The following is a 57671-nucleotide window of genomic DNA, read 5'->3' on the forward strand; positions in this document are numbered from 1 at the left end:
ACGCGCGTCGATCCCGTTCCATGACACGGTCGGCGACCCACCACACGAACGGCAGGTCCTCGTGAGCGCGGGCCTGCTCCGCGGTCAAGTCCGGGTGTGGAGCGCGCTGGTCGTCTCCCGCAGCACCGGCCGACCGAGTTCGGGCTTTTATGCACTGGGTTGCAGGCATCCCGGGCTACCCGCAGCGCGACCGTTGACGGCTGCGGGCCGAGCATGAGGGACCGGATCTGCCGCAATGCTTCTTGCGTGGATCGCGGCATGTGCGGACACGCGGGATGGGCCCGGGCGAACTATGCTTGGAGGTCGGCCTGCCCAACGCGCGGCGCCGGTACCGCGCGTCACTGAGCCCAGGGGCGGCAGCACCGTTCGAGTCGGGCCAGGCTCCGGGGAGCCCGCTCGTATTGAGCGGGCTCCCGAAACAGCCCAGCCTCAACCGTTCAACTCTGCCTTCGGTCAACTGTCCGGCGCTGATCGAGGGGTTGAGGCATACCTACTGTATCGCGTCCGACAAGCGGATCATCCTCCTGGCGGTCTCTCCAGGATGCGCGACGAGCGAGAGATCGGCCGGGCGCGTCGAGCGGTACGCCTTCGAGGAGCGCCATCGAGCACCACCTGGCCGCGACCCCGGTCGAACTCAGCGGGAGTGGATCCCCGGCGATCGTGGCGGTGTGGTTCGCATGGTGTACCTCCAGCCGCTCCGCAGCCGATCGACGGCCTGCCGAATCGCTGCCGCGCGGACCGGGAGCGGAGCTGCCGGAATGTCGAAGAGATTGAACCCGGCCTCGCGGTAGGTCTGTTCGTGGATTTTCTCGAAGGCGAGCGAGTCCTCGAAGCTGATCCGACGCGCGGTGGTGGGCTGGATGAAACCCTGGTGCCGTACGAGGAAGGCCGTCTGCTCGTACCGGCGCTCTGCCACCACGCGTTCGGTCTCTTCGAGCAGCTGATGCGGTGCCGCCAGGTCGAGGTAGCGGCACAACGCCAGTGTGCAGATCGGTGAGCGGTCGTAAAAGATAACGTCCCGGGTGTTCGCCTCGGCCGTGTGCTGTCGCTTCCGCTGGAGATCCAATACTTGGCCGGCGAAGCCCGGCTCCCGCCACGGCTCCGGCCGACCGAGGGCCTGTTGGAGCGCGATGATGTCCGTCGCGGCTTCCTCGACGACCGGATAGCCGTCGATCTCAAGTTGACGCAGGATGGCTGTCTTGCCGGCCCCCGGGGTGCCGGTAAGGATGTACCCAGGCATGACTTTCTCCGTTAACAGGACAGGCAGGAAGCGCCCGCCAGACGCGGATTCGACGTACGGCGGCGAAATGGATTGTGGCGCCCGACGTAGGCCGAGAGCTGGACTCGATCGGCGCGGTGCCAACGGCAGGCTATCCCAGTGGTCGCATCCTGTCATCGGCCCGTCGGGACGCGGAAGCGGGGCGTCGTCCGCGAGGATCTGGACGGCTTCGGCGGACCCCGCGATGGGTCAGGGTGACCCGACGGTGGACCTGCTTGCCCAGTTGGCGGGCGGGCGCGGTGTCCTTGCCGGTGGCCGATCTGGGCCAGGGGGCATCCACCAGAGACAAGCCCACCTTCCCTCGGTTGATCATGAACCTAGGGTCGCAATCCGGATCAGAACAGGACCTCAGGTTCATGATCAACGTACGTCGAGAGGATTAGGGGAGGGCGTTCAGGAACGGCTTATGGCTGTTCATGAACTCCCAGCCGTAGTATCGGTCCCAGTTGATGGACCAGGTCATGAGGCCGCGCAGGTTCGGCGACGTGCCGCCGCGTAGGGCGTACCCCCCGCAGGATGTGCCGCGGACCAGGCAGTTGAGGGCGGCCTGGACCGCCGCGGGCGAGGTGAAGCCGTTGCCGGCGCTGACCGCGGCGGGGGTGCCGAACGCGATCTGGTCCTGGCGAAGGGCGGGGAACGTGAAGCCGGTGCCCGCGACCGGGAAACCGGCGGCGAGCATGTCGGTCATGGCGATGTGGAAGTCCGCGCCGCCCATGGTGTGGTACTGGTTGTCCAGGCCCATGATGGGCCCGGAGTTGTAGTCCTGGACGTGCAGGACCGTGATGTCGTTGCGCAGGGCGTAGATGACAGGCAGGTAGGCCCCGGCCCGCCGGTCGCAGCCACCGCAGTTGCCGCCGTAGAACTGGTATCCGAGCTGGACGAAGAACGTCTCGGGCGCCATCGTCAGCACGAATCCGCTGCCGTAGCGGGCTTTCAGGGTCTTCAGGGCGGAGATGAGGTTGACGATGACCGGCGTGGTCGGGCTGGCGACGTTGTTGTCGCCCGCGTTGAGGATCAGCGAGTGGCCCTCGAAGTCCACGTCCAGTCCGTTGAGGCCGTAGCGGTCGATGATGGCGCTCACCGAGCTGACGAACGTGTCCCGCGCGGCTGTGGTGTTCAGCTGCACCTGGCCGTTCTGGCCGCCGATCGACAGCAGGATCTTCTTGCCCTGCGCCTGCTTGGCGCGGATGGCCGCGATGAAGTCGGCGTCGCTTTCCACGTTCGGGCACTCGGCCGCCGGGCACCGGTTGAACCGGATGTCGCCGGAGGTCACCGACGTCGGCTCGCCGAAGGACAGGTTGATGATGTCCCACGCCGCCGGCACGTCGGCCATCCGCAGGTAGCCGCTGCCGTTCGCGAAGCTCGCGTGCAGGTAGCCGATCAGCGCGTGCTTGGGTAGTCCGGTGTTGCCGCATCCCGTCGTGGTCCCGCTCACCGCGCCGCTCTTGGCCGATTCACCATTTCCGTTGTACGCCGCGACGGTGTACGAGTGGGTCGAGCAGGTGGCGAGCCCGCTGAGCGTCGCGGTGGTGCCGGTTCCGGTGGCGACCTGGGCCGTGCCTTCGTAGACGCGGTACCCGGTCGCGCCGCTGGAGGCGTTCCACTGCAACGAGATCGACGTGTTCGTGGTGCCTGTGACGGTCAGGCCTGACGGGGTCGGGGGTGCCGTCGTGCAGCCGGTCGTGGTGATGGTGACCGTGCCGGACTTCGCCGACTCACCGTTGGCGTTGTATGCCGCCACGGTGTACGTGTGGGTCGAGCAGGTGGCCAGGCCGGTGATCGTGGCGCTCGTCGCGGTCGTGTCGGCCCGGACGGTGGTGCCTTCGTAGACCCGGTAGCCGGTCACGGTCCCGCTCGACGCGCCCCAGGTCAGCGCTACCGACGTGTTCGTGATCGAGCCTGCGGTCGGGGTGCCGGGTACGCCCGGTGGCGAGGCGCCGCCCGGGCCGTCGAGCGAGATGTCGTCGGCGAAGTACGTGCCCTGGCCGTACCAGCCGTGGGTGTAGACCTCGACGCTGGTCTGGTTGGCCGCCGTCGTGAAGTTCACGGTCAGCTGCGTGTAGTTCGCCGCGCTCGGCGTCCACGTCGACGCCCCGCCGGTGATGCCGAGGTACACGTAGTTGCCGCGGACCCACCCGGTGAGGCTGTACGCCGTGTTGGGCAGCACGGCGACGGTCTGCGTGCATTGGGCGGTGTCGGAGGCCGACGCCGCGCCCTGCAGCGCTTTCGTGCCACTGTGCACGGGTGTGGTGACGACCGAGCCGAGGCTGCAGGTCCATGGTGCGAGCACGCCCGATTCGAAGCCCGGGTTGCCCAGCAGGTTGGCTGCGGCGGCGGGGGTGGCGTCGACGACCACGCCCGCCGCGACGGCCAGAGCCGTCACCGACGTCGCGAGAAGATATCGAAGACTGTTCATCAGTTCATTATTAGGAAACTTTACTAATATCTCTAGGGAGTCGGCCACGCGGTCGTCCGGCGTCGGGCCCGGCGCGCCCGTTGTTGAGGCCATTGACACCTCGTGTCACGATCATCATGCCGGTGGGCTCACGGTTCGCTGGGTACGGAGAGGGGGCGCGGTGGCCGACTTCTTTGGTGCGGCACTCACCTTTCCCACCGTGCTCTTCAGCTTTCTGCTGCTGGTCGTGGTCGGTTACTGGCTCCTGGTGCTGACCGGCGTGCTGGACCTCGGGGACGACCTCGACGTCGACGGGGTGACCGGCGGCATGCTCGCCGGACTCGGGTTCGGCGGCCTGCCCAGCGCCGTCGTGTTCTCGCTCCTCGTCGCGGTGGCCTGGTTCGTCAGCCTCGCGGGCACCGCGCTGCTCGACCGGCTCGGCCTCGGCGCGGCGGCCCGGATCGGGGCGTCGGTCGGGGTGCTGCTGGTGGCCGCGTTGGCCGCCTGGTTGGTGACCCGCCTGGTCGCTGTCCCGCTGGGTCACCTCTTCCCGGCGGGTACGGAGGCCAGCCGGCAGGCCTTCGTCGGCAGCCTCTGCACCATCCGCACCGGCCGGGTGACCGTCGACTTCGGTCAGGCGGAGGTTGCCGCAGCCGACGGCTCCACCGCGATCGTGCAGGTGCGTCAGCCCGGCGCCGAGCCGCTGCACGCCGGCAGTTCCGCGCTCATCTACGACTACGACGTCGAGGGCGAGTTCTTCTGGGTGACGCCCGCCGAGTTCGCCTTCGATTCCGACCCTTCCCGGTCCGCACCGACGTAACCGTCGTCGGCGACCGTCCGCTGCGGGTCACCCCGGGTCATCCGGCTCGTTCCGCCCTGCCCCCCATTGAAAGGAGGATGCGCGGTCCGCCCCTACCTTCAGGTCAGCCCCGCGCGCTCAATCATGGATGTCATCGCCACCGGGATCGGCGTACTGCTCGCCGTTCTCCTCCTCGTTGTCCTGGGCATGTTTCTCCTGATCGGCCGCCTGTTTCGGAAGGTCGAACAGGGCAAGGCACTGATCGTGTCGAAGGTCCGCCGGGTCGACGTCACGTTCACCGGCGCGGTCGTGCTGCCCGTGCTGCACAAGGCCGAGGTCATGGACATCTCCGTCAAGACCATCGAGATCGCCCGGACCGGCAACGAAGGGCTGATCTGTCGGGACAACATCCGGGCCGACATCCGGATCACCTTCTTCGTGCGGGTCAACAAGACGGTCGAGGACGTGATCAAGGTGGCCCAGGCGATCGGCACCAGCCGGGCCAGCGACCGGGCGACCCTGCAGGAGTTGTTCAACGCCAAGTTCTCCGAGGCGCTGAAGACGGTCGGCAAGCAGCTCGACTTCGTCGACCTCTACACCAAGCGCGACGAGTTCCGGGACCAGATCATCCGGGTGATCGGCACCGACCTCAACGGCTACAGCCTGGAGGACGCGGCGATCGACTTCCTGGAGCAGACGCCGATGTCCCAGTTGGACGCGGCGAACATCCTTGACGCCCAGGGCATCCGCAAGATCACCGAGCTGACCGCCATCGAACACGTCCGGACCAACGAGTTCCAGCGCGGCGAGGAGAAGGAGATCACCCGGCAGAACGTCGAGGCCCGGGAGGCGATCCTGGAGCTGGAGCGGCGCCAGGCGGACGCCGAGGCCAAGCAGCGCCGGGAGATCGAGACGGTGCGGGCCCGCGAGGAAGCGGAGATCACCCGGGTACGGGCGGAGGAGCGGCTGCGCGCCGAGGCGGCGAACATTCGTACCGACGAGCAGTTGGGCGTCCAGCACGAGAACCGGGCCCGGGAGATCGCGGTCGCCGAGAAGAACCGTGAGCGGGTCATCGCGATCGAGACCGAGCGGATCGAGAAGGACCGCATGCTGGAGGTGATCGGCCGGCAGCGGGAGACCGAGCTGAGCACGATCGCCAAGGACAAGGAGGTCGAGGCGGAGAAGCGGGCGATCGCCGAGGTGGTCCGGGAGCGGATCGCGGTGGAGAAGACCGTCGCCGAGCAGGAGGAGAACATCAAGCGCCTGCGGGTGGTTGAGGAGGCCGAGCGTACCCGCCAGGCGGTGGTGATCCAGGCCGAGGCCGAGGCCCAGGAGAACCTCGTCAAGGACATCAAGGCCGCAGAGGCCGGCGAGGCGGCGGCCAAGTTCAAGGCCCGGGAGGAACTGGTGCTGGCCGAGGCGCGGCAGCAGGCCGCCGAACTGGACGCCCGGGCGAAGATCCGGCTGGCCGAGGGGCTGCAGGCCGAGGCCGCGGCCGCCGGGCTGGCCGATGTGCAGGTCCGCGAGCGCAGCGCCGAGGCGGTCGAGAAGGTCGGCCGTGCCGAGGCCGCCGTCGAGCGGGAGAAGGCGCTGGTCGCTGCCGAGGCGGTACGCGAGAAGCTGAAGGGCGAGGCCGAGGGCCTCACCGACAAGGCCGCCGCGATGGCCGCGCTGGACGACGCCACCCGCGAGCACGAGGAGTACCGCCTCCGGCTCGAGCTGGAGAAGGAGGTACGCCTCGCTGGGCTGGACGCCCAGCGGCAGGTCGCCGAGGCGCAGGCGAAGGTGGTCTCGACCGGCCTGGAGCAGGCGAACATCGACATCGTCGGCGGGGACAGCGTCTTCTTCGACCGCCTGCTCAGCTCGATCTCGTTCGGCAAGAGCGTGGACGGCTTCGTCAACCACTCCGAGGTGGCCCGGGACCTCACCCGAGGGTGGCGGGACGGCACCGCCAGCTTCACCGACGACCTGACCCGGATGCTCAGCTCGCTGCACACCGGCGACGTGCAGAACCTCACCCTCTCCGCGTTCCTGCTGCAGCAGATGCGTGCCGGCGGCGTCGACCAGGGCAAGCTCCAGGAACTGTTGACGGCCGCGCAGCGCCTCGGTGTGGCGGACACCCCCGTGGCCGCCCTGGCCGGCGCGCGGCAGCGCGCCGGTGAGTGAGCCGGTGACCGGCGGCACCGCCGCCGACGTGGGGCTCGACGCCGGCAGCTACGAGGTGCTGCGTAACCGGCTGGTCGGGCAGGCCGCCGAGCTGACCCGGCGGGCGGAGACGCTGAACACCCGCCGGCTGGCGGTCTTCGGCAGCGCCGAGCTGCGCCTGCTCAGCACCGAGCGGATCCGGACCAGGCACAACTGCGTGCCACGGGACATCGCCTCGGTCGGCGGACTGATGCTCTTCGGCTACAACGCCTTCATCGGTCTCAAGCCGGAGACGACGGTCGACGACGTCTTCTCGCTGCACGCCTTCACCAGGGAGACCGGCGTCGACGGGGACGCGTTCCGGTTCGACACGGCCGGCCCGAACGAACTGCCCGGGCTGCTGCGCGACCCACGGTTCTTGCGCGACTTCGGCGAGCTGTACCGCTACTACCGACAGTCCCGTCTGTTGCAGCTGCGCCACCTCGACGGGCGGCTGCTCGCGGTGTTCCAGACCGGCCCGCGGACCGGCGACATCCGGGTGCTGCGCTGGCGGGTCGGCACCGACGGCAGCGTCGAATACCTCGACAACCAGGGGGAACGGGAGCACGTCTTCCCACCGACGCACGACTTCGAGTGGATCGAGACCACCCGGGACGACCACGTCGCGGGCCGGCACCCGCACATCTCCATCCAGCACGAGGTCTTCGTCGAGACGATCGGCGGCACCCTGACGGTCAAGGTGGAGAACAACACCGAGACCGGCGAGGGCATCTACAGCGAGCCGGTGGACGAGCCGTTGCAGAGCCTGGCCGACGCCGATGTCAGCTGGGCACGGGTCGGCCCGCTGATCCTGCTGCGGATTCGGCCGTACAAGGAGACCGAGTGGCGGCACCTGGTCTTCAACACGCTGACCCGCAAGGTGGTCCGGCTCGACGGGATCGGGCCGGCCTGCCAGCGGCTGCCCGAGGACCACGGCATCATCTTCCCGGGCGGCTACCACCTGGCCACCGGGGTCACCCGCACCTTCGACACCGACGTCTCCAACCTGGAATTCGAACGGGTCATCCGCTCGCCCAACGGCGAGGACGTCCTCTACGTCTTCCGCGCCCGGGCCGAGGGGCGCTCGCTGCTGCTGCCGTACAACGCCATCCGCAAGGAGGTGGCGGCACCGATCCCGTGCCACGGCTTCGCACTCTTCGACGACGGCACACTGGTGGTGTTCCGGGCCACCTCGGCGGAGCCGACCCGGGTCCACCCGATGCAGATCTGGCAGACGCCGTACGTGTCGGACGCGTACTCCGCCGCCCAGCCGGCCGGAACCGGACCGCTCGAACGGGTCGGCAACGCCGATCTCGTCCGGGGGATCTCCGACTGCCTCTCGGTGGCCCGGATGGCCGACGGCACCACTTCGGCGTCCGGGGTCTACGAGACGCTGATCGCCGCCTGCGCCCGGATCGGGGACCACCACCCCTGGCTCGGCGACACCGACCTCGGCGACCTGCTGGCCCCGCTGGCCGAGCTGCGGCGCACCGCCGTCGCGGTCCTCGACGAGTACGAGAAGGTTCGGTCGCTGACCGAACAGGCGCGCGGCGCGGTGGACGACAGCGAGGCCCGGATCGCCTCCCTGGCCCGCCGCGCCCGCGGCGAGGCGCCGCTCTCCGCCGACGACTGGGTGACGCAGCTGGGCGGGCTGCGCCAGGCGCGCGGGCACCTGGAGACCCTGCGGGAGCTGCGGTACGTCGACCACGAGCGGGTCGACACGCTGGCCGCGCGGCTCGACGAGGAGCTGGCCGCCGCCGGCCGCCGGGCGGTGGAGTTCCTGCGTCGGGCCGACGCGCTGGACGGCTACCAGCACGAGGTGGACCGGCTCGCCGGGCAGGCCGCCGCGATCGGCACGGTGGCCGAGGCCGGGGCGGTCCGGGACGCGCTGACCGACCGCGCCGAGGGCCTGCAGACCATCACCGACGTGGTCGGCGGGCTGGACATCGCCGACGCGACCGTCCGTACCGGCATTCTGGCCGGCGTCGGCGAGGTCCTCGGCGGCGTGAACCGGGCCCGGGCCACGCTCGACAACCGCCGCCGGAAGCTTCGGGAGGCCGAGGGCAGGGCGGGGTTCGCCGCCGAGTTCGCACTGCTCGGCCAGGCGGTGACCGGGGCGCTGGCGGCGGCGGACACCGCTGAGCGCTGCGACGAGCAGCTCGGCCGGCTGCTGCTGCGGGTGGAGGGCCTGGAATCCCGGTTCGGCGAGTTCGACGACTTCCTCGCCGAGCTGGCCACCCGAAGGACCGAGATCTACGAGGCGTTCTCGTCACGCAAGCAGGCGCTGCTCGACGAGCGGGCCCGCCGCGCCGACCGGCTGGTCTCGTCGGCGGACCGCATCCTGGTCAGCGTGCGGCGCCGCGTCACCACGTTGGCGTCACTCGACGAGATCAACACGTACTTCGCGGCCGACCCGATGGTGGGCAAGCTACGCGCGACCGTCGACGAGCTGCGTACCCTCGGCGACCAGGTCCGGGCCGAGGAGCTGGACGGGCGGATCCGCGCCACCCGCCAGGAGGCCGCCCGCGGCCTGCGCGACCGAATCGACCTGTACGCCGACGGCGGCGAGACGATCCGCCTGGGCCGGCACCGGTTCGCGGTCAACACCCAACCGATCGACCTGACCGTGGTCCCGCAGGACGGGCGGTTGGCGGTCGCGGTGACCGGCACCGACTACCGCGCCCCGATCCGGGACGAGGAGTTCCAACACACCCGCCGGTTCTGGGACCAGCCGCTGGTCTCGGAGTCGCCGCAGGTCTACCGCGCGGAATACCTGGCCACCTCGATCCTGGCCGACGCCGAGGCCGGCCGGGACGGGCTCACCCTGGACGGGCTGCACGCGGCAGCGGTCGAGCCGGACGACCTGCGGAAGCTGGTCCGCCAGCGCGCCGAGGCCCGCTACGACGAGGGCTACGAGGGCGGCGTGCACGACCACGACGCCACGGAGATCCTGCGGGCGCTGCTACGCCTGCACGCCGACGCCGGACTGCTGCGCTACCCGCCCGCCACCCGGGCCGCGGCGCAGCTGTTCTGGCGGTTCGGCACCGACGAGCCCGCCCGGCGTTCCTGGACGGCCCGAGCCGCCTCGCTGGCCCGCTCGCGGCAACGGTTCGGCCGCCCGGCCCGCCCGCCGTCGCCGACCGCCACCGAAGCCGGTGAGGCCGCCGGGGCCGGACCGCAGCCGGCCGGTGACGCGACCGACCGGCTGCACGCCGAGCTGGCCGCCGAAATCGGCCGGTTCCTGCGCGACACCGGGTTGACCGAGCCGGCCGGGGAGGCCGACCTGGCCGGCGAGTACCTCTTCGAGGAACTGTCCCGACAGCCCGTCGGCTTCGCCACCGCCGCCGGGGCGCGCGCCCTGCTCGACCGGTTCCGGCGCGCCCTCGGCGGCCCGCGGTCACCCGCGGCACGCGAGTTCGACGACGACCTGCGGGCGCTCGACGGCGACCTGGCCAGCCGGCACCAGCTCGTCGAGGCGTGGCTGACCGCGTTCCTCGCCACCGACGACGGCTCCCTGTCCGGATACGACCTGCCGGAGGCGGTCGCCGTCGAGCTGTGCGACACGCAGCTGCCACGGCAGGAGGCAACGGCGACCATGTCGGACACGGTCGGCGGGCTGCTCGGCGCGCACCCGCGCGTCGACCGGTCGACGATCACGCTGCGGCTGGATGAGACCCTCGCCCGCACCCGGCGGTTCCGCACCGAACTGGTGCCGGCCTACCGGGACTACCAGCGCCGGCGCAACGCGCTGGTGGCCGCGGAGCGGGACCGGCTGCGGCTGGCGGAGTACCGGCCGAACGTGATGAGTGCCTTCGTCCGCAACCGCCTGCTCGACGAGGTCTACCTGCCGCTGATCGGCGACAACCTGGCCCGGCAGCTCGGCGCGACGGGTGACGCCAAGCGGGTGGACCAGTCCGGCCTGCTGCTGCTGATCTCCCCGCCCGGCTACGGCAAGACCACCCTGATGGAGTACGTGGCCAGCCGGCTCGGCATGGTCTTCGTCAAGGTCGACGGGCCGGCCCTCGGCTCGGCGGTCACCTCGCTCGACCCGGCCGAGGCGCCCGACGCGACCGCCCGGCGGGAGGTGGAGAAGATCTCCTTCGCGCTGGAGCTGGGCAACAACGTCCTGCTCCACCTCGACGACATCCAGCACACCTCCCCGGAGCTGCTGCAGAAGTTCATCCCGCTCTGCGACGGGCAGCGCCGGATGGAGGGGGTCTGGGCGGGCCGGCCGCGCACGTACGACCTGCGCGGCAAGCGGTTCGCGGTGTGCCTGGCCGGCAACCCGTACACCGAGTCGGGGCAGCGGTTCCGGGTGCCCGACATGCTCGCCAACCGGGCCGACGTGTGGAACCTCGGCGACGTGCTCTCCGGCCGCGAAGAGGTGTTCGCGCTCAGCTACATCGAGAACGCGCTCACCTCCAACCCGGTGCTGGCGCCGCTCGCCGGTCGGGACCGGGGCGACGTCGAGCTGCTGGTCCGGATGGCGCGGGGCGACGACACGGTCCGGGCGGATCAGCTCGCCCACCCCTACCCGACGGTGGAACTGGAGCAGATCGTCGCGGTGCTGCGCAAGCTGCTGCGGGTGCAGCAGGTCGTGCTGGCCAACAACCAGGCGTACATCGCCTCGGCGGCCCGGTCGGACGACTCCCGCACCGAGCCGCCGTACCGGCTCCAAGGCTCGTACCGGAACATGAACAAGCTGGCCGAGCGGATCGTTCCGGTGCTCACCGACGAGGAACTGGAGGCGGTCATCGACGACCACTACCTGGCCGAGGCGCAGACCCTGGCCGCCGGCGCGGAGGCCAACCTGCTCAAGCTCGCCGAGCTGCGTGGCCGGCTGACGCCGGAGCAGGCGCGGCGCTGGGCCGAGGTGAAGGCGGGATTCCAACGGGCCCGAGCCCTCGGTGGTGCCTCGGACGACCCGGTGGAGCGGGCGGTGGGCGCGCTCGGCCTGCTCGCCGATCGGATCGGCGGGGTGGAGGCGGCGATCGGCCGCGCCGTCGGCCGAGACTGACCGACCGCGGAGCGCGTTCTGAGCGCCGGGCAAGCGCGGTCTGGACTGACGGTGCCGAAGAAGGAGCCCCGGCGGCCAAGTGGTCGCCGGGGCCCCTTATGCGGTGATCAGCGCAGCTCGTACGCCCGGATCACGGTCTGGTCGAAGGTGTTGCCCTTCGCGTCCGCGCCCGAGGCCTTGAGCGACACAAAGCCGGCCGCCTTCGGGTGGGCCACCTCCAGCTCCCACAACCCGGCGTGCTTGCGTACCGACGCGTTCTTCCAGGTCTTGCCGTCGTCGTACGACACCTGCACGGTCAGCTTGGCCACCGGTCCCGAGCCCTCGGTCTGGGTGATCGTCACCGGGTAGACGGCCGTGCTGCCGGCCTTGCCGACGTTGTGGTCGTCCAGCGGAGGCGCGAAGCTGACCGCGGTCAGCGGCAGCGACTGGGGCTTCTTGGCGTGCGCCGAGCGGAACGTCCAGCTCACCGACAGCTTGGTGGTCAGGCGTGCGTCGCGTTCCAGGCTGCCGTCGAAGCGGAACGTCGCCGCGCCCGGGGCCACGTCCTCGGCGTACGCGGTCGGATACTGGTTGGACTCGGCGATCAGTTTGCCGTTGCGGTAGAGCGCCCCGTGCCCGGAGGTGATCTGCCCGAAGCCGGCCCGTCCCTGACCGTCGCCGAGCAGCGCGGGAGCGACGTACATGACGTCGTCCTCACGTAGCGCCGGCACGTCGCCGGGGAAGAACGGTGCCACGCTCGGCCCGAACACACCCTTGTTCCACTGCTCCTGGTAGGTGCGCCCGGCCTTGTAGGTGGCGAGCGAGCCGTGGTCGGTCAGCGTCTCCGGCCAGTCGTCGCCCTCGGCCGGCAGTTCCACCATGAACTCGTTCTGCCATGGCGCGTCACCCGCGTAGAACTCGGTGCGGGTGAACGGGAGCGGCGTATCCCAGCCGACCGCCCAGCCACCGCCCTCCGGTGGTGAGAGGAAAGACATCTTCATGCCGTTGGTGCCCGGCACCACCGCCGCGTGCGAGGCCCGCACCGTGGCGAAGTCCCTCGGCTTCAGGTGTTTGACCAGCCCGCCGAGTAGGTCGTTCTTGCTGTGCCAGCCGACGTTGTAGACGTACGGGGTGCCTGCCAGGTCGCCCTGCTCGTCGGCCTTGACCAGCGTGCCGGTGAGCAACGAGCTCAGACCCTTTGCCGGCTTGGGCCCGATCAGCTTGGCGAAGATCGAGCCGAAGTCGTCGCCCAGGAGCGCGACGTCGTAGCCGAAGCCCGCCTCGTGGTAGACGGCGTCGAACCCCGCCAGCAGTGGCATCGCGGTCGGGTCGGGCACGGTGACGTCGAAGCCCTTCGCGCCGCGGGCGTCCATCGAGACCGTCTTCGGCCCGTTGATGGTCAGCTTCGGATACACCAGCTGCGACGTGCTGTAGTTGTCCCCGTCCTCCTGGTGGACCCAGCTGAACGCGAAGTATTCGCCCGGCGGCAGGCGCAGGTCGTTGCTCGCGCCGAAGGCCATGTAGTTCCGGTACCGATCCTTGCTTACGATCACCGTGAACGCGTCCTCGGCCGGGTCGCCGTCGCGTTCGGTCGCGGTGACCTTCACCGGGTATTTGAGCTCTTCGCGTACCACGCCGAAGGGTGTCTGCACGGAGACGCCCGCCGCGGTCGCGGTGAGCTGGCCGCCGAGGCCGCCGGTCACGTTGCCGCCCTGACGGGTGTCGGCGCTCAGCGTGACCGAGGCCTGCCCACCGGCCGGCACGGTCACCGTGTCGGCGCTGAGTGAGAAGATCCCGGCCGGCGCGTCGGTGGTCAGCCCGAGGCTCAGGGTCACCGCGGCGCTGGCGCTGTTGTGGTAGGTGACGGTGCTGCTACGGAGCTCGTCGTTGTCGTGCGGCCACTCCTGCAACCCGAACGTCACCGACGTCGGCGAGGTCGTGACCTGCTGGGTGATCGCCCGGGCCACGTCCACCCGGCCCGCGCCCTGCGCGAACACCCCGATACCGGTCGACGGCTTGGCCGAGGCCATCAGCGACGCCTTGAGCTGCGCCGCGCTCCACCCCGGGTGCGCCTGACTCAACAGCGCGGCCGAGCCCGCCACGTGCGGGGTCGCCATCGAGGTGCCGCTCAACGGCATGTAGAGCTGACCCGGCTCGCCGAGGAAACCGTCCTTGCCGCGCGCCGCGACGATGTCGACGCCGGGCGCGGCGATCTCGGGCTTCACCGCCCAGCCGTCGGCGCTGGGGCCCCGGCTGGAGAAGTCGGCGAGCTCGTCGGACTTGGTGAACGCCGCCACGGCCAGCGCCGCCTCGGCGGTCGCCGGTGAGCCGACGGTCTCGTCCTCACCGTCGTTGCCCGCCGCGATGACGAACAGCGTGCCGTGCTGGGCGGTCAGGTCGTTGACGGCCTGTTCCAGCGGGTCGACCTCGGGGCCGTTCGGCCCGCCGAGGCTCAGGTTGACCACACTCGCCCCGGACTCGGCGGCCCACTGCATGCCGGCCACGATCCACGACTCCATGCAGCCGAACTGGACGCAGACCTTGCCGTCGAGCAGGGACGCGCCGGGCGCGACGCCCTTGTACTTCCCGCCGGAACCGGCGCCGCTGCCCGCGATCGTCGACGCGACGTGGGTGCCGTGGCCGACCTGATCCCGGTCGTCCTCCATGCCCTCGGTGAAGTTCTGCCGCGCCGAGACCTTCCCGGCCAGATCAGGGTGCGTGGCGTCGATGCCCGTGTCGAGCACCGCTACCCGCACACCGGTGCCGTCGAAACCAGCCGACCAGGCAGTGGGCGCGCCAATCAGCGGGACGCTCTGGTCCAACGCCGGCTCACGCACGGCGTCGAGCCAGATCTTGCCCGCGGTCACGCCGGTGCGGGTCGCCCGCCAGCGGGAGGCGAGTGACTCGACGGGCGTCTCGGCGGCGAAGCCCCGCACCGCAGGAAGCCGCCGCTGCACGGTCAGGCCCGGCACGGCGGTGGCACCGGACACGATCAACGGCATCGACGACGGACGCGCGGCCTGCGCCGCGACCAACTCGGTCAGGTCGAACAGCCGCTGGTCGAGCCGGTCCGCCCGCAGCAGCGGCACCGCGTCGGACGGGATGACGTACTGGTGCTTGCCGGTCCGGTAGCTGTGGAACGTGACGCCCTTACGCGGCACGATGCCGAGGCGGCCGTCGCCGGCGACGGTCACCCGGTCACCGGTGATCAGCGTTACCGTCTTGGACCCGCCGGTGGCGGCCACCGGCTTGACGGCCTTCGGTGCGGCCGCCGGCCTGGCGGCCGCGGTGCCGGGCGCGCCCGTCAGCAGCGTGACGACGATTCCCCCGGCCAGTACGGCTCTTGTGCTTCTGCTGGATCGCATGTGCCTCCCCGTTCCTCGGGCGGTCCGCCGTGGACCCCCTCTTATACAGACGCTTCAACCGGTCGATGCGTTACGTGAAACGGTCAGCAATCTTGAATGAGGGTGGCGCGGGTGCCGCTGAGCACGCAGGCGTCAGACTCGTCGGCGCAGGTCCAGCATGTAGAAGACCTTGTCGTGGCGGCGCTCGCCGACCGCGACGAAATCGGGCAGGCGGCCGTATTCGGTGAAACCCAGCGACCGGTAGAGGCCCAGGGCGGCGCTGTTGTCGCCACGGGCGTCCAGGGTAAGGATCTCGATACCCGCCCGCCTGGCGTCGGCGATCAAGGCAGCGGTCAACGCCCGGCCGACGCCGCTGCCCTGGGCGGCAGCAGCCACCGCGATCTTCTCCAGATCGGCGTGCGGCCGATGGGTGGGCCGGGCATAGCGCAGCCAGTACCCCAGCCCGACCAGCCGACGGTCGAGGTAGGCGGCACGCAGGGACCCGTCGCCCGCCTGCACCGCGCGGAGGACGTGGCCGAGGAGTTCCGTCACGTCAAGGCGGGACGGCGGTGCGACCCAGCCGAGCGCGGCGCCCCTGCGGACCAGGTCCGCCAGGATCTGATGGGCCGACTCCGCAAACCGGGCCTGGAGATCCGGGTCGGAGGCCAGCTCCGTTGCGTCCAAGATGGCTGGCCCACCCGTCCCGATGCTGGCCATGGGCCGGGGTCAGCTGGTGGCGACCCAGTCGGGGTGGGCGAGGACGAAGTTGTCCACGGTGTCGTCCTTGACGGCCTGCAGCAGTTGCATGCTGGTCTCGCTGAGGATCTCGGCGCTGCCCACGCCCGGCACCGACTGGCTGTTGAACTTGCCGTTGTTGGTCTTGATGGTGATCATGTCGTCCGGGTTGATGCCCCGCATCGCGAAGGCCCAGTCCTCCAGGGAGATGCCGCCACCGTCGACGGTCATGGTCTTTCCGACGGCGGACAGCAGGCCGGGTAGCTTCATCGGCGAACTGAGCCCGTCGTTCACGACCTGCTTGAGAACTGCCTTGATGAGCTGCTGCTGGTGGCGTTGGCGGCCGTAGTCGAAGTCGTTGTTCGCCAGCAGGTCGCGTTGGCGGACGAAGTCCAGCGCCTGCGACGGGGTGAAACAGTGGTTGCCCTTGGCGTAGAAGTTCGCCGTCACCCCGGGAATCTTGTGGTGCAGCGTCCCGTCCGGGTTGATCTTGTAAGGTGCTGCTCTCTTGCCGTCGGCGGTGTGGCCGATGTGAATGGAGGTGGTGTCCTCGTCCACGTACATGCAGACCTTGCCCAGCACCTGCACGACCTGCTTGAAGCCGTGGAAGTCGATGATCGCGCCGGCGTCCGGGGTGATTCCGGTCAGGTCCTTGATGGTCAGGCTGAGCAGTTCGAAGCCGTGCGCGAGGGCCTTGTCGCCGGTCAGGCCCCGGCTGCCGTACGCGAACGCCGAGTTGAGCTTGTTCTGACCGCCGCCGTACGGCACCTTCCCGTTGTCGTACGCGGGGATGCGGACGTAACTGTCACGCGGCAGCGAGACCAGGTATGCGCGATCGTGACTGGCGGGGATGTGCAGGAGAATGTTCGAGTCGGACCGCATCATGCCGCCCTGGCCGTCGAGACCGACCAGCAGGATGGTCTTCGCTCCCTTGATGCTGACATGCTGGCGTTCCGTGTTGGCCGCGCCGATCAGGTTCTGCTGCGTGACGTTGCTCGTCGCCGCACCGACCAGACCCTTGACGCCCACCACGGTCACCCCACTGATCATCATCAGCGTCGCGCCGATGACGACCAGCAGCCGCGCCCACAGCGGGTCCCGGCGTCGGCGCTTTCTCGTACCCGGCGCGGTGGTGCCGCCGGCACGGCGAGAGGGCGACTTCGATGCGCGGCCCGGCGATGGTTTCGCGGCGTTCTGCGGGGCGTACGACACGGCGTGATCCAGTCCTCGGGGGGTGCCAGCATACGCCGACATACTCGGCCTCGTGTTCCCGTGCAGTGGGCCGACGAGCTGACTCCCGTACGCCCGGAACGTGGCGCGGCGGCGTGCGGCCGCTGTCGCCCGCCGGGACAACGGCCGGCGTTTTCCGGGTACGGCAGAATCGGCGGGCGATGGAGACGGCGAGAATCCTCACCGCGCTCGCCGACCTGGCTCCGGCCGGCGCCGAGCACGACTTCGACGTGTCCGGCACCGGCCGCCCGTTGGTCTGGCTGCCGGCGGCCGACCGGGGGCCGAGCAGCACCCAACTGGACCGTCTCGCCGCCCTGGACGCGCTGCACCGCGACGAGCGGATTCTGCGCCGTGGCCTGGCCTTTGTCCTGGGCTCGACCGACCTGAACGGCGGCCGGCGGCGGATCCGCCTGCCGTTGCTGACCCAGCCGGTACGCCTGGAACGCACCCGCCGCGGCTACCGGGTCGTCCCGGCCGGGGACCTGGAGCTGACCTCGCTGATCGAGGACAGGGACCTCGCCGCCCGGCTGGAGGCGGCGCCGGGGCTGGCCGGCCCGGGCTGGCTGGGCGCGCCCGGCACCACGGCATGGATAACCGCGACCGCCGAGGCGGCCGGGCTGAAGCTCGACGCGGTGGTGACGAAACCGCCGCGCGGCAACGACGACGCCACCCTCACCGGCGTCGCCGCCGCGGCGCTCTTCGTGACCCGCGACGTGCTCGCCGGCCGGCTGCGTGACACCCTGCTCAACTGGGCGAGCCGGCCCGGCCTGGCGGACACCGCGCTGGCCCGGCTCTACCGCGCCGGAGCGGCCGACCGGCCGGACGCGAGCACGCAACCCCGGGGTGCCGGCGATGACGTGCTGTCGCCCCTGCCGCTGAACGCGGCGCAGCGGGACGTGGTCCGACGGGTCCGGGCCGAACCGGTCGTGGTGGTCTCCGGCGCACCGGGCAACGGCAAGAGCCACACGCTGGTCGCCGCCGCGCTGGACACCGTGCAGCGCGGCGGATCGGTGCTGGTGGCCACCCAGTCGGTGCACGCCGCCAACGTGCTGGGCGAGCTGCTGCATCGCCACCCCGGGCCGACGCCGGTGTTGTTCGGTGACGCCGAACGCCGCGAGGCGATCGCCGCCGACCTGGCCGGTGGCGCGGCGGCGGGTGCGGACGACGCGACGCTGCGGGCTGACGCCGCAGCCGTGGCCGCCGCCCGGGATCGGGTGGCGGCCGTCCTGGCGGGGATCGTCGCCGCCCTCGACGAGGAAGCGCTCGCCGCCACGCTGCCCGGTTGGCAGCCGCTCCTGCCGGCCCTGGCCCACGACGCGCCGGGCGCGTTCACCCCGACCGCCGACCTGGCCGCCGTCCGGGCCGCGCTGGCCGCCGCGACCGGGGCCGATGGCGGGCGGTGGCGGCGCTGGGGACGGGCGTACGCCGACTGGCGGCTGCGGCGACGAACGGGCGCCGGCCCGGACGTACCGGTGGAACGGTTGCGGGCGGCGGTGGCGGCGGCGAGCGCGGTACGCGCCGCGGCGCGGCTGGCGACTGCCGACGGCACCGACCTGGCGCCGGCCTGGCGCAGCCTGGCCGATGCGGACGCCGCGCTGGCCACCGCAGTCGGCACGGCGATGCGGCACCGCTCGGCCAGCGCCCGCCGATGGACCGGCGCGGCCCGCCGCGCGGCGAGCGGCCTCGGCGCGGCGCTGCGGGCCGGCCGCAACCGCCGCCGCGAACTTCTCGCCGACCTGGACGCCGAGGCGCTGGTCCGCGCGCTGCCGCTGTGGGTGGGCACGGTGGCCGACGTGGAGGATCTGCTCCCCCCGATGGCCGGCATGTTCGACCTGGTGGTGCTCGACGAGGCGGCGCACATCGACCAACTCCGGGCCGCCCCGGCGCTGGCCCGGGCCCGGCGCGCACTGGTCGCCGGCGATCCGCGGCAGTTGCGGTTCGTGTCGTTCGTGGCCGACGTGGACGTCGCCGCCGCACTGCGCCGGCACGGCCTGGACCACCTCGGCGACCGGCTCGACGTACGCCGATCCAGTGCTTTCGATGTGGCGGCCGGCGCGGCGCCGGTCACCTGGCTCAGCGAGCACTACCGCTCGGCCCCGCACCTGATCGAGTTCTCCGCCCACCGCTTCTACGGCGACCGGGTGGAACTGGTGACCCGGCGCCCCGGCAACGAGCGCGCCGATGCCATCGACGTGCTGACCGTGCCCGACGCGAGCGTGGCCGACGGCGTCAACCAGGCCGAGGTGGAGGTCACGCTCGACCTGGTCCGCCGGCTCGCCGCCGACCCGCCGGCCGGCGGGATCGCGGTGGTCAGCCCGTTCCGGGCGCAGGCGGACGCCCTGGAGGCAGCGCTGCTGGCCACCTTCGACGTCGACGAGATCGAGCGCCTCGGCCTGCGATCGGGCACCGTCCACGCGTTCCAGGGCAGCGAGGCGGACGTGCTGGTCGCCTCGCTGGGGCTGGTGGACGCCGATCCGCCGTCCCGGCAGCGGTTCGTCGCCGAGCCGAACCTGTTCAACGTCCTGATCACCCGGGCCCGCGAACGCCTGACCGTGGTGACCTCCCTGCGGTCTCCCGTGGGCCTGATCGGCGACTACCTGGCGTACGCCGGGAAGCCGCCGCCCGTCGCCCCGGACGCCGAGCCGGCGGACGGCTGGCCGGCCGCGCTCGCCGAGCAACTGCGCCGGCTCGGGCTGTCGGTGCGGCCGGGTTACCCGGTCGGCCGGTGGCGGATCGACCTCTGCGTGGGCAGCGCGGAGCACGCGGTCGGGGTGATCTGCGGGGTGCATCCGGACGGGGTCACGGCGCACGTGGAACGGCAGCGGGCCCTCTTGCGGGCCGGGTGGCGGCTGCACGACGTCTTCGCCAGCCGCTGGTCGGACGACCCGATCCGGGCCGCCCTCGACCTGTCCTCCCGGATCGCTGGCGCATAGCCGAAGGGCGGACAGGAAAGTCATCGCCGCCTATATCGATCTGTAACCAGATTTCGATGCCTCCGAGCCACCCATGGCGCCTATGGTGCGTTGGCCATGTCCACAGGGGAGGGTGTCGTGCGATCACGCGGGTTCGGGTGGATGGGGACCGGCCGGGCGCCGGCATGGTGGCGCTGGACGGCGTACGCGGTGTTGCTCGCGCTCGTCGCCGGCCTGCTGGAGGCGCCCGCGGCGCCCGCGAAGGCGGCGGTGGTCGGCCCGCAGCGGCAGGCGCCGACGGCGGGACAGTCGCCGTGCCCACCCGATCGGGCGGACGAGGTGTCCGCGGCGGTGGCGGCGAAGCTGTGTGGGGCCCGGGTGGAGGTGCTGGGCCGGCGTAGCGAGACGACACAGATGTTCGCGAATCCGGACGGCACGTTCACCGAGGAACGGTCGCTCGCGCCCGTGCGGTTCCTCGACGGCGGCGAGTGGCGCGCCGTGGACCTGGACCTGGTGGCGCGGCCGGATGGTTCCGTGGCGCCGAAGGGGCATCCGGGTGGGCTGTGGTTCGCCGGTGCGACGGCGGGCACGGGCGCGCACGAGGTGGTGTCGCTGGGGGAGGGCGACGTGCGTACGAGCGTGTCGTGGGACGGCCCGTTGCCGCAGCCGGTGCTGTCCGGGCGGACGGTGACCTACCCGGAGGTGATGCCGGGTGTGGATCTGGTGTTCGAGGCGCACGCGACCGGCTATCAGCAGTTGTTCGTGGTGAAGGACCGGGCGGCGCTGGCCCGGGTGCGGAAGCTGTCGCTGCCGATGCGGACGGGGAAGCTGACCGCCACCGGCGACGGCATGGGCGGCCTGCTGTTCAAGGACCGGTCGGGTCGGGCCGTCGCGCGGGCGCAGACGCCGGAGATGTGGGACGCGGAGGTGTCGCCGCGGTCGCTGGAACACGTCCGCCGGGGTCCGGTGGCGTTGCGGACGGTGGCCAAAGGCGCCGGTCGGTCGGTGCTGGAGTTGACGCCGGACGCCAAGTTCCTGGCGCGGGAGGACCTGCGGTTCCCGGTGACCATCGACCCGCCGACGTCGCTGTCACCCGCGTTCGACGCATTCGTGCAGAACACCTACACCAGCGACCAGTCCGGTTCGGTCGACCTGAAGCTGGGCTACCACAACGAGGGCGGCAACAACACCGCACGGTCATACCTGCGGCTGACCACGAGCGGCATCTATGACGCCCAGGTCACCAGCGCGAAGCTCAAACTGTGGAGCTACCACTCGTGGTCCTGCACCGCCAACCAGTGGGAGGCGTGGCAGACGGACTACGTCGACTCCTCGGTGCGCTGGACCAACCAGCCGACCGCACGGGTGAAGCTCGGCACCTCCACCGAGACCAAGGGCTTCAGCTCCTCCTGCGCCGCCGGCTGGGTCTACGTGGACGTCACCAAGGCGCTGCAGTCGGCGGCGGATTCCCACTGGCCCACCACCAGTCTCATGTTGCGGGCGACGTCGGAGACGCTCGGCTCGTGGAAGAGGTTCGACTCGGCGGAGGGCACGCACCCGCCGCTGGTCTCCGTCACCTACAACACCCCGCCCACCACGCCGAACGGCCTCGCCGTCGCGCCGTGCTACACGGCCTGCGGCGCGGGCGCGCGCACCGCGTCGTTGCGGCCGACCCTGTCGGCCAAGCTGGCCGACCCGGACACCACCCAGACCCTGCAGGCCGAGTTCGAGGTACGCAACAAGGCCACCTCGGCCACCGTCGCCACCTCCGGGCTGCGCTCCGGCAGCCCCGCCTGGACGAACGGGGCCACCGCCTCATGGCAGGTCGCGGTGGACCTGGCGAACAACACCACCTACCAGTGGCGGGTACGCGCCAAGGACCCGTACGGCTACAGCGCCTGGACCGCGTGGACCGACCTGACCGTCGACACCGACAAGCCCGGGGTGCCGTTCGTGTCGGCGACGATCTACCTCAACGACGCCCAGCCGCACGGCGGCGCGGAGCAGCCGGACACGTTCACGTTCACCCCGGCCTCCGGCACCACCGACCTGGCGGCGTTCGTCTACAAGCTCGACTACGAGTCGTCGGCGACCACGGTGGCGGCGACCGGCGCCACGAAGGTGACGATCGCCCCACGGGACGGGCACCGGACGCTCACCGTGCAGGCCAAGGACGCGGCGGGCAACCTGTCCAACGCCAACAGCTACGTGTTCGACGCCGGTAACGCCGCGATCGCCCAGCCGCTGCCCGGGGCGAACGTGGTGCGGCGGACCAAGGTGCAGGTGACCACGCCGGTGGCCGGATACACCAAGGCGTACTTCGAGTACCGGCGCGGCCCCGGCGGGGCCGTCCTGCCGGTGCCCTCGGCGAACCTCACCAACGCGGCCGGCTCGCCGATCACCGCGACCGCGGCCAGCCCGGTGACGCTGTCCAGCCTCGGCGGGCACGCGGTCTGGAACGCCACCGACACCCTCGGCCTGGTCGGCGGGGTGGTGGAGCTGCGGGCCCAGATCTACACCAACACGTCGACCTCGCCCGTCTACACCACCCCCTGGGTCCGGATCACGGTGGACTCCTCCGGTGGCGGCGGCGCCTCCGAGCCGATCGGCCCGGGCGAGGCGAACCTGCTCACCGGCGACTTCTCGCTGGACGAGACCGACGTCGACGTGCTCGGCCTGACCGTGTCGCGCGCCTCCTCCTCGCGGGACGCGGGCGTCGGCTGGCAGCGGATGCCGGAGCGGCTCACCGCGAACCAGCAGCAGGTCTCGACCGACCTGACGGGCTTCACCGTGCCGAGCACCAGCTCCGCCGCCCGTTCGACGGCGCGCGGTCAGGGCGAGGTCACCCCGGTGGCCTCGCTCGAGATCACCCCGGTCACGACCACCAGCAACGACACGTACGTGGCCGTCGGCGGCGACAGCGGCGGGCTGCGGCTCGGCATGGTGGCCGGCAAGACGTACCGGATGACGGGCTGGATCTTCGTGCCGGCGAGCACCGGCCTGGTCCCCGCGTACACCAGTCGTGGGCTGCGCATCGTCGGCTTCCACAAGGTCGGCTCGACCTACGTCGAGGTCGCCTCGCCGATGGCCGGGTTCACCGAAGGGTGGCAGGAGCTGTCGGTGGACATGACGGTGCCCGCCGGCGCCACCGAGGCGTTCTTCCGGCTCTACAACGGCATGCAGGGCGGATCCGGCAAGAAGGTCTACTGGGACAACCTCTCCGTCACCGAGCTGGTGGCCCCGTTCGGTCCCGCCTGGTCCGGCGGCGTCAGCAGCGGCGGTGACGACGTCGACGTCGACTACACCACGCTGACCTTCCCGCAGCCGTCGGTGGCCCAGGTCAACACCGTCGACGGCGGGTGGATCACCTTCTCGAAGAACGCCGACGGCGTCTCCTACACCCCCGAGCCGGGGGCCGAGGGGCTGGTCCTGACGAAGTACAGCTCGACCGCGTACCGGCTGACCGACGTCGAGGGCACGACCAGCGAGTTCACCCAGCAGGGCGGGGTGTGGACGATCGACTCGTCGTGGACCCCGGACTCGTCGAGCACCACCCGTTACAGCTACGACACCAGCGGCGGCCGGGCCCTGCTGAAGAAGGTGATCAACCCGGTCGAGCCGGGCGTGGACGACGCGAACCGGTGCGCCGGCAGCACGCCCGCCCGCGGCTGCGAGGTGCTGGAGTACGTCTATGCCACCAGCACCACGGCCGGACTCAGCCAGACCGTGTTCGGCGACTACACCGACCGGGTGTCGGCGGTCAAGCTGTGGAACTGGGACCCGGTGGCCGCCTCGGTCACCGCCGTGGAGGTCGCCCGGTACGCGTACGACAACCTGGGCCAGCTCCGCCAGGTCTGGGATCCGCGGATCAGCCCGGCCCTCAAGACGGCGTACGGCTACGACGCCACCGGCCGGGTGAACAGCACGACGCCCCCCGGCGAGCTGCCGTGGACGGCCGACTACGGCAGCCCCGACGTCGACTCGGCGGCGCTGCGCTGGGACCTGGACGCCGGCTCGGGCACGGCGGTCGCCGACTCCTCCGGCTCCGGCCGGACCGGCACCATGGCGTCCGGGGTGACCTGGACCCAGGGCAACGACCCGAACAACCCGGCCGACCGCGCCGCGTACTTCACCGGCGCCTCCGGGCAGCAGATCAGCGTGGCCGGCACCGCCCTGTCCAACACCGCCTCCTACACGGTCTCGGCGTGGGTGCGGCTGACCGACAAGTCCACCAACCGGACCGTGCTGTCCAAGGACGGCTCGTACACCTCGGCGTTCCTGCTCAACTACGTGCAGCTTGAGGACCGGTGGGCGTTCGGCCGGATCAGCTCGGACAACAGCAGCGGCACCGCGATCCGCGCCTACTCCAACACCGCCCCCGTGCTCGGGCAGTGGACCCACCTGGCCGGCGTCTACGACACCGCCTCCGGAAAGATGACCCTCTACGTCAACGGAATCGCCCAGTCCACCACCGCCGCGACCGGCGGCTGGAACGGCACCGGCAACTACGCGATCGGCCGGGCCGAGTGGGGCGGGGTGCCGTCCAGCCTGTGGGCCGGAGGCATCGACGATGTACGGGTCTACGGCAAGGCGCTCAGTGCCGCCCAGGTTGCCACCCTCGCCGGGGACGAGGATCCCGGGCGACTGCTGCGGGTGCGCCGGTCCGCGTTGAAGACCGGCACGAAGAGCACCACCGACGGTGAGGTCGCCAGCAACGTCGTCTACGGCGTGCCGCTGACCAGGGCGGCCGGCGGCCCGTACGACCTGAACGCCGCCGCGGCCGCCACCTGGGGCCAGGCCGACGTGCCGACCGACGCGACCGCGGTGTTCGACCCGGAGGACAACCCGGGACGCAACAGCGCCACCCCGTCGTCGCCCGGTGCGTCCGGCTACCCCTACGCCACCGTGCACTACCTCAACGCCAACGGCCAGGAGGTGAACACCGCCAACCCCGGCGGGCACATCGACACCGAGGAGTACGACCGGTTCGGCAATGTGATCCGGCGGCTCACGGCCACCGACCGGGCGCTCGCACTGGGCACGCTGCCGGACGCGGCGACCCACCTCGCCGAGCTGGGCCTGTCCGGCTCGGACACCGCGTCGCGGGCCCAGGCGCTGTCCACCGTCAACCGCTACAGCAGCGATGGGCTGGTCCTGCTCGACACGCTCGGCCCCACCGTGACGATGGTGGTGGAGGACGGGCTGGCCGACCCGGACGGTTCCGGCCCGCTCACCGCGGTGCCCGCCGGGGCGACCGTCATCGGCCGGACGCACACCGTCCGCAAGTATGACGAGGGCAAGCCGGACGGGGCGACGTACAACCTGCTCACCACGGAGGTCGAGGGCGCGCAGGTGGTCGGCTACCCGGACGCCGACCAGCGCACCACCCGCTACGGGTACGACGCGCACACCGGCGGGGTCTCCGGTTGGACGCTGAAGAAGTACACGTCGATGACGGCCGACGCCGGGTCCGGCGGCACCCCGCTGACCGCGTACGGCGTCTTCGACTCCGCCGGCCGCGCCACCTCCGCCTGGGGGCTGGGCTCCACCGGCAGCGACGCCCGGGCACGCGAGACGATCTACTACACCGCGGGCGCCAACTCTCGCGACGCCGCGTGCGGCAACCGGCCGGAGTGGGCCGGGCAGGCCTGCGTCCACCGGTCCACCGGCGCGGTCACCGGCCACGACCCGGCCCGGATGACCGGCACGTTGCCCGAGCGGCGGGTCACCCGCTACGACCGCTACGGCGATGCGGCCGAGATCGCCGAGACAGTGGCCGGCAAGACCCGTACGACCGTCACCACCTTCGACCCGGCGGGCCGCAGCACCGGGGTGGGCATCACCTCGACGGAAGGCACCGCGATCGAGCAGGTGACCAGCACCTACGACTCGACGAACGGGACGATCGCCACGACCCGCAAGGGCACCGCGACGATCAGCCGCGAGTACGACCAGCTCGGCCGGCTGATGAAGTACACCGACGCCGCCGGGGCCGCCACGGTCACCGAGTTCGACCGCTTCGACAAGCCGACGAAGGTCACCGACCCGACCGGCTGGATGACCCTCACCTACAACCGGGCCGCCGAGCCGCGTGGACTGCTCACCAGCGTCACCGACAGCGCGGCGGGCACCTTCATGGGGAAGTACGCCCCGGACGGGCAACTGGTCGAGATGACCTACCCGGGCGGGCTCACCCGGCGCGACCGGCTCAACGCGAACCAGGAGCCGGTGGAGCGCACCTACACCCGCGACTCCGACGGCATGGTGCTCTACTCCGAGTCCATCGTCGGAAACAGCGCCGGGAAGGTCGTCAACCACGACTACACCGGCGGTAGCAAGGTCTACTCCTACGACCGGCAGGGACGGCTGAGCCGGGTCCAGCACGACTCCGCGATGACCGGCGGCTGCGTGACCCGCGCCTACACCTACGACAGCCGGACCAACCGCACCAACAAGCGGACGTACGACCCCGCTGAGGGTGGCGAGTGCCAGCAGAGCACCGTCACGGCGCAGGAGGGACACACCTACGACAGCGCCGACCGGATCACCGACGCCGGCTACACCTACGACGCCTTCGGTCGCGTCACCGGGCTGCCGGGCGGGCTGACGAACACGTACTACGTCAACGACCTGGTTGCCGGCCAGCAGATCGGCGACGCCAAGCAGGCGTGGACCCTCGACCCGGCCCACCGCTTCCTCGGGGTGACCGGCCAGACGCTGGTGGACGGCGCCTGGGTGACGTCCACCGCCCGCCTCAACCACTACGCCGACGACTCCGACGAAGTGAGCTGGGTGGTCGAGGACACCGCGACGGGTGCGATCACCCGCAACGTCTCCGGCCTGGACGACGACCTCGTGGCGACCACGTCGAGCGACGGCACCGTCCTGCTGTGCCTGACCAACCTGCACGGCGACGTCGCCGTGACGGTCGACCGGGACCTCACCGAGCCGCAGGTGTTCGACTACGACGAGTTCGGCGTGCCGGCCGAGGGTCAGGCGAGCCAGCGCTACGGCTGGCTGGGCGGCAAGCAGCGCTCCGGCGACACGCTGGGTGGGCTGATCCTGATGGGGGTGCGCCTCTACAGCCCCGCGCTCGGCCGCTTCCTGCAGGTCGACCCGGTCGACGGCGGCAGTGCCGGCCCGTACGACTACTGCTCCGCGGACCCGGTCAACTGCACCGACCTGGACGGCAAGTCACTGTGGGGCAAGATCAAGAGCGGCTTCAAGAAGACCGTGACCTTCGTCCGGAAGAACCCGGCGTTCGTCTGCGCGACGATATCCATGTTCACCCCGCCGCCGATCAACGTCGTGTTCGGCGCCGCCGCCATCGGGTTCTCCGCCTACTCCGCGTACAAGAACGTCAGGGCCGGCCGGTACGGGGCCGCCGCCTTCGACGTCCTCGGGGCGATTCCCGGCGGAGGTAGTGTGTTCCGCGGTGTCGGCGCGATGCGCAAGGCGGCACAGGCTCGCAAGATCGCGAAGGGAATTCGCAAGGCGAAGGGTTTCCGGGGCGCCAAGAAGGCGAAACGGAAGATCATCAAGGCTCGGAACAAGAAGATCCGCGAGCAGAAGAACCTGCAGCGCAAGGAGAAGTGGTGGGGCAGGCTGGACAAGCGGGCCGCCTGGCCGGCCGCCGGCGGGCACATCGTCTGCGGGTACTTCAGGTCCTGCAGCCAGCGAACCCGATGGCTCAGATAGCCGGCGGATAGATGCTGGACCTGGGCGCCTTGGTGACCAGGGCGCTGGCCGGCCTGCTGGCCAGCGCCCTGCCCGGCGACGGGCAGACGCGCGAGGAACGGCGGGCGGAGTTGCTGGCCGAGGCGACCTCACCCGTCGAGGACCTTACCGACCTGACCCTGCGCCACATGGTGCGCGGGGCGGCGTGGCTGCTGCTCGGCTGCCTGGCCTTCCCGGTGGCCATCGCGCTCGGGGTGGCGACGCGGGCGGTCACCGGGCGGTGGGCCGGGCCGGTGCCCTTCGCCGGTGCGTTCGTCGTCGCGTTCTGCCTGGTGCTGGCGCTGGTGCACTTCATCAAGGGGAGCGTCACCCACTACCTGCCCGAGCGGTGGTGGGACTCGTCCGGCCGGGGGTGGCGTCTGGTGCTGCTCGATCAACTGCCCGATCTGATCGTCGCCGCCGTCGCCGCGGCCGTGCTCGCGTCGGCGGTCACCCGGTAGCCGCTGGTCGTTGCCGCCCTGCATCGATGGTGGGCAATTGACAAAGTTGGGAAGCCAAACTTAGTCTCGCGGCACGCGCGGGTGGCGCCCTCGCGTGGCCTGCCCACCGCGGGGCCCAACCCCGCGCGACACCATGAAGGAGCAGCATGGCCGGCTTGCGAGGCACAGCGCGGAGGATCCGATGGCGGATCGGCATGGTCGCGGCGGTCACGACGACGCTCGTGGTCGGCGCCGGACTGGTGGCCGCGACGAGCGCCCAGGCGGCGGCCGGCTGCCGGGTCGCATACACGAAGAGCACCGAGTGGCCCGGCGGTTTCAGCGCCGACGTCAGCATCACCAACCTCGGCGACCCGATCAACGCCTGGAGCCTGGTCTGGACGTTTCCGTCCGGGCAGCAGGTCACCCAGGCATGGAACGCCAACATCACCGCCTCGGGCGCGAAGGTGACCGCGACCAACGTCAGCTACAACGGTGCGATCGCCACCAACGGCACCGTCTCCTTCGGCTTCAACGGCTCCTGGTCCGGGGCCAACACTGCGCCCACCTCGTTCACTCTCAACGGCGTCACCTGCACCGGTAGCGTCGGCGGCACCACCCCGCCCGCGACCACCGCGCCGCCGACGTCAGCCCCGCCGACCACCGCGCCACCGACCTCACCGCCGCCGGCCGGCAACGCCATGGCCGCCGTCGCCGCGATGCAGCCCGGCTGGAACCTGGGCAACTCGTTCGACGCGGTCGGCGCGGACGAGACCGCGTGGGGCAACCCGCGGGTGACCAAGGCGCTCATCGACAACGTCCGGGCGCAGGGCTTCAACAGCATTCGCATCCCGGTCACCTGGAGCAACCACCACGGCGGCGCGCCGAGCTACACCATCGACGCGGCCTGGCTCAACCGGGTGCGCGAGGTGGTCAACTGGGCGCTCGACGACGGCTTCTACGTGGTGATCAACCTGCATCACGACTCGTGGCAGTGGATCAACACGATGCCCACCGACCGCACGAACGTGCTGAACCGGTACAACGCCCTGTGGACGCAGATCGCCGCCGCCTTCCGGGACTCCTCGTCCCGGCTCGTCTTCGAGAGCGTCAACGAGCCACAGTTCACCGGCAGCTCCGGCGACGCCCAGAACGCGACCCTGCTGAACGAGCTCAACACGTCCTTCCAGCGGATCGTGCGTCAGTCCGGCGGCGGCAACGCCACCCGGCTCCTCGTGCTGCCGACCCTGTACACGTCGGCCGACCAGGCCCGGGTGGACGAGCTGGCGAGCACCTTCAACACGCTGAAGGACGCCAACCTCATCGCGACCGTGCACTTCTACGGCTACTGGCCGTTCAGCGTGAACATCGCCGGTGGCACCCGCTTCGACGCCACGGTGCAGCAGGACCTGATCGACCAGTTCGACCGCGTCTACAACGCGTTCGTCGCCCGTAACATCCCGGTCATCATCGGCGAGTACGGCCTGCTCGGCTTCGACCGGCACACCGGCACCATCGAGCAGGGTGAGAAGCTGAAGTTCTTCGAGTTCCTCGGCTACTACGCGCGCAACCGCAAGCTCACCACCCAGCTGTGGGACAACGGGCAGCACTTCGGCCGCACGTCGTTCCAGTGGAGCGACCCGGAACTCTTCGCCCAGATCAAGTCGAGCTGGACCACCCGCTCCGGCACCGCGTCGAGCGACCAGGTGTACGTGCCGCGGACCGGCTCGATCACCAGCAAGAGCCTGACGCTCAACCTGAACGGGACGACCTTCCAGGGGCTGCGCCAGGGCAGCACCGACCTGGCCAACGGCACCGACTACACGGTCTCCGGCAGCACGCTGACGCTCACCGCGGCGGCGGTCACCCGGCTGGTCGGCTCCCGGGCGTACGGGGTGAACGCGACCATCCAGGCCCGCTTCTCCTCCGGCGTGCCGTGGCGGATCAGCATCATCTCGTACGACCCGCCGGTGCTCTCCAACGCCACCGGGTCGACGGGCTCGTTCAACGTGCCGACCCAGTTCCGCGGTGACCAGCTCGCCACCATGGAGGCCAAGTACGCCGACGGCAGCAACGCCGGCCCGCAGAACTGGACCTCGTTCAAGGAGTTCGACGTCACGTTCGCGCCGAACTACAGCAGCAACACGATCACGCTGAAGCCGGAGTTCTTCGCCGAGGTCAACGACGGCCGGCGGGTGACGTTGACGTTCCACTTCTGGAGCGGGACGAAGGTCACCTACTACGTGACCAAGTCGGGGGGCACCGTGACCGGCAGCACCAGCTGACCTCCTGCCGCGCGGCGGGCCACGATGCCCGCCGCGCGGTGGCGGGTGGCCCGGCCCGGCAGTACGCTTGTTGCGTGCAAGCGCAAATATCGGATGCTGCGGGGCCGGGATTCGAGCCGTCGCTGGCATTGTTGAAGGTCCTGGCCGACCCGACCCGCCTGCGGGTGGTGTGGGCGCTCGTCAAGGAGGAAATGCCGGTGTCCCGGCTGGCGCAGTTGACCGGGGCGCAGGTGGCGGCGGTGTCACAGCACCTGGCGCGGTTGCGCGAGGCGGGTGTGGTGGCCAGCCGCCGAGACGGCACCCGAATCTTCTATCGGCTGGCCTCCGAGCAGGTGACGCGGCTGCTGGAAGAGGTGGTGTTGACCGCCACCCGGCTGGACGCGGCCGCGCCGGAGGAGGTTCGCTCCGACGTCGCGTGCCAGGCGGCGACCGCGCCGCAGCGGGCGACGGCCACCGCCCGACCGCGGCTGGCCCGGGGCTAGCCCTCCGCCGAGGTGCTGGTTCCGCGTTGGGCGGGATCGAGCCGGTATTCCTCGGTGATGGCGTCGTAGGAGTACAACTCCGCGTACCGGCCCCAGTCGGTGGCGACGTCGAGCTGGGCCGTGATCTGCTCCGCGGTGTAGTTGTGCGCGAGTAGGTCACGGAAGAACCCGGCGCGCAGGACGCCGTCGTCGGTGCGTTGCAGGCTGGTCAGGATCGTACGCACCAGCGGAATGTGCGGCATGGTGGCGGCGAACAGCTGCTTGGAGGTCTGCACGTCCGCGGCGGCGAACTCGAACCCCGTGTCGGTCAACGCGACGCCGCGTGCGTCGGCGGTGGCGAAGCCGAGCAGCTCCAACGCATCCACCAGCGGCAGCAGGTTCTTCACCTCCAAGCCCAACTCGTCGGCCAGGTCGCCCAGGTCGATCGGGTCGGGATGCTCGGCCAGGATCTCCGCCAGCCCGGACAGCCCGTCAACGCTGGCGGGCGGCAGCGGGGTGTTGGCGGGGGTACGCCGCAACGGCGACACCTCGGGGGCCGTGTCGCGCTCGCGGCCGGTCATCGCCGCGTACACCGTGTCGACCAGCGCCTCGAAGTCCTTGTTGTCGCGCGGTCGGGGCCGGGGCAACCCGACCGGGTACTCGGCGCGGATGGTGCCGGGTCGGGAACCCAGCACGACAATCCGATCGGCCAGCAGCACCGCCTCTTCGATGCTGTGCGTGACCAGCACGATCGCCCGGGTGGGGAACTGGCCGGACTCCCACAGCTCGACCAGCTCGCCGCGCAGGTTCTCCGCGGTCAGCACGTCCAGGGCCGAGAACGGCTCGTCCATGAGCAGCACGTCCGGCTCGACCACGAGGGCACGAGCGAACCCGACCCGCTGCCGCATCCCGCCGGACAGCTCCTTGGGGTAGGCGGACTCGAACCCGTCCAGGCCGATCAGGTCGATGGCCTTCAGCGCGGCTTCAGTGCGCTGCTTCGGGGGAACGTTGCGGGCTTCCAGGCCCAGTTCGACATTCTGCTGCACGGTCAGCCAGGGCAGCAGCGCGAAGGTCTGGAACACCATCGCGGTGCCCGGGTTGGAACCCGTCAACGGCTGGCCGCGGTAAGCGACCGTGCCGGTGGAGGGTGGGATGAGTCCGGCCAGGCAGCGCAGCAGGGTGGACTTGCCCGACCCGGATCGGCCCAGCAGGGCGACGATCTCCCCGGCCCGAACCGTCAGATCGATGCCGGCCAGCACGGGCAGTTCCCCGTCGGCGCCGGCGTAGGACTTGGTCAACGCCTCGGTGGCCAGCAGCACCTCGCCGCTCCTGGCCGCCGCGGTGGGCGTGGTAGTGGTCATGATCGGTGGTTCCTTCGGCTGGTCAGGTCAGGGCGTAGCGGGTCACGGCCAAGGTGTACAAGCGGCGCCAGAACAGCCGGTTCAGCCCCACCACGTAGAGGGACATGACGGCGATGCCGGCCAGCACCTTCGGATAGTTACCCGCGTTCGTCGCCTCGGCGATGTAGGCGCCGAGACCGTGCGCGGTCAGCGTGGTACCGCCGAAGGTGACGACCTCCGCGACGATGGAGGCGTTCCACGCCCCACCGGACGCGGTGATGCCACCCGTCACGTAGTACGGAAAGACCGCCGGGATGATCAGCCGTCGCCACCGCTGCCGGCCGCGTACGCCGAGGTCGGTCATGGCTTCCCGCAGGTCGGTGGGGATGGCCTGAGCGCCGGCGATGGTGTTGAACAGGATGTACCACTGGGCGCCCAGGGCCATCAGCAGGACACCGCCGATGTCCAGGCTGATGCCGGTGTGCACCAACAGCCAGGTGACCAGCGGAAACAGGAAGTTTGCCGGGAAGCTGGCCAGCACCTGCACCACCGGCTGGGCGACGCGGGCCAGCCGCGGGCTCAAGCCGATACGCACCCCGATGGGCACCCACACCACCGTGGCCACCAGCATCAGCACCACGACCCGGGTGAGTGTCAGCAGGCCCAGCAGCAGGGGCTCGGTGAACACGCCCAGGCCCTCGCCGCTGCCGTGCAGGTAGCGGACAACTTCCACCACACCCCACGCGAGCAGGCCCAGCATGGCGACGTTGAACGCGACATCGCCGGCCCGGCGGCGGACCGGGCGGGCCGAGAGCGCCTGGTCGTCGGTGCCGAACACGCGGCCGATTCGGCCCAGCGCCTCGGCCGCGGCCCGCTTGGCCGGAGCGATGAACTGCGGCCAGTGGGAGCGGCGCAGCAGGTCCAGCACGAGCGACCGGGGTACGTCGACGGCCTCGGACTGTTCCTGCTTGAACTTCTCGACCCACGCCGTCAGCGGCCGCCAGAACATGAAGTTCACCGCGACGACCATGATCGTCATGGTGGCGATCGCGTACCCGATCCCGGCCAGGTTCCCGTTGGCGATTGCCGTGCCGGCGTAGGCGCCCACCCCCGGCAGGGTGTACTCGTGGTTGGCGACGGTGATCGCCTCGGAGGCGACCAGGAAGAACCAGCCGCCGCCGAAGCTCATCATCCCGTTCCACACCAGCCCGATCGCCGCGTGCGGCACCTCGATACGCCAGAACCGCATCCACCGGGTCAGCCGCAGGTTGCGCGACAGCTCGTCCAGCTCTCGCGGCAGAGTGATCAACGAGTGGTAGAACGAGAAGGTCATGTTCCACGCCTGCGAGGTGAAGATCGCGAACACGGCCGCCAGTTCCAGGCCGAGCAGCGAGTGCGGGAACAGCCCCACCAGCGTGGTCACCGCGATGGTCAGGAAGCCGAGGATCGGCACCGACTGCAGGATGTCCAACGCTGGAATCAGCACCCGCTCCAGCCGGCGGCTGCGCGCCGCCGCGTACCCGTAGACGAGGGTGAACACCACGGACACCGCCAGCGCGGCGAACATGCGGAGCAGGCTGCGTACCGCGTAGTACGGCAGCTTGGTCGGGTCGGTGTCGATGTGCAGGGGCCGGCTCGGGGTGAACGAGACCGCGACGCCGGCGCCGACCCGGATCGCCACATAGAAGACCACCAGCACGGTGGCGGCCACCACCACGTCGGCCCAGCCGACCTGGGTCCGTATCCACGGCAGCCGGGCCGGGAGCATCGACAGTCGCCGGCCGACCCGGCCGGACGTTTTTCTTACGGGCAGCATCAGTGCACACCCCCACACTGGGGTAGAAAGATCAGAGTTCGCCACGCCCGGGCGGCACCGCAGGTGCGACACCAGATGGCTTAAACCTAGGGGAAGACCGGGCCTCGGCCCGGGTGGAGACCCCGGACTGTTGGCGGCAGGAGCTCAGCGCCGCCCGCACCGGGGGCTGGTACTCGAAGGGGGGTCACAGCTCGACACGGCTGGCCACCTCCCTCACCTCGACACAGCGGCCTCAGCCACCGGCAACAATGCCACATACTTGCGCCGAGACGCAAATAGCGCGCCGGCATGCGTCCACGGACAATCGCGTCGGGACGGCGTGCGTACGGACCGCCGGTCAGCTGGAGCTGCGCTTGGGAAGGAGCAGCTCCTCGTGATCGAGCTCGCGTTCCAGGATGCGGAGCCCCGCGTCGGGCAGCCGACCGGCGTCGCGCCACCGCAGGAGTTCCTCCCGCTGGGCGTCGATCGCTGCCCGCCGGATGCGAAGCGCCGCCTCGTACGGCGGTGAGGTGGGCATCTCGGCTGACTCGGCGCTTTCCAGCAGGTCCAGCCGGCCGCGGTAGCGGGCCAGCCGGGCCAGCAGCTGAGCGCGGGTGGTGTTGACGGCCACGGCGTTCTCCGGCTCGTCGGCGGCGACCTCGTCGAGGCGGGCCAGGGCCGCCTCGACAGCCGCTGACCGGGCCTCGTTGCGTACCCGGGCCTGGTCGTTCTCGTCGGCGCGTAGGCCCAACGCCCGCACCAGCGGCGCGAACGTCAGGCCCTGCCCGACGAGGGTCACGAGAACGACCACGAACGTGCAGAACAGCAGGAGGTTGCGGTCGGGGAAGGGTGCGCCGCTGTCGGTGGTCAACGGCAGGGTGAAGATCGCGGCCAGACTGATGACGCCGCGGGTTCCGGACCAGCTCAGCGCCACGACTTCGCGGCGGGCCAGTCGACGGGCGTTGCGTTCCGCCCGCCTGGCCTCCCGCGTGCTGCTGGGCTCGTCGTCCTCGTCCTCGTCGGAGGTGCCGCCCAGCCGGGTGTGCAGCGACCGGGGGAGCACCTGGGTCAGCACCAGCCACGCGGGGCGCAGGAGCAGCACCACGCCGACCGAAACGGCGACCGCAGCGACGACGGTGGAGGTGTCGTACTGGTGCAGACCCCGCACCACCGTGGGAAGCTGTTGGCCGATCAGCAGGAAGACGAACCCCTCGAGGAGGAAGTCGACCAGCCGCCACACCGCGCTGGTCTGCAGCCGGCTGGCGCCGGAGGCGAGCCGGGGCGTGTGGTGGCCGACGATGAGCCCGGCGATCACCACGGCGAGCACGCCGGAGACGTGCAGTTCCTCACCCAACAGGTAGGCCACGAACGGCGTCGCGAGCGAGATGGCGTTGGACAGCAGCGGATCCACGGTGAGCGGTCGGGCCAGGCGTACCCCCCACGCGACGACCGCGCCCACCGCGACCCCGCCCACCGCCGCCAGCCCGAACTGGCCGGCAGCGGATGCGTACGAGAATCCGCCGCCCACGGCGGCGGCCACGGCGACCTTGAGGATCGTCAGCGCGGTGGCGTCGTTGAGCAGTCCCTCGCCCTGAATGATCGTGACCAGCTTCGGCGGCAGGTTGACCCGCCTGCCGATCGCCAGCGCGGCCACCGGGTCGGGCGGCGCGACAGCGGCGCCGATCGCGATCCCCGCGGCCAGGGTGGCCCCTGCCACGAACAGGTGGAAGCCGAGTCCCACCAGCACTGCGGTGAGCAGCACCAGCACCACGGACAAACTCACCACGATACGGAGGTTCCGGCGGATGCCCAGCAGCGATGAGTCCAGCGCCGCGCTGTAGAGCAGCGGTGGCAGCACGACCGTCAGCACGATGCCGGGATCAAGGCTGACGTTGGGCCCCGGAAGCAGCGCGTAGGCGATGCCGACGAGCGGCAGGAGCGCCGCCGCCGGCAGGCCCGTGCGCGTCGCCACCCATCGCACGACGACGATGACCGCGACAGCGGCGAGCACGAACAACGACGTCGTCTGGGGGCTCACCCGGTCGCTTCTCCCTGTCTGACAGCCTCTCGGCCTGCGGTAGTCCGGAGCGTACCCGCTGAACTGGACGCCGCTGAGCTGGCACGAAAGCTCATCACCGGCACTGTTGGGATGAACCGGCCGAAGAGAGTGAACAACAAGCTGATCTTCGGGCTTGCGGTCGTCCACTATCTTGAACGCCCGGGGGTGGTGGTAGGCGTGACTCTCGTTCATGGACCGGCAACCGGTGCGACGCGGCTTCCCGGCGTCCAGCGGCGCCTTCGTCGTACCCCGGGCCGGCTGGCCCTCGCCACCGCCGTGCTCGTGGTGCTCGGGCTCGCGACCGGCGTGGCCGCGGCGGTCGGCGTACGCCAGCGGATCGACCTCGTCAACGGTGCCACCGCTCGCGGCGGTGACCTGACGGTCGCCGTGCAGCGGCTCTACCGTGCGCTCTCCGACGCGGACGCCACCGCGGCGGGCGCCTTCCTCGCCGGCGGCGTCGAGCCGGTCGCCCTCCGCGAGCGCTACCAGTCCGACATCGCCGACGCGGGCGCGGCGCTGGCCGTGGTGTCCGCGGGGCGCGCCGGCGGCGACCGGGGCGACGCGGCGGTCGCGCAGATCACCAGTGACCTGCCGGTCTACACCGGGCTCGTGGAGACGGCCCGGGTGTACAACCGGCAGGGCGTGCCGATCGGCAGCGCGTACCTGCGCGAGGCGTCGGGCCTGATGCGCGAGCGGCTACTGCCCGCGGTCCAGACGCTCTACGACGCGACCGCCTCCGAGCTCGACGACGCCCGCGGCCGGGCAGCCGCGTTCCCATGGTTCGCGGTGTTGCTCGGGCTGCTGACGATCACCGCGCTCGTGGTGGTGCAGCGCTACCTGGCCCGGCGTACCAACCGGGTGTTCAACCTCGGGTTGCTGGCCGCCACCGCCGCAGCGGCCGCCCTGGTCGTGTGGCTCGGGGTTTCGGCGGTGCTGGCCGCGGGGCGGCTCGACGCGAGCCGTGAGCAGGGCTCGACACCGGTGGCGCAGCTGGTCGGGGTGCGCGTCGCGGCGTTGCAGGCGCGCGCCGACGAGGCGCACACGCTGATCGCCCGGGGCAACGGCGCGAAATTCGAAGAGGACTATGCCCGGGCCATGGAGAACGTCACCGGGCGGTCCGGGTTGGCCGCCCTCTCCGGCGCGGACGCGACCACCAGCAGCGCGGTCGGTGCGGCGACCGGCGAGGCGGAGAAGTGGCTCGCGGCCCACCAGGCCCTGCGGGCGCTCGACGACGGCGGGCAGTACACCGAGGCGGTTGCCGCAGCCGTCGGCACCGGCCCGGACTCGACGGCCAGCATCTTCAACCGGTTCGACGAGCACCTGGCCACCGCCATCGAGCACAACCGGCAGCGGTTCGACCAGGACGTGAGCCGCGCCGCCGAGGCACTCGCCGGTGCCGATCTCGGCATCGCCGTGCTGGCGGCGCTGCTGATCCTCGGTGCGGCGCTCGGTATCCAGCGGCGATTGGCGGAGTACCGATGAGACGACGTGCCCTCGCGTTGCTGACCGTCCTCTGCCTGACCGGCTGCACGGCGGCCCGGCCGCTGCCCGACCCACGGGTCGACGCGGCCGCGCCCCGCCCGGTCGACGCGCAGGACCCGGCGGCCATCCCGAGCGCGCCCGCGGCGGCGCCCGCGTCGTGTGATCCGCGCGCCAGCCTCCGGCCGTCCGGCCCGCTGCCCGCGCCGGGGCGGATGCCGGCCGGCTCGACGATGGCGCGCATCGCCGAGCGAGGCCGCCTCGTCGTCGGTGTCGACCAGAACAACTACCGCTTCGGATACCGCGACCCGGGCACCGGGGACCTGGTGGGCTTCGAGATCGACCTGGCGCACGAGATCGCCCGAGCGATCTTCGGCGATCCCGGCAAGGTGCTGTTCCGGGCGGTCACCACCGCCGAACGGGAACAGGCGGTCCAGTCGGGCGCTGTCGACATCGTCATCCGCAGCATGACGATGACCTGCGACCGGTGGCAGCGGGTGTCGTTCTCCACCGAATACGTCAGCGCCGGCCAGGCCATCCTGGTCACCAAGGGGTCACCGATCAAGAACCTCCAGGGTCTCGCCGGCAAGAAGGTCTGCGCGTCCACCGGCAGCACGTCGATCCGGAACATCGCGACCAAAGCCCCGCAGGCGCTGCCGGTGTCGGCGGCCGACGCGTTGGACTGCCTGGTGATGCTGCAGCAGAACCAGGTCGACGCGGTCTCCGGCGACGACACGATCCTGGCCGGCTTCGCGGCACAGGACCCGGGCACCACGGTCCTGCCCGACCGGTTCACCGAAGAGCCGTACGGCATGGCGATGAAGAAGGAATCGACCGACCTGGTGCGTTTCGTCAACGCGGTGCTCGAGCGGCTGCGCGCGGACGGCACCTGGGCCCGGCTCCACAAGACGTGGCTGACCGCGTTGGGCAGCACCCCGCAGCCGCCGGCCGCGCGCTACCGGGACTGACCGTGGCAACACCGGCACCGATGAGCCGCAACCAGGTCGACGCCGCCATTGTCGGGCTCGTCGCCGCGCACGACCGGATCTCCGCCGCCATGTACGCGCTGGACGCCCATCCCGGCCTCGTCGTGCTGCGCGGCGACGACCTGCGCGGCAAGACCCGCCGGGCCGCCACCGAGACCCTTGCGCGGCTGGACGTCCTGTGGTCGCAGTTCGCCGCGCTGGGCTCCGCGCTGGACCGGGTGCGGGCGGTACGCGGCGCGCGGTCGAAGCCCGGCGACGACGAGCTGTCCGAGCTGACCATGCTGCTGCGCGGTCCCGTCCTGCCGCTCGCACCCGACGGCATGGTGGTCGACGACCCGCTGGCCGGGCCACCGCCGAACTGGGTGACCGCGATGGGCCTGGCCCAGGAGTTGGAGCGGGCCGCCGCCGAGGTCACCGGGACCCTCGACGGCGTCCAGTCGGCGTACGCGCAGGTCGCCAGCCGGTTCGAGCCGTTGACCAAGGCGTTGGACCGGGCCCGGACGGCCGCCGAGGCGCTGGGCGACGCCGCCGGGGGAGTCGAGGTGGGGCGTCTCGACGCACGCCTGGCCGAGGCGACCTTCGACGCGATGCGCGACCTGCTGGAAACGGCCGGACCACCGTCGGCGCTGGCCGCCGAGATCGACACCCTCGCCGTCCGGCTGGCCGACCTGGGCCGGTTGCGCGGCGCCTACCCGGACCGGGTGCAGCGGCTGCGGGCAGCGGTGGACGAGGTGGCCGAGGCGGAGGCCGGGACGGCCCAGGCGTACGCCGCCGCCGAGGCGAAGATCGCCAACCCTGGCCTGCCGCCGGCACCCGACACGGTCCCGGCGCTGCGGGCGCACCTGGCCCAGCTGGACCAACTGCACCGCGAGCAGCGCTGGCCCCGGCTCGCCGACGAGCTGACCACCGTCGAGCGGTCGGTGGCGCAGGCGCGGGAACGCGCGACGCAGCTGCGCGAGGCGGCCCAAGGGCTGCTCGACCGCCGGGCCGAGCTACGCGGCCGGCTCGACGCCTATCGCGCGCGGGCGGGACGATTCGGCCTTGCCGAACACAGCACGCTCGCCCAGCTGCACCGGACCGCGCAGGACCTGCTCTACACCAGCCCCTGCGACCTGCCGGCGGCCACCCGCGCCGTGGTCGCCTATCAGCGATACCTCTACGAGCTCACCGAGAGGGGGCACCAATGAGGTGTGTCCGGTCCGGTTGCCCCGGCTCCTACGGCCCAGAGGGCTACTGCGACGAGTGTGGACGCCGAGCACCCGCCGGCGCCCCGGCCCCGCGCACCGGCGCCCCGGCCTCGGGCGTCAGCGTGGCGACCGCCGCAGCCAGCCTGCCGTCCGTCGCCACGGCCGGCGCCGGCTCGGTGCGTACCAGATCCGGGCGCAGCCGTCCCTCGGCGCGTGGTGGACTCGGCGCCGGGCTGATCGACGTTCCGCGGGTACCGCTGCGCGACCCGGCCACGGCGGTCATGAGCGACCCGAAGGTGGCCGAGTCGCGGCGTTTCTGCGCGAAGTGCGAGGCCGAGGTGGGCCGTGGACGCGACGGCCGGCCGGGCCGGGCCGAGGGTTTCTGCCCCCACTGCGGCCACCCGTTCTCGTTCCTGCCGCGACTGCGCGCCGGCGACCTTGTCAACGACCGGTATGAGCTGCTCGGCGCGCTCGCGTACGGCGGGCTGGGCTGGATCTACCTCGCCCGGGACCGCAACGTGAGCGACTCGGTCAGCGACCGCTGGGTCGTCCTGAAAGGGCTCATCAACACCGGTGACGCCGACGCCATGGCGTCAGCGGTGACCGAGCGGCGGTTCCTGGTCGAGATCGACCACCCCAACATCGTCAAGATCCATGATTTCGTGCAGCACCCGGACCCGAAGACGGGCGAACTGGTCGGCTACATCGTCATGGAGTACGTCGGTGGCCAGTCGCTGCGGGACATCCTGGTGGCCCGCCGCGCCGAGGGCACGCGGGTGCTGCCGCTACCGGAGGTGATCGCGTACGGGGTCGAGATCCTCCCCGCGCTGGGCTACCTGCACGACCGTGGTCTGATCTTCTGCGACTTCAAGCCGGACAACGTCATCCACGCCGAGGAGCAGCTCAAGCTCATCGACCTCGGCGGCGTCCGGCGGGTCGACGACGAGGTCAGCGCCATCTACGGCACGCCCGGATACCAGGCGCCCGAGGTGGCGAGCGTGGGCCCGTCGGTCACCTCGGACCTCTACACCGTCGGGCGGACGCTTGCGGTGCTGAGCTTCGAGTTCCGTGGGTTCTCCAGCACGTACGCCGACCGGCTGCCCGACCAGTCGCAGGTGCCGTTGCTGGCGCAGGAGGAGTCCTACCACCGGCTGCTGTGCCGGGCCACGCACCCGGAACCGGCCCGGCGGTTCCAGTCCGCCGCCGAGATGAGCGAGCAGCTACTCGGCGTGCTCCGCGAGGTGCTGTCGGCCGCCGACGGCGTACCCCGGCCGACCCTGTCCCACCGGTTCACCGCCGAGCGGCGGGCGTTCGGCACCGGCGCCGGCGAGATCGGCGACACGGTGGTCGCCGACCTTAGCCCGGCGAGCGTCGCCGCCGCGCTGCCGCTGCCGCAGGTCGACGTCCTCGATCCCGGGGCCGGCTTCCTGGCCACGCTGAGCGTCACCGACCCGAACGAGGTCGTCCGGCAGCTGATGTCCGCCCCGGTGCAGAGTGTCGAGGTGGCGTTCCGGCTGGTCCGGGCGCGCATCGAGCAGGGGGACCTGGCCGGCGCGCACACCGGCCTCGACGAGTTGGCGGCCGCCGACCCGTTCGACTGGCGGATCGACTGGTACCGGGGCCTCGCCGCGCTGGCCGCGAACAACGCGGGAGCGGCGCGAGTCGCGTTCGACGCGGTCTACAACGAGCTGCCGGGGGAGCCGGCCGCCCGGCTGGCGCTGGCCGCCGCGATGGAGTGCACCGGCGACCCGACCGCCGCCGAGCGGCTCTACCACCGGGTGTGGCGGGTCGACCACGGCTACCTCAGCGCGGCCTTCGGGCTGGCCCGGATCCGGCTGGCCGCCGACGACCGGTCCGCCGCGCTGACCGTCCTCGACCAGGTGGCGGACAGCTCCAGCCTGCACGCCGCCGCCCAGGTCGCCGCCGTGCGCGCCAGCCTGCACGCCACCGCGCAGCACCCGATCGACCCCGACGACCTGCTGCACGCATCCGCCCGGCTGGAACGGCTCAGCCTCGACCTCGAACGCCGTGCCCGACTGGCCGTCGAAGTGCTGGAGGCGGCCCTGGCCTGGCTCACCACGGCCCGAGCAGCCGGGCACCGTCCGCCGCCAGGGGCCCGGGTGCTCGGCCACGAACTGACCGAGCGGGGGCTGCGTTTCGGGCTGGAGAAGGCGTACCGGGCGATGGCGCAACTGGCCCGCGACACCGACACCCGGATCGCGCTCGTCGACCGGGCCAACACCGTCCGCCCCAGGACGCTCATATGATCGGCTGCCCCGACCACGGCCCACCGAGCGAGCCGGACCACCGGTTCTGCGAGGTGTGCGGTCGTAACCTGCTGACCGGCGAGCCGGCACCGCAGTCCGAGCCGGCACCGCAGTCGGTGTCGCCCACCTGGCTGTCGTCGCGAGCCGCCGAACCGGCCTGCGCGAGCTGCGGCACGGCCTACGTGGGCGACGAAGCCTACTGCGACCACTGCGGGCGCAGGAGGCCGGTCGGGCGGGAGCACGCCGACCTGGACCTGGGCGCCGTCGCCGGGGTGACCGACCGTGGCATGCGCCGACGCCGCAACGAGGACGCGATCGCGGTCGGCCGGACCGGCGACGTCACCGCCGCCGTCGTCTGCGACGGGGTGTCCACCTCCACCCACCCCGACACCGCGGCGTACGCCGCCGCCGAGGCCGGCATCGCGGCCCTCCTGGCGGCGTTCGCCCACACCGCCGACCCCACCAGGGCCACCCTCGACGGCGCGCAGGCAGCCGCGGCGGCGGCCCGCGCCACCGCCGGTCCGGATGCCGGGGACTCACCGCCGAGCTGCACCTACGTCTCCGGCATCGTCACCGCCGACACGGTGACCGTCGGCTGGATCGGCGACAGCCGGGCGTACTGGCTGGGAGCGGACCCCGCCTGCCTCACCGTCGACGACTCGGTGGCCGGCCAACTCGCCGCCGGCCGTCCGCTCCCGCCGGGCCTCGACGCCGACCCCGAATCCCGGGCACTCATCCGGTGGCTCGGCGCCGACTCGGACGCCACCGAGGCACAGGTCGTCTCGCTGCGACCGGCCGGCCCCGGACGACTACTGCTCTGCACCGACGGGCTGCACGACTACCTGTCCGACCCGCGCGCCCTGGCGGCGGCAGCGTCCGGCCAACTGATCGACGTCGCGCGGCGCCTCACGACCATCGCGCTGGACGGCGGGGGCCACGACAACGTCACCGTCGCCGTACTCTCCCACGCAGCCTCAGGAGGCTCAGTTCAATGACCGCACAGTTCTCCGCCGAGGTCGACCAAAATCAATACCTGCCCGAGGGCGGGCGTGTCGTCGACGCCATCGTCACCGTGACCGCACAGGGCGGGGACCTGCGTGGGACGGGTGCCGCGCCCAGCGCGGCGGAGGTCATCATGGTCGACGTCTCCGGGTCGATGGGGATGCCGGCCCAGAAGATCGCCGAGGCGAAGAAGGCCACGGCCATCGCCATCGACACCCTCCGGGACGGGGTCGCGTTCGCCGTCGTCGCTGGCACAACGACGGCGTACATGGTCTATCCGCCCGACGCCCGGATGGTCCCGGCGTCCGCGCAGACCAGGGCCGAGGCGAAGGCCGCCGTCGCACGGCTGCGCGCCGACGGGGGTACGGCCATGGGCCGCTGGCTCGACCTCGCGAACTACCTCTTCGCCGGGCAGCAGGCCGAGGTGAAACACGCGATCCTGCTCACCGATGGGCAGAACCAGCACGAAAGCCCGCAGGACTTCCAGCGCGTACTCAGCGCCTGCGAGGGCAAGTTCGTCTGCGACAGCCGAGGCGTCGGCGCCGACTGGGTGGCCCGCGAGCTGCGCCTGATCGCCTCCACCCTGCTGGGCACCGCCGACGGCCTGGAAGACCCGGCCGAACTGCCGGCCGCCTTCCAGACCATGACGGAAGCCGCGATGGGCAAGTCGGTCGCCGACGTGTCGCTGCGGGTGTGGACCCCGGCCAGCGCCACCGTCCGGTTCGTCAAGCAGGTGTACCCACAGGTGGAGGACCTCACCGGCCGGCGAACGGAGGTGAGCGGCCGGATCGGCGACTACCCGACCGGCGCGTGGGGCGCGGAGAGCCGCGACTACCACGTATCGGTCGAGGTCGAGCCGGACGCGGTCGGCGAGGAGATGCTCGCCGCGCGGGTCAGTCTCATCAGCGGCGGGCAACTGCTCACCGAGAAGCTGGTCCTGGCCCGGTGGACCGACGACACCGCGCTCTCCACGAAGATCAACCCGCAGGTGGCGCACTACACCGGCCAGGCCGAGCTGGCCGCGGTGATCCAGGAAGGGCTCAAGGCGCGCGACGCCGGCGATGTGGACACCGCCACCGCGAAGCTCGGCCGGGCCGTCCAACTCGCCGCGGCCTCCGGCCACGAGGGCACCGCGAAGCTCCTCGCCCGCGTGGTGGACGTGGTCGACGCGCCCACCGGCACCGTGCGACTCAAGAAGCAGGTCGCCGGCGTCGACGCGGAAATCACCAACGTGCGGTCCGTCAAGACGGTCCGGGTGAAGAAGAAGCAGGAGGGCTGATGGCCAGCTGCCCCAAGGGACACGAGTCCGGCACCGTGGACTACTGCGACGTCTGCGGCGCCAGGATGGGCGACCCGACCGCATCACCGGCTGCGACCCCCGCCGTACCCCCGCCGCTGCCCGCCGACCCGGCCGCGCCGACACCGCCGGCCGCCCCACCCGATGCCCGGCCCTGCCCCGTGTGCGGTACGCCCCAGACCGGGCGCTTCTGTGAGGAAGACGGGTACGACTTCCTCCTCTCGCCGCCCGTGGCCGATCCGGCCGCGGCACCCCCCGCCGCCCCGACCACCCCGGCCGCCACCGGGCCGGCGCCGGCCGAGTCGACGACGCCCGCCACGCCGGCACCGGCCGAGTCGACGTCGGCCGCGTCGGCACCGCAACGGTGGACCGTCGGCGTGCATCCGGACTCGGCATACTTCGAGGTTGTCACGGCGATGGGCGGCGAAGACGCCGGCGCGATGGCGTTCCCGCAGTTCGCGCCCGAGCGGCGCTTCGTGTTGACGGGCCAGCAGATGGTGATCGGGCGGCGCAGCCGGTCGCGCGGCATCAGCCCGGACATCGACCTGGCCGGCCCGCCCGAAGATCCCGGGGTGTCCCATCTGCACGCGCTCCTGGTCGCCCAGGAGAACGGCTGGGCAGTGGTCGACCTGGAGTCGGCCAACGGCACCTACCTCAACGATCCGTCGTCGAACCCGATCGATCCGAACGTGCCGGTACCGGTCAACGACGGCGACACGATCTACCTGGGGGCGTGGACCGCCCTGACGATCCACGCCCCGTGAGGACGGTGTGAGCAGGTAGCGCGGCTGCCCCACCCCCGGCCGAGGCGGTGGGGGCAGGGCAGCCGGTGGGGTCAGGCCGGCAGGCGCCAGACCTGGTTGGCGCCGCCGAAGCAGTCCCAGATCTGCAGCCGGGTGCCGTCGGCGGAGCTGTTGTCGGTGGCGTCCAGGCACTTGTTCGCCTGGGGGTTACGCAGCGTGCCGTTGGACTGGGCCTGCCAGACCTGGGCACCGGTGCCGTTGCAGTCCCAGAGTTGGACCTTGGCCCCGTTGGCGGTGGAGCCACTGGTCACGTCGGCGCACTTGCCCAGGGCACGGAGCGTGCCGTCACTGGCCACCGTCCAGCTCTGCGCGGCGGTGCCGTTGCAGGTGTAGAGCTGGATGGCGGTGCCGTTGGCGGTGCCGGCCGCGGCGACGTCGACGCACTTGCCGGCGATGCCGGTGATCGGGCCGGTCCGCCCGCTCGGCGGCGAGGTGCCGCCCATGACGGTGTCGTAGATCGCGCTGACCAGCGAGGTGGAGCCGGTGGTGTCCTGGGAGAGTTCCCAGTTCATCATCCCGCCGGCGTTGGCCATCGCCCACTGGGTCTTGCGCTTGACGGTCGCGACGCCGTTGTAGCACTGCTGCGCGCCGGCGACCGTGGTGCAGTCCCGGTTGGCGTTGGCCGCGTCCATGCCGACCAGCGCGGAGTAGGTGTAGTAGCCGGGCCGGCTGTAGAAGGGCACGCCGAGCACCGCCTTGCCGGCGGGTAGGCCGCGCGACTTCCACCCGTTGACGCTGTTGATCGACCAGTCGTAGTTGGCGTGTGGGCTACCGCCGTCGTACGCCATGATGTTCAGCCAGTCGACGTAGCCGAACACCGCCGTCGGTACGCCCTGCACGTAGTAGCCCTCGGAGACCACGGCGGCGGTGAGCAGCTTGCCGCGGCTGTGCAGCGCGCTGCTCAACTGCTGCATCAGTTGGGAGTAGTTGTTGGCCGAGGCGCCCGGGTCGGGGTATTCCCAGTCGATGTCGACACCGTCGAGGCCGTACTGGTTGACGAAGTTGACCACGTTGTTGACGAACGCGCCGCGGGCGCCGGAGTTGGCGGCGAGGGCCTCGAACGCCGAGTCGTCGCCGTCGTTCCAGCCGCCGATCGCGATCGACACCTTGACGTTGTTGGCGTGCCCGAGCGACACGAGCGAGGAGAGCTTGCTGGGGTTGTCCACCGCGCGCAGGCTGCCGTCGTTGTTGGGCAGCACGAACGCGTAGTTGATGTGGGTGAGCTTGCCGTACTGGATGCTGTTGACGCTGCCGCTCCAGGACGGCATGTAGCCGACGCTCTTGAAGTTGTTCGGCAGGACCGCGGCTTCGGCGGCGGCCGGGGTGAGGGCGAGGGTCGCGCCGGCGGTAGCCAGGGCGAGCAGACCGGCGGCCAGGGGCGAGCGACGGCGGGGCAGTGGTGACGACATCGAGGGCCTTCCCGTTGGCGGGTTGCGGCGCCGTGCCGCCCGGTCGGCGCTGGATCGGCCAGTCGCCGTGCCGGGCGTACGGGTGGGACAGTGGTCTTCCTCGAGGTAGGCCAAATATTAAAGAGTATTAACTAAGGCGTCAACGATGCTCCTCGATGGATGCTCCGCACGTCGAGGCCCGAAACACCGCGTGGCGCGGCGGCCCCGTCGGCCGCCGCGCCACGTCGACGAGCGTCAGCTGAGTTCGGCCAGTCGTGCGGGGATCTGCTGCTCGGCGAGTTGCTGCGCGAACTCGACCGGGTGCCGGTCGGGCATCGTCTGCACCTCGGTCACGCCGAGCGCCGCGTACTCGGCCACCTCGGCAACCCACCCGTCGACGTCGGCCAGGGGAGGCCGCATGACCATCACGGTCTTCTCGATGCCGTCGTAGTCCCGGCCTTCGGCGGCGCAGTGTTTCCGCAGCACGTCGAGCTTGTGCGCGACCTCGGAGGGGCTGTTGCCGAACAGGTTGCACGCGTCCGCGTAGCGGGCCACGAGCCGCAGGGTCTTCTTCTCGCCGCCGCCACCGATCATGATCGGCGGGTGCGGTCGGCTGATCGGCGCCGGCACGCTCAACGTCTCGGCCAGTTGGTAGTGCCTGCCGTCGAACCGGCCGTTGTCGTCGCTCCACATCTGCAGGCAGATCCGCAACGCCTCTTCGAGTCGTTCGAAGCGCTCGCCGACCGGGACGACCGGTACGCCGAGGCCGCGCTGCTCGCGGTCGTACCACGACGCGCCGATGCCGAGCCGGGCCCGCCCGCCGGAGAGGACGTCGAGCGTGGTGACGATCTTGGCGAGCAGGCCCGGGTAGCGGTACATCACCCCGGTGACGAGGACACCGAGCGTCATCCGTTCCGTCTTCGCGGCCAGGTAGCCGAGCGTGGTGTAGGCCTCGAGCATCGGCTCCTCCGCCGACGTCTGGAACTCCATCTGGAAGTAGTGGTCCATGACCGTGAATGCGGACACGCCGGTCTGCTCCGCGATCGTGGCGGTCTCCGCCAGGGTCGGGGCGATCTTCGACGGGTCGGCGGGCTTGGAGTAGTTCCAGTAGTGCAGGCCAAGTCTCATGGCCCGTCCCTTCAGGTCCGTGGGCGGCTTTCGTTCATCATGCCGGTTCGTCGGCGTTTGCTCTGCCCGTCCCGCGATGGGCGACCGCCCGGCCGGTGCGCCGAATCAGTCGCGTGACCACTAGTTTGATGAGAAATCCGTTGCTACTGTCGCCCGATGGTTACGGATTTCGAAGCCAGCGGGGTTGACCGCAACCGCCTCAACCGGCTGCTGGAGCGGGAGCGGGTCGCGTTCGTGGATCGGCACCCCCGGTCGGCCGCCTCGTACGCGCGCGCCGAGCACCTGTTCGGCAGGGTGCCGATGACGTGGATGAACAAGACCGCGGCCGGCTTTCCGGTGTATGTGGACCGCGCTCGCGGGGCTCGACTCGTTGACGTCGACGGACACGACTACCTCGACTTCTGTCTCGGCGACACCGGGGCGATGGCCGGACATTCCCCCGCTCCGGTCGTCGCCGCCGTCACCCGGCGGCTCGCCGAGCTCGGCGGAGCGAGCACGATGCTGCCCACCGAGGAGGCGGCGACGGTCGGGGCCGAACTGAGCCGTCGCTTCGGGCTCCCCGCCTGGAGTTTCACCCTGACCGCCACCGATGCGAATCGGTGGGCGATCCGGCTGCTGCGTGCCGTCACCGGCCGTCCACGCATCCTCGTGAACAGCTATTGCTACCACGGCTCCGTGGACGAATCACTGATCGTGGTCGGGCCGGACGGACGCCCGCGCAGCCGTGCGGGCAACGTCGGCGCCCCCTACGACGTGACCGCCACCAGCCGGGTCGCCGAGTTCAACGACCTCGACGGACTGGCCCGCGAACTCGCACACGGAGATGTGGCCGCGGTCCTGATGGAGCCGGCGCTGACCAACATCGGCATAGTGCTGCCCGAACCCGGCTACCTCGACGGGGTCCGCGCGCTCACCCGGCAGCACGGCACCTACCTCATCAATGACGAGACGCACACGTTCTCGGCCGGGCCGGGTGGCGCGACCGCTGCGTGGGGCCTGACGCCGGACGTGATCACGATCGGCAAGGCCATCGGCGGCGGCGTCCCGGTTGGCGCGTACGGCCTGTCCACCGAACTCGCCGCCGCGCTGACCGGTCGGCCGGACCTCGACCTGGTCGACATGGGTGGCGTAGGGGGCACGCTCGCCGGCAACCCGGTGTCGATCGCGGCCACCCGAGCCACCCTTGAGGAGGTCCTCACCGACGAGGCGTTCGCCGGCATGATCGATGTGGCGTCCGTCTTCGCCGAGGGCGTCCGCACCCTGATCAAGGAGTACGCGCTGCCCTGGTCGGTGAGCCAGCTCGGCGCGCGCGTGGAGTATCGCTTCGCCGCTCCGGCGCCCCGCACCGGCACCGAATCCGCGGCCTGCGGCGACCCCGACCTGGAGGACTATCTGCACGTCTATCTGATCAACCGGGGGATCCTGATCACCCCGTTCCACAACATGGCACTGATGTGCCCGCAGACCACCGTCGAGGACGTCGCCCGGCACCACGAGGTCTTCGCCGACGCGCTCGGAGCGCTGCTGCGCTGAACGGCAGGCCGGGACGCCGGCTCAAATATCCCTCAATTCCCATGCGTGCTTCCCTCGCGTGACGCTGCGATCGACCTAGGTTCAGCTCACTTCACCGGAACCCGGCGACCTGCCTCCGCGAGAGGAGCACCATGGCACCTACGCCGCCCACCGATGCTGACCTGAACGTGATGATCCGGGCGCGGCTGGCCGCGCTCGGTATCGACCTTGACCAACTTCCGCCCGGCACCACCTCCGATCCGGTGACCGGCGCGCCCGGGCGGGACTCCGTCCTCGCCTCGCTGCGCTCATTCCTGCGGGGCACCGTGGCGGAACTGGCCGCGTACCAGTTGCCCGTCCCGGGCGCCGCGGATCCGGATGCGAGGAAGGCGTTGTCGCAGCAACGCGTGCCGATCCTGTACCCCGCGAACAGCACGGAATGGCGGAAGTCATGACTGTCGAACCACTTGACCGTTCGGTCGACCGCCGGGCGTTTCTGGCCCGCGCCGCCGCGCTGGCCGTCGCCTCCGCCGCGGGCGCGGCCGTCGTCGCGCCTCAGATGGCGGCGGCGAGCGGCCCCTTGTTCGGGAGCCTTGCGGCGGGGAACAAGAACAAGCCGCTGGACCACCCCAACGCCTACGCCCAGCCCCGGCCGGAGGCGGTCGCTGATCCGACCGAGCTGACCATCGCCGAGGCGGCCTGGCTCATCCGCGCCAACAAGCTCACCCCGGAGCAGTTGGTCGAGGCGTACCTGGCGCGCATCTCCACGTACGACGGCATTTACCAGGCCTTCAACCTGGTGCTCGCCGATGCGGCCGTGGTGGCGGCACGCGATGCCGCCCGCGAGCCCCGACGCGGCGCGCTTCATGGCATTCCGCTGGTGGTCAAGGACAACTACTACACCGAGGGCGTCCGCACCACCGGGAACTCCTTCCTGTTCAAGGACTTCGTGCCGCCGTACGACGCGACCGCCGTGGCCCGGCTCAAGGCCAGCGGCGCGGTCGTCCTCGGCAAGACGCAGATGGGCCCGTTGGCCACCACCCGGGCCACCACCCCGGCCGGTGTGATCACCACGGTGAACGCCTGGACGCCGACCAACCGAAACACCGACCCCGGCGGGTCCTCGACCGGCACGGCTACCGCGGTGGCCGGCCGCATGGCAACCTCCGGTATCGGCACCCAGACCGGTGGCTCGATCACCGCCCCGTCGAACGCCCAGAACCTGACCGGGCTCAAGCCGACCATGGGTCGCGTCTCGGCGGCCGGCATCATTCCGCTCACCTACACCCGCGACCACCCGGGGCCGCTGGCTCGCGATGCCAAGGACGCCGCCATCATGCTGACGGCGATGGCGGGCGAGGACCCGGCGGATCCGCGCAGTCAGGGACTGCCCGACGTGCCCGATCTCATCGACGCGGCCACCCCGGTGTACCAGAAGAACCGGGTCAAGCTGCGTTGGAACACCAGGATCGGCGTGCTGCCGGGCTTCACCAACGGCACCTCGGCGACCGCGTTGGCCCGCCAGGCGTATCTGGCCCAGCTTGCCGCGATTCCCGGCGTCACGCTCGTGGACGTGTCCCTGCCCGCCGAGTGGAGCCAGCTCACCGGCAGCGTGTTCAACAACGTTCGGCTGGCCGAGCGCAGCGAGCCGTTCATGCCCTACCTGCGTACCGACCTGCGTGGCTTCGGCGTGTCGCTGACCAGTTGGCTGCAGGGGGCGTTGCTGGGCGGCAACGAGTTCCTCACCGGCCAGCGGGCCAAGCTGCTGCTGATGGAACGGGTGCTCAACGACCTGTTCGACGCGTGCGACGTCGTGGTGCAGACCGACCCGGTGCCCTTCGACATCCTGGGCCTGCCGGAGATCGCCTTCCCGATCGGGTTCAGCGCCGCCGGCGTGCCGATCGGCACCATCCTCGGTGGCCTGCCCTACGGCGAGGACCGGCTGTTGTCGGTGGTGGCCGCGTACCAGGCGACGACGGACTGGCATCTGCGGCGGCCCGCCGATCCGCCCGCCGGAGCCAGGACGCTGGGGGCTCCTGCCGAGGCGCCCCGGTTGACGGCCGAGCAGGTCGCCGAACTCACCCAGTGACCCGTGCGGAGGGCGGGAGGTTTCCCGCCCTCCGCCCCTTCTCGCCGGCCCTAAATGTTATCGTTAACGCCTTTCCGCTGGCCTGCGCGGTTGCGGCAGGGGCGGCGGCAGTAACGTGGACGGGTTCAAGGTCGCTGTCCGCGCGGGGGAGGGCGTATGACGACTCCGCGGTGAGATCGAGGATGATGAGCCTGTGGTGAAGGATCCGTCGGAACTGAGCGTGGCAAAGAGCCGCCGCCTGCCGGTCATGGGCGACGTCGCGCGCTTGGCGGGCGTGTCGCACATGACCGTGTCCCGAGTCCTCAACGAGCCCGAGTCGGTGCGCCCCAATACCCGCGAGCGGGTCCTGCTGGCCATCGAGCAGCTTGGCTACCGCCGTAACAGCGCCGCGCGGAGCCTGGTCACCCGACGCTCGCAGACGCTCGGCGTTGTCTGCTTCGACACCACGCTCTACGGTCCTGCTTCGATGCTCAACGGCATCGAACACGCCACCGAGGACGCGGGATACGCGGTGAGCGTGGCGAGCCTGCGTCGGCCCACCGCAGAGGCGGCGACCCAGGCGGTCCAGCGCCTGGTCGACCAGTCGGTGGACGGCCTCGTCCTGATCGCCCCGCAGGCTGCCGAGGCGATGGCGTTCGTCCGCGCTTTGCCGACCGACGTTCCGGTCGTCGCCGTGGAGAATGCCCTGCCGAACGTCACCAGTGTCTCGGTCGACCAGGTCCTCGGCGCCCGCCTGGTCACCGAGCATCTGCTCGCCCTGGGGCATGAGACCGTTCACCATGTGCGGGGCCCGTCGGACTGGAGCGAGGCGAACGGGCGCGTCGACGGCTGGTTGGCCGCGCTGGAGGAGAACGGGCGGGCGGTGCCTCGGGAGCTCGTCGGTGACTGGAGCGCCAAGTCGGGGTACGTCGCCGGCCAGAAGCTGGCCCGGGATCGCCGGGCCACCGCGGTGTTCGCGGCCAACGACTCGATGGCCTTGGGCGTGCTGCGGGCGCTGCACGAAGCGGGGGCGCGGGTGCCGGAGGACGTCAGCGTGGTGGGGTTCGACGACATCCCCGAGGCGGCGTTCATGACACCGCCGCTGACCACCGTGAGTCAGCCGTTTCGCGATGTCGGCCGGCGCAGCATCGAGATTCTGTTGGACGAGATCGAGGGGGGCGAGGAGCGTGGCGCTTCGTCGGTCATTCCCCCGGAGCTGGTGATTCGCAACAGCACGTCCAGCCGTCGGACGTAGGGCCCGCCCGAGGAGCGCGGGTAAACGCTTCGAAAACAATCTCTTCTTCGAGTCTTGACGCCGCTGAAGTTAACGCTAACACTTCGAGTGACTCCGCTAACACTCCTACGTCGCGATGCCGCACGTACCTGTTTGGAGGAACCCGATGTTGCCGCGTTCCGTTATCGCTGACGCCTCCGGGTACGTCGTCGGTGTCGACTTTGGCACGTTGTCCGGCAGGGCCGTCGTGGTCCGCGTCCGCGACGGCGCCGTGGTCGGCTCCGCGGTCCACGAGTACGCGCACGGCGTCATGGACGAATTCCTGGCCGCCACCGGCGAGCGGCTGCCGCCCGACTGGGCGCTCCAGGTCCCCGCGGACTACCTCGACGTGCTGCGCCACGCGGTGCCCGAGGCGGTCGAAGCCGCCGGGATCGCCCCCGACGAGGTCATCGGCATCGGCACGGACTTCACGTCCTGCACGGTGCTGCCCACCCTGGCCGACGGCACGCCGCTGTGCGAGCTGCCCGAGCTGACCGGCCGGCCGCACGCGTACGTCAAGCTCTGGAAGCACCACGCCGCTCAGCGCCACGCCGACCGGATCAACCAGCTGGCCCATGAGCGAGACGAACCCTGGATCAGCCGTTACGGCGGCCGGATCTCCTCCGAGTGGGAGTTCGCCAAGGGCCTCCAGCTTCTGGAGGAGGACCCCGAGGTCTACGCACGCACCGACTGCTGGGTCGAGGCCGCCGACTGGATCGTCTGGCAGCTGACCGGTACGTACGTCCGCAACGCCTGCGCGACCGGCTACAAGGCGATCTACCAGGACGGCCGCTACCCCTCGGACGACTTCCTCGCGGCGCTGAACCCGGGCTTCACCGACTTCGTGACCCGCAAGCTCGCCGGCCCGATCGCCGCTCTCGGCAGCCGAGCCGGCACCCTGACACCCGAAGCAGCGGCACTGACCGGCCTCCCGGCGGGCATCGCGGTCTGCGCCGGAAACGTCGACGCCCACGTCACCGCGCCCGCGGCCGGTGCTGTCGAGCCCGGCCAGCTCGTCGCCATCATGGGCACCTCCACCTGCCATGTGGTCAGTTCCGAGGTGCTGACCGAGGTGCCCGGCATCTGCGGGGTGGTCCACGGTGGCATCGTCGACGGGCTCTGGGGTTACGAGGCCGGCCAGAGCGGCGTCGGCGACATCTTCGCCTGGTTCACCGGGCGGAACACCCCGCCGGCCTACGCCGACGAGGCACGCGCCCGAGGCATCTCGGTCCACGATCTGCTCACCGAGAAGGCGGCCCTGCAGCCGGTCGGCGGGCACGGCCTGGTCGCGCTCGACTGGCACAGCGGCAACCGGTCCGTCCTGGTCGACCACGAGCTCTCCGGGCTCGTTGTCGGGCTGACCCTGGCGACCCGCCCCGAGGACATCTACCGGGCTCTGCTGGAGGCGACCGCATTCGGCACCCGGGTCATCGTCGACGCGCTGCGCGCGGGACGCGTGCCGGTGACCGAGCTGGTCGTTGCCGGGGGTCTGGTCAAGAACCGGTTCCTGATGCAGCTCTACAGCGACGTGACCAGGCTGCCGCTCAGCATCGTGGGCTCCGCGCACGCACCCGCGGTCGGCTCGGCGATCCACGCCGCGGTCGCCGCCGGCGCGTACCCGAGCGTGCGTGCCGCCGCAGCGGCGATGGGCCGGCGGGACGTCGCGATCTACGAACCCGACGAGAAGCGCGCCGCGGCCTACGACGAGCTGTACGCGCAGTACCTGACGCTGCACGACTACTTCGGTCGCGGCGGCAACGACGTGATGCGCGAGCTGCGCCGAATCCGGCGGGAGGCGGAGACCCGATGACGACGTACGAGACGACGCGCACCGAAGTGGTGCGGCCGGTCCGGGAAGCGGTTGCCGCGCTGCACGCGCAGCTGACCGCCTACCGCCTCGTGGCGTGGACGGCCGGCAACGTGTCCGGCCGGGTGCCGGGCCACGACCTGATGGTCATCAAGCCGAGCGGCGTGGACTACGCCGACCTGACGGCGGATTCCATGGTCGTCTGCGATCTGGACGGCAACCTGGTCGAGGGCGACCTCAACCCGTCGAGCGACACCGCGGCCCACGCGTACGTCTATCGGCATCGGCCCGACGTCGGCGGGGTCGTCCACACCCACTCGACGTACGCCTCGGCGTGGGCAGCCCGCGGAGAGCCCATCCCGTGTGTGCTCACCGCCATGGCCGACGAGTTCGGCGGGGAAATCCCGGTCGGACCGTTCGCCATGATCGGTGACGACTCCATCGGCCGGGGCATCGTGGAGACGCTCACCGGGCACCGATCGCCCGCCGTGCTCATGCGCAACCACGGCGTGTTCACGATCGGAGCGACGGCCCGCGACGCGGTGAAGGCGGCGGTCATGTGCGAGGACGTCGCACGGACCGTTCACCTCGCCCGGCAGCTCGGCACGCCACGGGAGATCGATCCCGTCGACGTCGACCGGCTCTACGCGCGCTACCAGAAGGTGTACGGCCAGCCTGGCCGGTCCGATGGAACGGAGTGACATTCGTGCCGACAGTAGATAGTCCGGGGGAGATCTGGTTCCTGACAGGGAGTCAGGCGCTGTACGGCGACGACGTGCTTGAGCAGGTCGCGGCGCAGTCCCGCGAGGTGTGCCAGGCGCTCGCCGGCGGCCTGCGAGCCAGCCCTCGGCTGGTGTGGAAGCCGGTGCTGACGACCTCCGACGCGATCCGCCGAACCTGCCTGGACGCCACCGCGGACGACGCGGTGGTCGGCGTCATCGCCTGGATGCACACGTTCTCACCGGCGAAGGCCTGGATCGCCGGCCTGTCCGCGCTCGGCAAGCCGCTGCTGCACCTGCACACCCAGGCCAACCGGTCGCTGCCCTGGGCCGAGTTGGACATGGACTTCATGAACCTCAACCAGGCCGCACACGGCGACCGCGAGTTCGGGTACGTGCAGTCGCGGTTGGGGGTGGCCCGCAAGACCGTCGCGGGCTTCGCCGGTGATCCGGCACTGGCGGGCCGGGTCAGCGCCTGGGCTCGCGCGGCGACCGGTTGGCGGGCGGCTCGATCGCTGCGGATGGCCCGCTTCGGCGACAACATGCGCGACGTGGCTGTGACAGACGGCGACAAGGTCGGCGCCCAGGCGACCTTGGGCATCTCGGTCAACGCCTACGGCGTGAACGCGCTCGTCGCGGCCGTCGACGAGGCAGGCGACGCCGAGGTGGACAAGCTCGTCGTCGAGTACGAGGAGCGCTACGACGTCACGCCCGAACTGCGCCGCGGTGGCGACCGACACGACTCCCTGCGGTACGGCGCCCGAATCGAGCTCGGCCTTCGCCAGTTCCTCGGGACCGGTGGCTTCGACGCCTTCACGACGAACTTCGAAGACCTGGGCGGGCTGCGGCAGCTCCCCGGCCTCGCCGTGCAGCGCCTGATGGCCGACGGCTACGGGTTCGGCGGCGAGGGTGACTGGAAGACGGCGGCGCTGCTGCGCATCCTGAAGGTGGTGGCCGGAGACGAGCCGGGCGGCACCTCGTTCATGGAGGACTACACCTACCACTGGGGGCCCGGCGAGCCGAAGATCCTGGGCGCGCACATGCTCGAGGTCTGCCCGAGCATCGCCGGCGGCCGTCCGAGCCTCCAGATCCACCCGTTGTCGATCGGGGACCGCGAGGACCCGGTTCGCCTGGTCTTCACCGCCGCGCCCGGCCCTGGCCTCGTGGTCGGCCTCGCCGATCTGGGCGGCCGGCTCCGGCTGACCGCCAACGAGATCGACCTCGTGGAGCCGGACGAGCCGCTGCCGCGGCTGCCCGTCGCCCGCGCGGTCTGGAAACCCTGCCCCGACCTCGCCACGTCGGCCGAGTGCTGGTTGCTCGCGGGCGGCCCGCACCACACCGTGCTGAGCACCGCGGTCGGCCGGGAAGCCCTCGCCGATTTCGCTGACATGGCCGGTGTCGAGCTACTGATGATCGACTCTGCGACCGACCCACGGTCGTTCGCCGACCGTATCCGCTGGAACAGCACCTACTACCGCCTTGCACAGCGACCGTAGGCCACGCCTCGGGGAGCACGCGCACAACCACAGTACGAATACGCCCAACGATGACCCTAGGAGCGGAAGATGAGACGAACCTTGCGCAGGCGGGTTGGCCTGCGCCCACTGGCAGGAGTCCTCGTGGCGGCGCTGGCACTCGGCGCCGCAGCGTGCGGTAAGGACGACTCGAAGGAGCCGGCGGCGGTTCAAGCCGGACCCGATGGCACCGATGACGGCAGCGAGCTGACGCTCTGGACCCGCGCACCGCTGGAGAAGCAGGCGAAGCTGCTCGTCGAGGCCTACAACTCCAGCCACAAGAACCAGGTCAAGCTGACCGTCGTACCCAACGACGACTACGTGGCGAAGGTTGGCGCGGCGGCCGGCTCCGGCGGGCTCCCCGACCTCTTCGCCGCGGACATCGTCTACGTGCCCAACTGGGTGCAGCAGGGACTGTTCCGGGACCTCAGCTCGAACATCAACGGCCTCGCCTTCAAGGACTCCATCAACAAGGGGCACCTTGCCGCCGGCACCCGCGAGGGCAAGGAGTACGTGCTGCCCTTCGTGCTGGACCTGTCGATGCTGTTCTGGAACAAGCAGCTGTTCAAGGACGCCGGCCTGGACCCGGAGAAGGCCCCGGCCACGCTGGAGGAGTACGCCAACGCCGCCAAGGCGATCCAGGCGTTGAAGAAGGACGGCGTCTACGGCACGGCCACCGGCCTGAACTGCGGCGGGTGCCTGGTCTTCACCTGGTTCCCCACGGTCTGGGCCAGCGGCGGCGAGGTGCTGAGCGAGGACGGCGCCAAGTCCAGGCTCGCCGACGACACCGCCCAGAAGGTCTACCGCACCTGGCGGGACCTCTGGAAGTCCGGCGCCGTGCTGCCGTCCTCGAAGGACGAGGCGGGCCCCACCTGGACGGCCGGGTTCACCCAGGGCAAGGTGGGCCTGATGTTCTACCCGGCGACCCTGCTCTCCTCGACGCCGTTCGATGTCGGCGTGGCCGGCATCCCCGGCCCGGACGGCGGCGCCTCCACTTTCGTCGGCGGCGACGGCATCGGTGTCTCGAAGGACTCGAAGAAGGCCGCGCAGGCCTGGAACTTCCTGAACTGGATGATGTCCGAGGACGCCCAGGTGGAGGTGCTCGCGAAGGACAAGGACGTGGTGTCGCGCTCCGACCTCGCGAACAACAAGTACGCCGCCGAGGACCCGCGGCTGGTCACCATCAACGAGGTCGCCGGCAAGGGAGACACGCCGGTCGCGTTGAACTTCCAGCAGGCGTTCAACGCGCCGAACAGCCCCTGGCTGACCCTCGT

General features: G+C 71.0%; 33 protein-coding genes (1 of these 33 running past the window's edge). 23 read left to right on the forward strand and 10 right to left on the reverse strand.

Annotated elements, in window-relative coordinates; all coding sequences use genetic code 11:
• Positions 1-634 precede the first annotated feature (634 nt).
• Entirely contained in the window at positions 635-1240 is a 606-nt protein-coding gene (locus AB0C02_RS20515) for an AAA family ATPase (protein WP_357550078.1), read from the reverse strand.
• A 418-nt stretch (positions 1241-1658) separates the two neighbouring features.
• Entirely contained in the window at positions 1659-3695 is a 2037-nt protein-coding gene (locus AB0C02_RS20520) for a glycosyl hydrolase family 18 protein (RefSeq protein WP_357550080.1), read from the reverse strand.
• A gap of 160 nt (positions 3696-3855) precedes the next feature.
• Here AB0C02_RS20520 and AB0C02_RS20525 point away from each other — a divergent pair, with 160 nt between their 5' ends.
• The 3 genes from AB0C02_RS20525 to AB0C02_RS20535 all read left to right on the forward strand — a co-directional run bounded on the left by AB0C02_RS20525 (position 3856) and on the right by AB0C02_RS20535 (position 11674).
• Positions 3856-4494: a hypothetical protein gene (locus tag AB0C02_RS20525; protein WP_357550082.1), complete on the forward strand. Its 639-nt coding sequence runs from the start codon at positions 3856-3858 to the stop codon at positions 4492-4494.
• A 123-nt stretch (positions 4495-4617) separates the two neighbouring features.
• Positions 4618-6639: a flotillin family protein gene (locus AB0C02_RS20530; RefSeq protein WP_357550084.1), complete on the forward strand. Its 2022-nt coding sequence runs from the start codon at positions 4618-4620 to the stop codon at positions 6637-6639.
• On the forward strand, positions 6632-11674 hold the full coding sequence (locus AB0C02_RS20535) for a DNA repair ATPase (RefSeq protein ID WP_357550085.1): 5043 nt from the start codon (positions 6632-6634) through the stop codon (positions 11672-11674). Before AB0C02_RS20530 ends, AB0C02_RS20535 begins: the two co-directional genes overlap by 8 nt.
• Before the next feature lie 107 nt (positions 11675-11781).
• Here AB0C02_RS20535 and AB0C02_RS20540 read toward each other — a convergent pair whose 3' ends face one another.
• The 3 genes from AB0C02_RS20540 to AB0C02_RS20550 form a co-directional block, all read right to left on the reverse strand.
• Positions 11782-15018 (reverse strand): S8 family serine peptidase, encoded by a 3237-nt coding sequence (locus tag AB0C02_RS20540; RefSeq protein ID WP_357550087.1) that lies wholly within the window; start codon positions 15016-15018, stop codon positions 11782-11784.
• Between the two features lie 132 nt (positions 15019-15150).
• The gene (locus tag AB0C02_RS20545) at positions 15151-15681 is read right to left on the reverse strand and encodes an N-acetyltransferase (RefSeq protein WP_357550089.1); all 531 of its coding nucleotides are present in this window, start codon (positions 15679-15681) and stop codon (positions 15151-15153) included.
• A 42-nt stretch (positions 15682-15723) separates the two neighbouring features.
• Positions 15724-16986 (reverse strand): LCP family protein, encoded by a 1263-nt coding sequence (locus tag AB0C02_RS20550; protein ID WP_357550091.1) that lies wholly within the window; start codon positions 16984-16986, stop codon positions 15724-15726.
• 137 nt (positions 16987-17123) lie between these two features.
• Here AB0C02_RS20550 and AB0C02_RS20555 point away from each other — a divergent pair, with 137 nt between their 5' ends.
• The 5 genes from AB0C02_RS20555 (at position 17124) to AB0C02_RS20575 (ending at position 30794) form a co-directional block, all read left to right on the forward strand.
• On the forward strand, positions 17124-19895 hold the full coding sequence (locus AB0C02_RS20555) for an AAA domain-containing protein (protein WP_357550093.1): 2772 nt from the start codon (positions 17124-17126) through the stop codon (positions 19893-19895).
• A 117-nt stretch (positions 19896-20012) separates the two neighbouring features.
• The gene (locus AB0C02_RS20560; protein ID WP_357550096.1) at positions 20013-27572 is read left to right on the forward strand and encodes a LamG-like jellyroll fold domain-containing protein; all 7560 of its coding nucleotides are present in this window, start codon (positions 20013-20015) and stop codon (positions 27570-27572) included.
• A gap of 11 nt (positions 27573-27583) precedes the next feature.
• A complete protein-coding gene (locus AB0C02_RS20565; RefSeq protein WP_357550098.1) occupies positions 27584-28051 on the forward strand; it encodes a hypothetical protein in 468 nt (155 codons plus the stop codon).
• Positions 28052-28197: 146 nt separating this feature from the next.
• Positions 28198-30312, forward strand: coding sequence for a cellulase family glycosylhydrolase (locus AB0C02_RS20570; RefSeq protein ID WP_357550101.1), 2115 nt, complete (start codon positions 28198-28200; stop codon positions 30310-30312).
• A gap of 74 nt (positions 30313-30386) precedes the next feature.
• A complete protein-coding gene (locus AB0C02_RS20575) occupies positions 30387-30794 on the forward strand; it encodes a metalloregulator ArsR/SmtB family transcription factor (protein WP_357550104.1) in 408 nt (135 codons plus the stop codon).
• On the opposite strand, the gene AB0C02_RS20580 is transcribed toward AB0C02_RS20575, so the two are convergent.
• From AB0C02_RS20580 to AB0C02_RS20590, 3 genes are all read right to left on the reverse strand, one after another.
• Positions 30791-32134 (reverse strand): nitrate/sulfonate/bicarbonate ABC transporter ATP-binding protein, encoded by a 1344-nt coding sequence (locus AB0C02_RS20580; RefSeq protein WP_357550106.1) that lies wholly within the window; start codon positions 32132-32134, stop codon positions 30791-30793. The two genes, AB0C02_RS20575 and AB0C02_RS20580, sit on opposite strands and share 4 nt — an antisense overlap.
• Positions 32135-32156: 22 nt before the next feature.
• On the reverse strand, positions 32157-33929 hold the full coding sequence (locus AB0C02_RS20585; protein WP_357550108.1) for an ABC transporter permease subunit: 1773 nt from the start codon (positions 33927-33929) through the stop codon (positions 32157-32159).
• A gap of 337 nt (positions 33930-34266) precedes the next feature.
• A complete protein-coding gene (locus AB0C02_RS20590) occupies positions 34267-35946 on the reverse strand; it encodes a Na+/H+ antiporter (RefSeq protein ID WP_357550110.1) in 1680 nt (559 codons plus the stop codon).
• Between the two features lie 198 nt (positions 35947-36144).
• On the opposite strand from AB0C02_RS20590, the gene AB0C02_RS20595 reads away from it, so the two are divergent.
• From AB0C02_RS20595 to AB0C02_RS20625, 7 genes are all read left to right on the forward strand, one after another.
• Positions 36145-37449 (forward strand): hypothetical protein, encoded by a 1305-nt coding sequence (locus tag AB0C02_RS20595; RefSeq protein ID WP_357550112.1) that lies wholly within the window; start codon positions 36145-36147, stop codon positions 37447-37449.
• Entirely contained in the window at positions 37446-38414 is a 969-nt protein-coding gene (locus AB0C02_RS20600) for a glutamate ABC transporter substrate-binding protein (protein WP_357550115.1), read from the forward strand. The genes AB0C02_RS20595 and AB0C02_RS20600 overlap by 4 nt, the downstream gene beginning before the upstream one ends.
• 20 nt (positions 38415-38434) lie before the next feature.
• Complete coding sequence (locus AB0C02_RS20605; RefSeq protein WP_357550117.1) at positions 38435-39619, forward strand: hypothetical protein; 1185 nt, start codon at positions 38435-38437, stop codon at positions 39617-39619.
• A 122-nt stretch (positions 39620-39741) separates the two neighbouring features.
• Positions 39742-41886: a tetratricopeptide repeat protein gene (locus tag AB0C02_RS20610; protein WP_357550119.1), complete on the forward strand. Its 2145-nt coding sequence runs from the start codon at positions 39742-39744 to the stop codon at positions 41884-41886.
• A complete protein-coding gene (locus tag AB0C02_RS20615; RefSeq protein WP_357550121.1) occupies positions 41883-42881 on the forward strand; it encodes a protein phosphatase 2C domain-containing protein in 999 nt (332 codons plus the stop codon). The genes AB0C02_RS20610 and AB0C02_RS20615 overlap by 4 nt, the downstream gene beginning before the upstream one ends.
• On the forward strand, positions 42878-44167 hold the full coding sequence (locus AB0C02_RS20620; RefSeq protein ID WP_357550123.1) for a VWA domain-containing protein: 1290 nt from the start codon (positions 42878-42880) through the stop codon (positions 44165-44167). Before AB0C02_RS20615 ends, AB0C02_RS20620 begins: the two co-directional genes overlap by 4 nt.
• The gene (locus tag AB0C02_RS20625; RefSeq protein ID WP_357550125.1) at positions 44167-44949 is read left to right on the forward strand and encodes an FHA domain-containing protein; all 783 of its coding nucleotides are present in this window, start codon (positions 44167-44169) and stop codon (positions 44947-44949) included. The genes AB0C02_RS20620 and AB0C02_RS20625 overlap by 1 nt, the downstream gene beginning before the upstream one ends.
• A gap of 71 nt (positions 44950-45020) precedes the next feature.
• Here AB0C02_RS20625 and AB0C02_RS20630 read toward each other — a convergent pair whose 3' ends face one another.
• Positions 45021-46397, reverse strand: a complete 1377-nt coding sequence (locus AB0C02_RS20630) for a glycosyl hydrolase family 18 protein (RefSeq protein WP_357550127.1) — start codon at positions 46395-46397, stop codon at positions 45021-45023.
• Positions 46398-46631: 234 nt separating this feature from the next.
• Entirely contained in the window at positions 46632-47504 is an 873-nt protein-coding gene (locus tag AB0C02_RS20635; protein WP_357550129.1) for an LLM class F420-dependent oxidoreductase, read from the reverse strand.
• A gap of 156 nt (positions 47505-47660) precedes the next feature.
• On the opposite strand from AB0C02_RS20635, the gene AB0C02_RS20640 reads away from it, so the two are divergent.
• The 8 genes from AB0C02_RS20640 to AB0C02_RS20675 form a co-directional block, all read left to right on the forward strand.
• Positions 47661-49037, forward strand: a complete 1377-nt coding sequence (locus AB0C02_RS20640; RefSeq protein WP_357550130.1) for a transaminase — start codon at positions 47661-47663, stop codon at positions 49035-49037.
• Between the two features lie 131 nt (positions 49038-49168).
• Complete coding sequence (locus AB0C02_RS20645) at positions 49169-49471, forward strand: hypothetical protein (protein WP_357550132.1); 303 nt, start codon at positions 49169-49171, stop codon at positions 49469-49471.
• Complete coding sequence (locus AB0C02_RS20650) at positions 49468-51105, forward strand: amidase (protein WP_357550134.1); 1638 nt, start codon at positions 49468-49470, stop codon at positions 51103-51105. The genes AB0C02_RS20645 and AB0C02_RS20650 overlap by 4 nt, the downstream gene beginning before the upstream one ends.
• A 193-nt stretch (positions 51106-51298) precedes the next feature.
• Complete coding sequence (locus AB0C02_RS20655) at positions 51299-52339, forward strand: LacI family DNA-binding transcriptional regulator (RefSeq protein ID WP_357550137.1); 1041 nt, start codon at positions 51299-51301, stop codon at positions 52337-52339.
• Between the two features lie 145 nt (positions 52340-52484).
• The gene (araB, locus tag AB0C02_RS20660; protein ID WP_357550139.1) at positions 52485-54167 is read left to right on the forward strand and encodes a ribulokinase; all 1683 of its coding nucleotides are present in this window, start codon (positions 52485-52487) and stop codon (positions 54165-54167) included.
• Positions 54164-54865, forward strand: coding sequence for an L-ribulose-5-phosphate 4-epimerase (locus AB0C02_RS20665; protein WP_357550142.1), 702 nt, complete (start codon positions 54164-54166; stop codon positions 54863-54865). The genes araB and AB0C02_RS20665 overlap by 4 nt, the downstream gene beginning before the upstream one ends.
• Before the next feature lie 5 nt (positions 54866-54870).
• Complete coding sequence (araA, locus tag AB0C02_RS20670) at positions 54871-56379, forward strand: L-arabinose isomerase (protein ID WP_357550144.1); 1509 nt, start codon at positions 54871-54873, stop codon at positions 56377-56379.
• 123 nt (positions 56380-56502) lie between these two features.
• Positions 56503-57671, forward strand: partial view of a sugar ABC transporter substrate-binding protein gene (locus AB0C02_RS20675; protein WP_357550146.1) — the 5' portion only. 76 nt of this gene lie beyond the right edge of the window; 1169 of the gene's 1245 nt are visible here — the first part of the coding sequence; the start codon lies at positions 56503-56505; the stop codon falls past the right edge of the window.

Origin of the sequence: Micromonospora sp. NPDC048999, assembly GCF_040649295.1 — a bacterium.
Lineage (GTDB): Bacteria > Actinomycetota > Actinomycetes > Mycobacteriales > Micromonosporaceae > Micromonospora.

Coding starts and splice junctions, on each gene's coding strand:
- AB0C02_RS20515 (WP_357550078.1), bottom strand. CDS start 1,240: ATGCCTGGGTACATCCTTACCGGCACCCCGGGGGCCGGCAAGACAGCC.
- AB0C02_RS20520 (WP_357550080.1), bottom strand. CDS start 3,695: ATGAACAGTCTTCGATATCTTCTCGCGACGTCGGTGACGGCTCTGGCC.
- AB0C02_RS20530 (WP_357550084.1), top strand. CDS start 4,618: ATGGATGTCATCGCCACCGGGATCGGCGTACTGCTCGCCGTTCTCCTC.
- AB0C02_RS20540 (WP_357550087.1), bottom strand. CDS start 15,018: ATGCGATCCAGCAGAAGCACAAGAGCCGTACTGGCCGGGGGAATCGTC.
- AB0C02_RS20550 (WP_357550091.1), bottom strand. CDS start 16,986: ATGTCGGCGTATGCTGGCACCCCCCGAGGACTGGATCACGCCGTGTCG.
- AB0C02_RS20555 (WP_357550093.1), top strand. CDS start 17,124: ATGGAGACGGCGAGAATCCTCACCGCGCTCGCCGACCTGGCTCCGGCC.
- AB0C02_RS20565 (WP_357550098.1), top strand. CDS start 27,584: ATGCTGGACCTGGGCGCCTTGGTGACCAGGGCGCTGGCCGGCCTGCTG.
- AB0C02_RS20570 (WP_357550101.1), top strand. CDS start 28,198: ATGGCCGGCTTGCGAGGCACAGCGCGGAGGATCCGATGGCGGATCGGC.
- AB0C02_RS20580 (WP_357550106.1), bottom strand. CDS start 32,134: ATGACCACTACCACGCCCACCGCGGCGGCCAGGAGCGGCGAGGTGCTG.
- AB0C02_RS20585 (WP_357550108.1), bottom strand. CDS start 33,929: ATGCTGCCCGTAAGAAAAACGTCCGGCCGGGTCGGCCGGCGACTGTCG.
- AB0C02_RS20600 (WP_357550115.1), top strand. CDS start 37,446: ATGAGACGACGTGCCCTCGCGTTGCTGACCGTCCTCTGCCTGACCGGC.
- AB0C02_RS20605 (WP_357550117.1), top strand. CDS start 38,435: ATGAGCCGCAACCAGGTCGACGCCGCCATTGTCGGGCTCGTCGCCGCG.
- AB0C02_RS20615 (WP_357550121.1), top strand. CDS start 41,883: ATGATCGGCTGCCCCGACCACGGCCCACCGAGCGAGCCGGACCACCGG.
- AB0C02_RS20620 (WP_357550123.1), top strand. CDS start 42,878: ATGACCGCACAGTTCTCCGCCGAGGTCGACCAAAATCAATACCTGCCC.
- AB0C02_RS20625 (WP_357550125.1), top strand. CDS start 44,167: ATGGCCAGCTGCCCCAAGGGACACGAGTCCGGCACCGTGGACTACTGC.
- AB0C02_RS20630 (WP_357550127.1), bottom strand. CDS start 46,397: ATGTCGTCACCACTGCCCCGCCGTCGCTCGCCCCTGGCCGCCGGTCTG.
- AB0C02_RS20635 (WP_357550129.1), bottom strand. CDS start 47,504: ATGAGACTTGGCCTGCACTACTGGAACTACTCCAAGCCCGCCGACCCG.
- AB0C02_RS20640 (WP_357550130.1), top strand. CDS start 47,661: ATGGTTACGGATTTCGAAGCCAGCGGGGTTGACCGCAACCGCCTCAAC.
- AB0C02_RS20645 (WP_357550132.1), top strand. CDS start 49,169: ATGGCACCTACGCCGCCCACCGATGCTGACCTGAACGTGATGATCCGG.
- AB0C02_RS20650 (WP_357550134.1), top strand. CDS start 49,468: ATGACTGTCGAACCACTTGACCGTTCGGTCGACCGCCGGGCGTTTCTG.
- araB (WP_357550139.1), top strand. CDS start 52,485: ATGTTGCCGCGTTCCGTTATCGCTGACGCCTCCGGGTACGTCGTCGGT.
- AB0C02_RS20665 (WP_357550142.1), top strand. CDS start 54,164: ATGACGACGTACGAGACGACGCGCACCGAAGTGGTGCGGCCGGTCCGG.